Origin of the sequence: Subdoligranulum variabile (assembly GCF_025152575.1) — a bacterium.
GTDB lineage: Bacteria > Bacillota > Clostridia > Oscillospirales > Ruminococcaceae > Gemmiger > Gemmiger variabilis.
Genome location: NZ_CP102293.1, coordinates 1,247,065 through 1,303,383, shown reverse-complemented (window position 1 = coordinate 1,303,383; position 56,319 = coordinate 1,247,065). Strand labels below are relative to the sequence as shown.

The window sequence follows — 56,319 nt, the reverse complement described above, 5'->3', positions numbered from 1 at the left end:
TCCATTTGTTCAGATGCGTTTTCACCAATGTTTTGGTGGTTTTCTGGTAATAATGCACAAGAAATTTTCGACGCATTCGGCTTTGTTGCCAATTTGCAATGATTACACGGAAAAAAGACCCCTGAAATGCCGCGAAAAAAGTTTTTTCACGGCCCAAAAATTGAAAAGGATTTGCATTTTTAGGCGTGAGGAGGCGGCGGGGACGGGGAGAGGCTGTTTCTCCGGGGCTGCTCCGGCCCCGGAAAGCGGCTTCCGGCTCCTGAAGGGGAAAGGACGACATTTGGCTATTTTTTTCAAATTCCTGTACATAGTGTACAAAAACTGCGGGGCAAATGTGGGCGGCTCCGATACTTGTCAAGCGGCCGATTTTCATTTATACTAGTAATAGAAAAAAAGTTTCATCACGGGCGCCCTGCCTCGCCCCCATATTATAGAAGGAGATACCAAGGATGAATTCCTGCAATTTCTGGGAACTGCTGCGCTCCCGCTACAGCGAGCTCACGCGGTCGGGCCGCCGGGTGGCCGACTACCTGACCCGGCATGCCGAAGAAGCCCAGTACCTTTCCATCTCGTCGCTGGCGGCGGAATGCGGCGTGGCGGAAGCCACCATCTTCCGGTTCTGCCGCTCCCTGGGATTCGACGGCTACAATGAAATGAAGATCTCTCTGGCCCAGGCCAACGCCATCCCCACGGCGGCGGGGGCCGACAAGCTGGAACCCGGCGCCGACACGGCCACCCTCTGCACCCATGCCAGCGCCGTGGCCCTGGAGGCCATCAACGGTACCCGCTCGGTGCTGAACCCCGAGGCCATCGACGCGGCCGCCACCCTGCTGCAGCGGGCACGCCAGGTCTTCTGCTTCGGCCAGGGCGGCAGTCAGATCCTGGCCAACGATATCTGGGCCCGGTTCGCCACGGTGTCCACCAAGTTCCGCACCGCCGGTGACAGCCATATGCAGACCATTGCGGCCAGCCTCATGGTGCCGGAGGACGTGGTACTCTTTATCTCCTACTCCGGTTCCACCCGGGATATGATGGAGACGCTGCGCATCGTCAAGGGCAACGGCGCCAAAGTCATCCTGCTGACCCACTACGCCGACGCCCCGGGCACGGCCCTGGCCGACGTGGTGCTGCTCTGCGGCGCCAAGGAAAGTCCCCTGGACGGCGGCAGCATTGCGGCCAAGATCGCGGTGCTCTTTGTGGCGGAGGTGCTGGTGCTGCGCTTCACCCTGGACAACCAGGAGCTTGCGGCCATCGCCCGGGAGCGCACCAGCAAGGCGCTGGCGCCCAAACTGCTCTGAACAAACAAAGAACCGGGAGGCCCCCAGACGGGGGCCTCCCGGTTTTTGGTGTAAACAGCCATCAAACGGGCTGCGGGGCGGGCAGCTGCCGCAGACGGCGCAGTTCTACCCGCATAGTCAGGGCGGAGGTCACAAAGGCGATGAAGTCTGCGATGGGGGCGGCGAAGAGCAGGCCGTCCAGACCCCAGAAGAGGGGCAGGATCACCAGCAGCGGCACCAGGAAGAAGACCTGGCGGGTGAGGGCCAGCAGCAGGCCGCGGATGGGTTTGCCCACCGAGGCAAAGTAGTTGGAGGAGAGCAGCTGCACACCGTTGACGGTGACCATGAACAGATAGGTGCGCATGAATTTGACGGCGAATTCAAAGTAGAGATGGTCGCCGGTGCCGAACAGCGAAACGATCTCCTTGGGGAAGAGCTGGAACGCCGCAAAGCCCACGACGGAGATGACAAGGCTGAGTTTGACGGCCAGCAGATAGATGCCGCGCACCCGGTCGTACTTGCCGGCGCCGTAGTTGAAGCTGATGATGGGCTGGGTCCCCTGGGAGATGCCCACGATGATGCCCAGCAGGATGGCGTTGATCTTGATGACGATGCCGCTGGTGGCCAGGGGGATCTCGCTGCCGTAGACCGACTGGGCGCCGTAGAAGGTCAGCGAGTTGTTGAGGACGATCTGCACAAAGGTGATGGCCACCTGGTTCAGGCTGTTGCTCAGGCCCAGGGAGGCGATGCGCTGCCACAGGGCGGGGCGGAAGTGGAAATCCTCCCCGGTGAGGTGGATGTTGTGGAACCGGGGCAGGTAGGACACCGCCAGCAGGCAGGAGGCTGCCTGGCCGATGACGGTGGCCCAGGCGGCGCCGGCCACGCCCCAGTGGCACAGGAAGATGAAGGTGGGGTCCAGGATGGTGTTGATGACGGCGCCCAGCAGCATGCAGACCATGGAGAAGCGGGGGCTGCCGTCGGCGCGGATGAGGTTGCTGGTGGCGTTGGTGGCGATGAGCAGCGGCATGCCCAGGGCGGTGATGCGGGTGTAGGTCAGGGCGTAGGGCATGACGCTGTCGGTGCCGCCGAACAGCCGCAGCAGCTGGGGCAGGAACAGCTCCACCAGCACCATATAGACAACGCCCAGCACCACCATCATGGTCACGGCGGCGCCCACCACCCGGCGGGCGGCCTCCTGACGGCCGGCGCCCAGGTTGAGGTTGAAGTTGGCGGCGGCGCCGATGCCGATGAGCAGGGCGATGGCCAGGCAGATGGTGGTCAGCGGATAGGCCACGTTGGTGGCCGCGTTGCCCAGGTAGCCCACGCCCTGGCCGATGAAGATCTGGTCCACGATGTTGTACAGGGAACTGACCAGCATGGCCAGGATGCTGGGCACGGCAAAGCTGCGCAGAAGCTGGGGCAGGGGCTTGACGCCCAGCGGGTTTTCAGTTGTCGCCATAGGGTATATCCTCCTCCTCCTGATTGGCTGCCACGGCGCGCAGCGCGGCGGCACGCAGGGCTTCCTGCAGTTCGGCCCGGGTGTCGGGGGGCAGGTCTGCCAGCAGAACATCCTGCCACTCCCGCCGCAGCCGGGTGATGATGGGGTAGACTTCCAGCGCTTTCCCGGTGGGATAGACGCAGAAGGTCCGCCGGTCTTTGGGGTTGGGGCGCCGCTCCAGGAACCCCTGCTTTTCCAGCGCCAGCAGGGCGCGGGTCACGTTGCTGGGGTGGATGTAGAACATCCGCAAAAAGCGGTCCTGGGTCAGGCCCGGCTGCTCGCACACCCGCACAATGTACATGTACTGGCTGGCGTTCAGCCCGTAGGGGGCCATCACCCGGTCCATGTGCATGACGGTGTGCCGCGACGCTACCGACACCCATTTGATGAAATCGTCCATAGGCTGTCTTCCTTTCCTGCTTTCCAGTATACACCCAAATCATTGCGCGCGCAAGTAGTATTTTGCGCGCGCAATGATTTTCCCGGAAAATTCTTTACCACCTTCCCTAAAAGGGTGGTATAATGAAGACGGCAGCCCGCAGGGGTTGTACTTTTTGCAGTAAGGGAAGCGTTTTTCCCATGTGGTTTGTCTTTGCTGTGGGGTCGTCGGTGTTCGCGGCCCTTACCTCCATCCTGGCCAAGATCGGCATCGACGGGGTCAACTCCAACCTGGCCACGGCGGTGCGCACCACCGTGGTGCTGGCCATGGCCTGGGGCATGGTCTTCCTCACCCATGCCCAGGGCGGCATCATCCAGATCGGCCGCCGCAGCGGGCTGTTCCTGATCCTGTCGGGGCTGGCCACCGGCGTCTCCTGGCTGTGCTACTACAAGGCGCTGCAGCTGGGCCCGGCCAGCAAGGTGGTGCCCATCGACAAGCTCAGTGTCGTCATCACCCTGGTGCTGGCGGCGCTGCTCCTCCACGAGGGGGTCACCCCCAAGTCGGCGCTGGGCTGCGTGCTCATCGGCACCGGCACCCTGCTGATGGTTATGTGATCGCAGAAAAAGCCGCCCTCTGTCCCAACGGGCAGAGGGCGGCTTTACTTTGCGGCTTTATACGGGGATGCTGGCCTGGTCGCGGCGGTGCCGGACGTCGGCGCGGATCAGACGGTAGACGGTGGCGGTGACGGGCACGGCCAGCAGCATCCCGGCGATGCCGCCGATGCCGCCGCCCAGGGTGACGGCGGTGAGCACCCAGATGCCGGGCAGGCCGATGGAGGTGCCCACCACCCGGGGATAGATCAGGTTGCCCTCCAGCTGCTGGAGCACGGCGATGAAGACGAGGAAGCCGATGGCCTGCAGCGGATTGACGGTAAGGATCATGAAGGCGCCGATGCCCGCGCCCAGGTAGGCGCCCACCACGGGCAGCAGGGCGGTGGCGCCCACCAGGGTGCCGATCATGGGGGCGTAGGGCAGCCGGAAGAGCAGCATCCCCAGGGTGCAGAGCACGCCGATGATGATGGCCTCGGTGAACTGGCCCACAAAGAATTTGGTAAAGGTGTCGTGGGCGGTGGCCAGCACATACCACAGCCGGTCACAGACGCTGGCGGGCAGGTAGGTGTCGGCCAGGGCGTGGAACTGGCGGCCCAGCCGTTCCTTGCCGGCCAGGAGGTAGAGGGCGAAGATCACCGCGATGACCACCTGCATGACGATGCCGCCCAGGCTGCTGAGCAGGCCGAAGGCCGAGGAGAAGACGTTGCTCACACCGGAGGTCAGGTAGGTGGTGGCCTTCTGCAGCAGGTCGGGCCAGTTGAGGTTGAGGGAGCGCAGCCAGCTTTCCAGCTGGGGCATGTCGATGTTCAGGGAATCCAGCCAGGCCAGGAACTCGTTGACGGCGGGGGGCACGTTGACCAGCATGACCCGGAAGGCGTCCACCAGCTGGGGGATGATGAGGAGGATGAGCAGCGCTACCACCACCACAATGATGACCAGCGCCCCGGTGATGCTGAGAGCCCGGCGGGCGGGGTAGAGCCGGGAACGGGGGTTCCGCAGCGGGGGCAGGGTCTCCAGGCGGGAGACCAGGATGTTGAGCACATAGGCCACGCCGCAGCCGATGAAGAGGGGCACCAGCAGCGAGAAGAACAGCCGGATGCCGCCGAAGAGGGTATCGCTGTATTTGAGGGCCAGCAGGACCACCGCCACGGCCGCCAGATACAGCCAGGGTTTTCTGTTTTGCATGGGTACAATCCTTTCTGTCAGACGTATAGCACTACTATACCGTATGGCGGCGCGGCGCGCAAGGGACAAAGAGGACAAACTGTACAAAAGCGGCCCCGCCGGGGAAGGCGGAGCCGCTGCAAAAACAGTTCGGATCATTTCATGGCAGGCTGCTCGGGGCCGGACCTTACCCGGGAAGGAACCGTCAGGAGACGGTGCGCACATCCTGCAGCGTCCAGGGGCCTGCCGCGCTGCCGCAATGAAAGCGCCGATCTTCTTGGCATCCATCGTCCGTTCCTCCTTCGGTTCGTTGTCTTTCGGCTTACACCCCGCTGCGTGGATTTGCAAGGAACGCCGTGTGGAAAGGGTCCACGCAGCGTGGAACAGCCCGCCGAACCGCGAGAACACAGGGGAAAACCCGGTCAATCGGCTGCCGGCTTCGCCAAACTGCCCAAAGAATACGAAAAAAATTGAGCACTCTGCCGAAAAACGCTGCCAGAATGCCCCAGGTGGTTGACTTTCCGGGGGTGAGTATGTTATTGTTTTCACAGACAAACAAGCGGCCCGAGGGGCCCTGTTGGATTGTTACCGGTAAAGCGGGCTAGACCAACTCCGTTAGGATCTTCTTCTGTTGTCAGGAATGGGATTTTAGGGGGCTGGTTATTTTTTTTGCCCGCCCCGACGGAGAAAGGGGGCGACGGAATGCGCATCAAAAAGGTCATCAACAACAACATCCTCTGTGTGATCGACGAAAAAGGCAACGAGATGATCGTCGCCGGCAAGGGGTTGGGATTTGGCCGCAAGGTGGCGCAGTTCGTGGACCCCGCCCAGGTGGAAAAGGTCTACCGCATGGAGGACAAGACCGGCCAGCGCCGTCTGCGGGAGCTGGTGGAGCAGATCCCCATCGAGCACCTGGACCTGACCGAAGCCATGATCGCCGAGATCAAGGCGGCCATCCATCAGCCCCTCAACGAAAGCCTGCTGATCACCCTGGCGGACCACATCAGCTTTGCCATCCAGCGCAAGGCCCAGGGCATCGAGTTCAAGAACCCTCTGGCGGGCAGCATCCTCTGCTATTATCCCACCGAGTACCAGCTGGGCCAGCGATGCCTGGCGATGGTCAAGGAGCGGTTCGGCGTGGAGCTCAGCCCCGACGAGGCGGCTTTCATCGCGCTGCACATTGTCAACGCCGAGCTCAACACCGACATGAGCGAGATGTATGACATCACCCGCCTCATCGAGGGGGTCATCCAGGTGGTGGAATACTACTACCGGGACCGGGGGGCCTTTGACCGGGAATCCCTGACCTTCCACCGGTTTGTGGTGCATCTTCGCTACTTCGCCCAGCGGCTCTTCCAGGGCAAACTCATGACCGACTCGGCCGACGAGAGCGAGGCGGCTTTCCGGGCGCTCATCGCCCGCAACTGCAAGGAGCATTACAAATGCGCCCAGTGCGTGGCCGACTATATCGAAAAGACCTGGCACCAGACCCTCTCCCAGGAGGAACTCATCTACCTGACCATCCACCTCAAGCGGGTGGCGGGGGATCTGCAGGAGATCGACTCCTGACCTACAACCGAATCCACGTGGATAGTGACTGCACCTGTGTTGTGTAGGCTAGACCTGTATGACTTCGCCGCCGCCGTGCGGGGAGGTTGTGCGGGTCTGTTTTTATATAAAGAAGTTTGGTATTTTTTGCAAGAAATAGGAGGAACCTGTATGAAAGACAAGATCTTCGGTGTCCTGCAGCGGGTGGGCCGCTCCTTCATGCTGCCCATCGCCCTGCTGCCGGTGGCCGGCCTGCTGCTGGGCATCGGCAGCTCGTTCACCAACGAGACGATGCTCCAGGCTTACGGCCTCACCGGCGTGATCCATCCCGGCTCGCCGGTCTACACCGTGCTGGACATCATGAACCAGTGCGGCAGTGCGGTCTTCAACAACCTGGCCCTGCTCTTCGCCATGGGCGTGGCCATCGGCATGGCCAAAAAGGAAAAGGAAGTGGCGGCCCTCTCCGGCGCCATCGCCTACCTGGTCATGAACACCGCCATCTCCGCCATGATCAACGCCGCCGGCGGCGTGGAAGCCATGGCCCCCAACACCACCACCTCCATGCTGGGCATCACCACCCTGCAGATGGGCGTCTTCGGCGGCATCATCGTGGGCCTGGGCGTGGCCGCGCTCCACAACCGCTTCTATAAGACCCAGCTGCCCCAGGTGCTCTCCTTCTTCGGCGGCACCCGCTTCGTGCCCATCGTCTGCACCGCCGTCTACCTGGTGGTGGGCATCCTCATGTTCTACATCTGGCCCGTGGTCCAGACCGGCATCTCCATGCTGGGCAACCTGGTCCTGGTCTCCGGCTATGCCGGCACCTGGCTCTACGGCCTCATCGAACGCGCCCTGATCCCCTTCGGCCTGCACCACGTCTTCTACATCCCCTTCTGGCAGACCAGCGTGGGCGGCACCGCCGTCATCGACGGCGTCACCGTCCAGGGCGCCCAGAACATCTTCTTCGCCGAACTGGCCTCCAAGGCGACCACCGAGTTCTCGGTCTCCGCCACCCGCTTCATGTCCGGTAAGTTCCCCCTCATGATCTTCGGCCTGCCCGGCGCTGCTTTCGCCATGTACCGCGCCGCCCGCCCCGAAAAGCGCAAGGTCGTCGCCGGCCTGCTGCTCTCCGCCGCGCTGACCTCCATGCTCACCGGTATCACCGAGCCCCTGGAATTCACCTTCCTCTTCGTGGCGCCCGCCATGTATGCCGTCCACTGTGTCTATGCCGGTCTGGCCTACATGCTCATGCACATCTTCAACGTGGGCGTGGGCATGACCTTCTCCGGCGGCCTCATCGACCTGACCCTCTTCGGCATCCTCCAGGGCAACGACAAGACCCACTGGATCTGGGTGGTCATCGTGGGTGTCTTCTACTTCGTGCTCTACTACTTCACCTTCTACTTCATGATCACCAAGATGAACCTCAAGACCCCCGGCCGTGAGGACGACAACGAGGAAACCAAGCTCTACACCCGCGCCGACTTCAAGGAGAAGACCGGTGTAGGCCCCGACGCTGCCGGTGCTGCCAGCCATGACCAGGTCTCTGCCCTGATCCTCCAGGGCCTGGGCGGCAAGGCCAACCTCTCCGACGTGGACTGCTGCGCCACCCGTCTGCGGGTCACCGTGCTGGATTCCGACAAGGTCAACGACGCCCTGCTCCGCCAGAGCGGTGCCTCCGGCGTCATCCACAAGGGCAACGGCATCCAGGTCATCTACGGACCCCAGGTAGCCGTCATCAAGTCCAACCTGGAAGACTATATGGAAAGCCCGGCGGCGGACGCGCCCCTGGCGGTGGAAGCCCCGGCGGCCGAGCCCGCCAAGAAAGAGGAGGCTCCCAAGGAGGCTGTCCCGGCGGAGACCTTCGGCGCGCATCTGGCCGGCACCGTGGTGGCTATGGCCGACGTGCAGGATGAGGCTTTTGCCTCCGGCGTCCTGGGCGACGGCGTGGCCGTGGAGCCCACCGAGGGCAAGCTCTACGCCCCGGCGGATGCCACCGTGGACAACCTGTTTGATACCCACCATGCCATCGGCCTGGTCACCGAGGGCGGCGCCGAGCTGCTGCTGCACATCGGCATCGACACCGTCAAGCTGAACGGCGAGCACTTCACCGCCCATGTGCAGAACGGCCAGAAGGTCAAGAAGGGCGATCTGCTCATCAGCTTCGACATCGACGCTATCAAGGCGGCGGGCTACATGGTCACCACCCCCCTGATCGTCTGCAACACCGACCGCTATGCGGCCGTCAAGACGCTGGCCCAGGGCGAAGTGAAGCCCGGCCAGGATCTGCTGCGGGTGGAGTAAGCCCTCCCCGCAGCCATACAAAAAGGGAGCGCCCCGCGGGGCGCTCCCTTTTTGCGCGGTTTTTTACAGGAACAGTTCGTTCTCCTTGCGCCCGGCACAGAGCGGTGCCAGGTGCTGCTCCAGGGCGGCCAGCGCGTCGGCGTCGGGGCGGCGGGCCTCCACCGGGCAGAGGCGGACACACCGCATGCAGCCGATGCAGCGGGCCGGGTCGGTCTGCCGCGGGTCGGCGGCATCGATGGCTCCCGTGGGGCAGGCGGCGGCACAGCGGCCGCAGTCGATGCACCGCTTGGAGGTGCGGGGCACCATGGCCCGGGCCATCCCCGGCTTGTAGGGCCGGTTGCCGGGCAGGGCGGGGGCGGTATCCTCCCCGGCGTCCAGCTTGGCCTGGATTTGCGTCCGGAAACCCCGCAGCACGGCCTTGTCGGCCTCGTTGGGGCGCCCGGCGGCGTACTGCCGGGCAATGGAGTGCTCCGCCAGCGCCGCCACGCCGGCCACCACCCGGAATCCGGCGGCGCTCGCCAGGTCAGCCAGCTCCACCAGGGTGTCCTCGTAGGCGCGGTTGCCGTAGACGCAGACCAGCACCGCCCGGGCGCCGTTTCCGCGGACCTTGTTAAGCCGCTCCGCGGCGGGCACCGGCACCCGCCCGCCGTAGGAGGGTACGGCGATGAGGGCCACATCCCCGGCGGTGAGAGTGACGGCGGAAAAATCAAAATTCCGGTCGGTCAGGTCAATGACCGGGCCGTCGGCGAGGGCGTCCGCCACGGCCCGGGTGCCGCCGGTGGGGCTGAAAAGCAGTTGGTATACCATCGTTTCTTACCTTCTTTATCTGTTTGCGGTGCTTCTATCATACAAAAGAACGGGGCGTTTGTACAGCCCCGGGGAAAAATCGCATATTTTGTGAACAATCGTTGCATGAAATGTAAACATTAGCACTCTATGCTTGACAGTGCTAATTCACGGTGCTATACTAAAGGCGTTCCAAGGGAACAAGGGGCGATGCGAAAGCAGAGCTCCTCAAACCACGGAAAGGCCGAATCAAAAGTCCGACGCCGGGAAAACAACCGGCAGCCGATGAGAATTGGAGGAATGACTTATGATGATGGTGCCTTATATGTTCCATGATGCTTTGCTGGATGATTGGTTCCAGAATGATTGGGATCGCGATTTTGACCGTATGATGGCGGCGGCTGATCCTCGCCGCGCTTTTGGCAAACGGAGTGCCAATGTGATGAAGACCGATGTGCGGGAGACCGAAAACGGCTATGACGTTTTCGTGGATCTGCCGGGCTTCAAGAAGGAAGACGTGAAGCTGGATCTGCAGAACGGCTACCTGACCATCACGGCGAACCGCAGCGCCGACCATGACGAGAAGGATGAGGAAGGCCATTACATCCGTCAGGAGCGGTACACCGGTTCCTGCGCCCGGAGCTTCTATGTGGGCGACGAGATGAAGCCCGAGGATGTGAAGGCCAGCTTTGAGGATGGCATCCTGAAGCTGAATCTGCCCAAGGCGGAAGCGAAGAAACTGCCCGAGAAGCAGCCCACGCAGATCGAGATTCTGTAATATTCACCTCCAGGAAGGGGGCCGTCCCGAAAGGGATGGCCCCTTTCTTTGTATGGAAAATTTTTCATTGACATTTTTCCGTCAATATGATACGATAACCACGATTTTGAAAGACGAATCGTGCAGGAGTTTTTCAAAGCAATTTACCAGGACCGCCCATCAGGGGCTAAGGCCATACGGACAGCCGGGTCCACTGCCGATCGGCAACTTGGGTTGCCTTATTGATTGAGTTAAAAGCTCAAATTTTATAAGTTGGTTCCTTTGATAACCAGAAATTGCGTGCCCTCACGCAGACTTGTGAAACGGTCAATAAGAGTAGTAAAAGTAGAATTGCTATATAGACTCTGGACACGATACGCCCGAAACATGCCTTCGCCTTGCCCCCGCTCTGCCCGGGGACGGGGCGCTTTGCGGCGAAAACGGTCGAACCACAACGCAAGTCTGTATCCCGGTATGGGGTGCGGGCCTGCGTTTTTTTCTTTTGTCGGGAACCACGGGACGGAGGAAAACAATGAACGGGAATCCCAACCGCACCCGTCTGGACCAGCGCCGCGCGCCGATCCACGAGGCGCTGGAAAATTTCCGCCGCATGCGGGTGGTGCCTTTCGATGTGCCGGGCCACAAGCGCGGCCGGGGCAACCCCGAACTGACGGCCTTTCTGGGCCAGCAGTGCGTGGGGGTGGACGTGAACAGCATGAAACCCCTGGACAATCTCTGCCATCCGGTGTCGGTCATCCGGGAGGCCGAGGAGTTGGCCGCCGATGCCTTCGGCGCAGCCCACGCCTTCCTGATGGTGGGGGGCACCACCAGCTCGGTGCAGAGCATGGTGCTCACCGCCTGCAAGCGGGGGGATGAGATCATCCTGCCCCGCAACGTCCACCGCAGCGTGCTGAACGCCCTGGTGCTCTGCGGTGCCGTGCCGGTCTACGTCAACCCCGAGGTGGACCAGCGTCTGGGCATCTCCTTGGGCATGCGCCGGGAACAGGTGGCCAAGGCCATCGCCGAGCATCCCAACGCCGTGGCGGTGCTGGTGAACAACCCCACCTACTACGGCATCTGCAGCGATCTGCGGGCCATCGTGCGGATGGCCCACGACGCCGGCATGCTCTGCCTGGCCGATGAAGCCCACGGCACCCACTTCTATTTCGGCGGCGGGCTGCCTGTCTCCGCCATGGCGGCGGGGGCCGATATGGCCGCCGTGTCCATGCACAAGAGCGGCGGCAGCCTGACCCAGTCCAGCCTGCTGCTCTGCGGCCCCAATGTCCACGCGGGCTACGTGCGGCAGATCATCAACCTGACCCAGACCACCTCGGGCAGCTACCTGCTCATGTCCAGCCTGGATATTTCCCGGAGAAACCTGGCCCTGCGGGGCCGCCAGGTCTTCCACCAGGTGGCCGACATGGCCGAGTATGCCCGGGAGGAGATCAACGCCATCGGCGGGTACTACGCCTTCGGCAAGGAGCTGTGCAACGGGGATTCCATCTTTGACTTCGACACCACCAAGCTGAGCATCCACACCCGGGACATCGGTCTGGCGGGCATCGAGGTCTACGACATCCTGCGGGACGAGTACGACATCCAGATCGAGTTCGGCGACATCGGCAACATCCTGGCCTACCTGTCCATGGGGGACCGGCCCCAGGAACTGGAGCGGCTGGTCAGCGCTCTGGCGGAGATCAAGCGCCGCTACCACACCGACGGCACCGGATTGCTGAACCAGGAATACATCGACCCCGAGGTGGTGGCCAGTCCCCAGCAGGCCTTCTACGCCGACAAGGTCAGCCTGCCCCTGCGGGAGACCGAGGGCCGGGTGTGCAGTGAGTTCGTCATGTGCTATCCCCCGGGCATTCCCATCCTGGCGCCCGGCGAGCGGATCACCGGCGAGATCCTCGACTACATCGAATACGCCAAAGCCAAGGGCTGCAGCATGACGGGACCGGAAGACCCCGACATCCTGCGCCTCAACGTGCTGGCATAAAAGGAGGGCTCTTTCATGGAAATGTGGTTTTCGGAATTTCACACCCCCGACGTGAAGCACAGCATCCGGGTGGACCGGCAGCTCTACTCCAAGCAGAGCGACTACCAGCGCATCGATATTTTTGAAACGCCGGAGTTCGGCCGGGTGCTGACCCTGGACGGCAACGTCATGCTCACCGAGCGGGACGAGTTCATCTACGACGAGATGATCACCCATGTGCCCATGTCGGTGCACCGCCAGGCCAAGGACATCCTGGTCATCGGCGCCGGGGACGGCGGCGTGGTGCGGGAGCTGACCCGGTACGACCGGGTGGAGCGCATCGACCTGGTGGAGATGGACCCCATGGTGGTGGAGGCCTGCCGGGCCTACCTGCCGGGCAACGCCTGCCGCATGGACGACCGCCGGGTGCATATCTACTTTGAAAACGCCCTCAAGTTCATCCGCCGCTGCGAGGATGAGTACGACCTCATCATCGTGGACTCCTCCGACCCCTTCGGCCCGTCGGAGGGCCTCTTCACCCGGGAGTTCTACGGCAACTGCTTCAACGCCCTGAAGGACGACGGCATCATGGTCAACCAGCAGGGCAGTCCCTTCTATGCCGAGGACGCCAACGCCATGCAGCGCAGCCACAAGCGGATCGCCAGCACCTTCCCCATCAGCAAGGTGTACCAGGCCCACATCCCCACCTTTGCGGCGGGCTACTGGCTGTTCGGCTTTGCCAGCAAAAAGTATCATCCCATCGATGATCTGGACGCCGCGGCCTGGAACGCGCTGAACATGCGCACAAGATATTACACCACCCGGCTCCACGTCGGGGCATTCTATCTGCCGGCATTTCTGGAGGAGATGCTGCGGGAAGTGGAGGACCGTTGATGCTGCCACGCAATGTTGAAAACTTTATCGGGTGCGACAGCGCCTACCGCACGGCGCAGATCGTGCTGTTCGGCGCGCCCTATGATTCCACCACCAGCTACCGGCCCGGCGCCCGGTTCGGCCCGGCGGCCATCCGCCACGAAAGCTACGGCATCGAGACCTACAGCCCCTACCAGAACACCGACCTCACCGACTGCGAGATCTTCGACAGCGGCGACCTGGAGCTCTGCTTCGGCAGCAGCGAGAGCGCCCTGGTGGATATTGAGTCCCGGGCGGCGGAGATCCTGCGGGACGGCAAGCTGCCGCTGCTGCTGGGCGGCGAGCATCTGGTGACGCTGGGCTCGGTGCGGGCGGTGGCGGCGCGGTATCCCGAGCTGCACATCGTCCATTTTGATGCCCACGCCGATCTGCGGGACGACTACCTGGGCGCCCAGCTCAGCCACGCCTGCGTGCTGCGCCGCTGCCACGACATTCTGGGCGACGGCCGCATCCACCAGTTCTGCATCCGCAGCGGCGACCGGGAGGAATTTGAGTTTGCCGCCCGCCATACCGATCTGCACAAGTTCGATTTCACCGGCCTGGCGGAACTGACCCAGTGGCTCTGCGAAACCAAGGTCCCGGTCTACCTGACCATCGACCTGGACTGCCTGGACCCGTCGGCCTTCCCCGGCACCGGCACGCCGGAAGCGGGGGGCGTCAGCTTTTTGCAGCTGCTGGACGCCATCCGCACCGTGACCCGGGCCAACATCGTGGGCGCCGACCTCAACGAGCTGGCCCCCACGTTGGACACCACCGGCGTCTCCACCGCCACCGCCTGCAAGACCCTGCGGGAACTGCTGCTGGCGCTGGTGCATAACCGGCCCCACGTGTAAAGGGCGTAGGGCGGGGTCTTGACCCCGCCGTTCTCCCGCAACTACCCTGTCCCGGAATATTTGTTTGGAGTTTCTTTGCCTACTTTCTTTGCAAAGAAAGTAGGTGCAAAGAAAGTAGGTCATAACAGTAATAAAGGAGTCATCACCATGAGCAAAGTTCTTGTCATCGGCTGCGGCGGCGTCGCCAGTGTAGCCATCCAGAAGTGCTGCCAGGTCAGCGACGTCTTCACCGAGCTGTGCATCGCCAGCCGCACCAAGTCCAAGTGCGACGCCCTGGCCGAAAAACTGGCCCCCATCACCAAAACCAAAATCACCACCGCCCAGGTGGATGCCGACAAGGTGGACGAGCTGATCGCCCTCATCAAGAGCTATCAGCCCGACCTGGTCATGAACATCGCCCTGCCCTACCAGGACCTGACCATCATGGACGCCTGCCTGGCCTGCGGCGTCAACTATATGGACACTGCCAACTACGAGCCGGAAAACACCGACGACCCGGAATGGCGCGCTATCTACGAGAAGCGCTGCAAGGAAGCAGGCTTCTCCGCCTACTTCGACTACTCCTGGCAGTGGGCCTACAAGAAAAAGTTCGAGGATGCCGGCCTCACCGCCCTGCTGGGCTGCGGCTTCGACCCGGGCGTGACCCAGGCCTACTGCGCCTACGCCGCCAAGCATGAGTTTGACACCATCGACACCATCGACATCCTGGACTGCAACGGCGGCGACCACGGCTATGCCTTCGCTACCAACTTCAACCCCGAGATCAACCTCCGGGAAGTCAGCGCCCCCGGCAGCTATATGGAGAACGGCCGCTGGGTGGAAGTGCCCGCCATGAGCATCAAGCGGGAATACAACTTCGACCAGGTGGGCGAAAAGGATATGTACCTGCTCCACCACGAGGAGATCGAGTCTCTGGGCAAGAACTTCCCCGAGGTCAAGCGCATCCGGTTCTTCATGACCTTCGGCCAGAGCTACCTGGACCATATGCGCTGCCTGGAGGACGTGGGCATGCTCTCCACCACCCCCATCAACTACAACGGCCAGGAGATCGTCCCCATCCAGTTCCTCAAGGCTCTGCTGCCCGACCCGGCCAGCCTGGGCCCCCGCACCAAGGGCAAGACCAACATCGGCTGCATCTTCACCGGCACCAAGGACGGCAAGCCCAAGACCTACTACATCTATAACGTCTGCGACCACCAGGAATGCTACAAGGAAGTGGGCAGCCAGGCCATCAGCTACACCACCGGTGTGCCGGCCATGTGCGGTGCCCTGATGATGCTCACCGGCCAGTGGACCAAGCCCGGCGTCTACACCGTGGAGGAATTCAACCCCGACCCGTTCCTGGACGCCCTGGACAAGTACGGCCTGCCCCGCAGCGAAAACCGCGCTCCGGCGCTGGTGGACTGATGCCCGCCGCCGATTCCCGCGCCCATTTTGCAGCCCTGGGCGGGGTGGTGCCCGCAAATTTTGCCGAACTTCCCACCCCCTGCTACCTGCTGGACGAGGGGGCACTGGCCCGCAACGGCCAGATCCTGGGCGACCTTGCCGCCCGCACCGGCTGCAAAGTGCTGCTGGCGCAGAAGGCCTTCAGCAACTATGACCTCTACCCGGTGCTGGCGCCCTGTCTCGCGGGCACCGAGGCCAGCGGCCTGTTTGAAGCGCGCCTCGGCGCCGAGGAGATGCCCGGCAAGGAGGTCCACGTCTTCTGCGCGGCCTACCGGGAGGACGAGATGGCGGAACTGCTGCGGTGGGCCGACCATATCGTCTTCAACTCCCCGGCCCAGCTGGCAAAATTCGGCCCCATGGCAAAAGCCGCGGGCAAAAGCGTGGGGCTGCGGGTGAACCCGGAATGCTCCACCCAGGAGGGCCACGCCATCTATGACCCCTGCGCCCCCGGCAGCCGTCTGGGCACCACCCGGGCCCAGTGGGACGCCGCGGTGGCGGAGCATCCCGCCCTGCCGGACCTGCTGGACGGGCTGCACTTCCACACCCTCTGTGAGCAGGATGCCGACGCCCTGGCGGTGACGCTGGACGCCGTGGCGGCCAAATTCCGGGACCTTTTGCCCCGCATGCAGTGGCTCAACATGGGCGGCGGGCACCACATCACCCGGCCGGGGTACGATGTGGCCACGCTGGAAAAATGCATCGCCCGGGCCCAGGCCGACTGGGGGGTAACGGTGTATCTCGAACCGGGGGAGGCCTGCGCCCTCAACGCCGGGTATTTCCTCACCCGGGTGCTGGATGTGGTGCACAACGGCGACACCACGGTGGCGATCCTGGATGCCAGTGCCGCCTGCCATATGCCGGACGTCATCGAGATGCCCTACCGCCCGCCGCTGCTCGGGTCCGCCGATGCGGGGGAGAAGCCCTGCACTGTGCGGCTGGCGGGCCCCACCTGCCTGGCGGGGGACGTCATCGGAGATTACAGCTTCGATGCCGAACCCCAGCCCGGCGACCTGCTGGTCTTCGGGGATATGGCCATCTACACCACCTGCAAGAACAACACCTTCAACGGCATGCCGCTGCCCGCCATCTGGACCCGCGGCGCCGACGGCACCTGCCGGGAGCTGGTGCAGTTCGGCTACCGGGATTTCAAAGTCCGTCTGGGCCGGTGAATACCGGCAACCCTTCCGGGGCATCCTAGCCAAAACGGGAGGGAGAGATACCGATGATTCAAGAGGATACCATCAAGCTGCTGCGGGAGTGCGACGCCGGGGTAGCCATGGGCATTTCGGCCATCGACCAGGTGATGGATGTGGCCAAAAGCCAGTCCCTGCGGGACGCGCTGGCCCGCTGCCGCGCCGAACACGACCAGCTGCAGAAGGAGATCGTCACGGCGCTCCACGACTTCCACGACGAGGGCAAGGAACCCAACCCCATCGCCCAGGGAATGTCCTGGATCAAGACCGGCGCCATGCTGACGATGAACGAGAGCGACGCCACCATCGCGGACCTCATCACCGACGGCTGCAACATGGGGGTCAAGTCGCTGAACCGCTACCTCAACCAGTACGAGGCTGCCAGCGAGGATGCCAAGGACATCACCAAGCGGCTCATCGCTCTGGAGGAAAAGCTGGCCGAGGACATCCGCCGGTTTCTCTGAAGCCGGAAGAAAGACCGGCCGCTGATTCCCACGGCGGGGATGAATCCCCGCCCTACAACCGCAGCCCTTTTGCCGGTTATCCGTAGGGCGGGGTCTTGACCCCGCCGCCTGCACAACAAAAGAACCCCGACGCCTGCCAAGGCGCCGGGGTTTTGCTGTATCGTGGAAAAGTCAGGCGGCCGGATACAGGATGTCCGCCACCTTCTGGTAGGCCTCGCCCCAGCGAGCGTTGGGCTTCAGGTGGTAGAGCTCCTTCTCCATCAGGTAGAAGTGCCCGTTCTGCACGGCGGAGAGGGTGTCCCACGCCGGGTTGGAGGTCAGCGCCGCATCCAGCGTCTTCTGGGCGGCATCCTGGTCGCTGCCCTGGAACACCACAAAGATGTAGTCGGGGTCATCGGCGATGATCCGCTCCAGGCTCAGATCTTCCAGGAGGCTTTCGTCACTGTCGGCGATGTTCACGGCGCCCAGGTCGGCCAGGATCTCGCCCAGCACGGTGCCCTTGCTGTTCTTCACCTTGCAGCTGGTGCTGGCCGAGCGCAGCAGCAGCACCGTGGGGGCGCTGCCGTCCACCTGCTCCTTGGCCTTCTCCACCTGGGCCTGCACGTCCAGGCCGTAGGTCTGGTAGTTCTCGGGGTGGCCGGTGATCTGGGTGCAGACGTCCAGCATCCCCAGATAGTCGTTGAAGCTGTTCACGCCGAAGTAGAGCACCGGCACGCCCAGCTCCTCCAGGCTGGGCAGCAGCTCCACGTTGGAGGTGGTGTTGCTGCTGGCAATGACCAGGTCCGGCTGGGCGGCGATGAGCTCCTCCATGTTGGGCTCCATCAGGCTGCCCAGGTTGGCCACCTCGTCGCTGAGGGAGAGGTCAAAGTCGGTCCAGGCATCGGAGGCGGCGGCCACCAGGGAGTCCTGGCCGCCCGCCAGGCACCAGACGTCGGCGTAGCTGCCCAGCAGCACGGCCACCCGCTGGGGCTCCACCGGCACCGTGACTTCCCGGTCCAGGGCGTCGGTAAAGGTCAGCGTGGTGGCGGCAGCCTCGGCGGTGGCGGGGGCGGATTCCGCCGTGGCGGCCGGAGCGGTGCTCTGGACCGAGGCGGAGGCTCCGCAGCCCGTCAGCAGCAGGGCGGCGCACAGAGCAGGAAAAATACGATTCATCATGGTTTTGTTCCCTTTCGGTTGGTTTGCCTGCCCAGTATACCCTGCCCGGCGGACCCTGTCAAGCAAACAGAAGCCCCGCAGGGCAAAAGGGACAAACCTTTTACACTGCGGGGCAAATTGTATAAGGAGTTACAGGTATTTTGCCAGGATGGTCTTGAGCTCCTCGCCGTGGGTGGTGTGCCAGCTCTGCCAGTCCTGTCCGGCGGCGGCAGCGGCCTGGCCCAGCTCCACCAGCAGGGCGGGCAGCTGATCCTCGTAGACAAAGCCCATGACCTCGCCGAACTGCTCGGCGCCCAGGGCGTCATTGCCGTTCAGGAACATCCGGAAGGCGGGGGCGGGTTTGCCGCCCGGCACCGGCTTCACGCAGCCCTGGAAGCCGATGGCCCCGGCCTGGTGGCCCGAGCAGCTGGAGGGGCAGCCGGAGATGCAGACCTTGGGCAGGGCACCGTCGGGGATGCCGGCCTCCCGCACGGCCTTCACACAGGCCTGCAGGGCCGCCTGGCTGTCCCGGACGCCCTGCTGGCAGATGGCTGCGCCGATGCAGGCCACGCTGGTCTCGAACAGCGTCTTGGCGCCGTCCTCGGTGGCGGCCAGGATGCGGCGGGCCTCGTCGGCGGTGAGGTTGATGATATAGATGGTCTCATGGGGGGCCACACGGCACTCGGCGGCGGGCATCTCCCGCAGCAGGGCGGCCAGCTCGGTGGGCTTGCCGGTGGGCAGGATGCCGCCGATGGGGTGATAGGCCACGGCGTAGAGGCCCGGCTGCTTCTGGGCGATGACCCGGACATCCTCCAGGGTGCCCTCGCCGGTCTTGGTCACGGCCTTGGGGGTCAGGTTCAGGTCCAGACCGCCCTCGGCTTTGCGGGCGGCCAGGGCCTCCCGGTAGACCCGGCAGAGTTCCTCGGCACCCAGCGTCTCCTGGAGATAGCGGGTGCGGGCCTTGGCACGGTTCTCGTAGTTGCCGTGGGCGCAGAAGACGTCGATCATCGCCCGGATGGCGTAGAGCACATCGGAGGCGGGCAGATGCTCCTCCACCAGCACGCCCATGCGGTGGTTGTTGCCCAGACCACCGGCGATATAGAGGCGGAAGGTGCCGTCGGCCTGGGCGATGAAGCCCATATCCCGGAAAGTGGCATGGACGCAGTCATCCACGCCGTTGCAGAAGGCCACCTTCAGCTTGCGGGGCATGTGGATGTCCCGGCAGATGGAGAGCAGATAGTTGCTGGCAGCCTCGGCCCAGGGCATGACGTCGAAGGCCTCACCGGTCTGTACGCCGGTCAGCGGGCTGGCCATGACGTTGCGGGGGTTGTCGCCGCCGCCGCCCCGGGTGATGATGTCGCAGTAGGCGGCCTGCTCCATGAGGACGGGCAGCAGGTCGGGGGTCAGGTTGTGCAGCTGGATGGTCTCACAGGTGGTGAGCTTCAGCGGGGCAATGTCGTATTTGCCGGCGATGCGGGCCAGGAACTGCAGCCGGGGTTCGGTCAGGCGGCCGCCGGGCAGGCGCAGGCGCAGCATATGTTTGGTGCCGTCCCGCTGGGCGTAGCTGCCGAAGCCGCCGGAGGCGCCCTTGTAATCCTTGCGGGAAAGGTCCCCGGCCGCGAAGGCGCGGGTCTTTTTATAGAATTCTTCGATCTCGGTGCGGTAGAGATTGAGCCATTGTTCGTTCATACAGGCTGCTCCTTTATCAGATCATTGGATAAACACTCACGAATGGTAGTATACCACGAAAGGTACGCATAAAACAACGGAGGAACCGACAAAGTTCCTCCGTACTCTCAGGATTTTTTGGGGAAAGTGACCTTGATCGTTGTGCCGGTGCCCACCTGGCTCTGCAGATCGATGCGGGCGTCGTGGAGCAGGGCGATGTGCTTGACGATGGCCAGGCCCAGACCGGTGCCGCCGGTGGCCTTGGACCGGCTCTTGTCCACCCGGTAGAACCGCTCGAACACCCGGGACTGGCTGTCCTGGGGGATGCCGATGCCGTTGTCCTCCACCTCCAGGTAGGGGCAGCCGTCCGCGCCCACGCCGCAGCGCAGGTCCACATGGCCGCCCGGGCGGTTGTAGCGGATGGCGTTGTCGCAGAGGTTGGTGGTCAGCTCCACCAGCTGGTCGCGGCAGCCCTGCACGGTGGCCGGATGGGCGTCGTACTGCAGCGTCACATAGGCCTTGCGGGCGTTCACCGTCATGGTCTGGGCAATCTCCTTCACCAGGGCCGCCAGATCCACCGGAGCCATGTCGGGCGGGGCGCTCTGGCCCCGGGCCGCCTGGGTGCTGTCCAGCTCGCTGAGCTGGAGGATGTCGCTGACCAGGGCGATCATCCGCCTGGCTTCCTTGTGGATGCGCGCCGCAAAGGCCGGCACATCCTCGCTTTTGGCCATGCCGGTCTCGATGAGTTCGGCGTAGCCGGAAATGCTGGTCAGGGGCGTTTTCAGTTCGTGGCTCACGTTGGCGGTGAATTCCCGGCGCATGGTCTCGTTGTTTTCCCGCAGCTTGCGGTCGGTCTGGACCGTGCGGGCCAGGGGGATCAGCTCCTCATAGGGGACATCCGCCTCGATGGTGTCCAGGTTTTCCGCCAGCCGGTTGATGGGCTGGACCAGCAGCCGGGTCAGCCAGGCGGAGAGCAGCCCCGCCCCCAGCAAAATCAGAATCAGCGCCCCGATGAGCAGGGGCAGCGTGTCGGCGCTGAGGCCCCAGATGTTGTCCACCTCTTCGCCCACCCGCAGCACCTGCACCCCGGCGGGGGTGTCCAGCCGCAGGGCGTAGTAGTGGGTCTCCCGGTCCATCGTCTTGCTCTGGCGGGTGCTGCGGCCCGACCCTTCGGCCAGCGCCTGCTGGAATTCCGGCCGGTCGGCGTGGCTGGGCAGGGGCTCGCTGGTCTCGTTGTCATAGAGGACTGTGCCGTCCTGGGCGATCAGCGTGCAGCGCACGCCGCTGTCCGCCGCCAGACCGGCCAGGTCGGCGGCCTCCCCCGAACCGGACCGGGCATAGGCGTCGGCCAGGGTGGTGCAGAGGGCCTGGAGATACCGGTCCACCCGCTCGGTGTAGCTGCGCTGGAACAGCAGCGTGGCCGCGGTCAGGGTGGCCAGCACACAGAGCACCCCCACCAGGATCAGCCCCCGGCGGTAGCGCCGGGTCATGCTCCGGGGCCGGATCTGCCGGCGCTCCTCGTCACTCATCGGCGCCCTCCGTGCTCAGCTTGTAGCCCACCTTGCGTACCGTGCGGATGGACTCTCCCGCTGCCCCCAGCTTCTGGCGCAGGGTGCGCACATGCATGTCGATGGTGCGGGATTCCAGCAGATCGTCGGTGTCCCACACCTCTTTCATGATGCGTTCCCGGGCCAGCACCTGCTCGGGATGCTCCAGGAAGAGATGCAGCAGGGCGTATTCTTTAAAGGTAAGCTCCACCGGGGCGCCGTCCACCCGGACGGTGCGGGCCACGTCGTCCATCACGATGGCCCCGAAGGTCAGCGTCTTGGGCGCGGGGGCCGGTGCGGCGGCCTGGGCCCGGCGCAGCACCGCCTTCACCCGGGAAATAAACTCCATGATGCCGAAAGGCTTGCACAGATAGTCGTCCGCCCCGTGGTCCAGGCCCTTGACCACGTCGATCTCGCTGGTCTTGGCCGTCACCATGATGACGGGGATGGTGCGGGTGGCGGGATCGGCGCGCAGCTTGTTCAGGATCTGGTAGCCGTCCTCGTCGGGCAGCATGACGTCCAGGATCACCAGGTCGGGGGCGGATTCCCGCAGCGCGGCCCAGAAGCTGGCGCCGTCCTCACAGCCGGTGGCCTCGTAGCCGTTGGTCTGCAGGGCATACTGTTCCAGCTCGCGGATGCTGGCGTCATCTTCGACGATATAGATCATGAAAATTCCAAACTCCTTTTAGGCCTGTCCGGCAGGAGCGGAAACCGCGGCAGGCTCAGATTCGGCGGAACCCTCCGGGGGGAAGGTGTAGCGGCCGCGGTACTTCTCGTACCGCTGCTCAAATTTGACGCTGCCGCCGTTTTTGATGTTGTTGAGGTACTCGTGGGTGTCGAACTTGTCGTCCGCCACCTCGATCATGGCCACCGCGATGTTGGAGCAGTGGTCGGCAATGCGCTCGTAGTCGGTGAGCAGGTCATCCAGCACGAAGCCGTACTCGATGGTGCAGGTGCCCGCCTGCAGACGGGCGATGTGCCGGGTCTTGACCTCCCGCACCAGGCCGTCCACGACCTCCTCCAGCGGCTCGATCTTGCCGGCGGCATAGCAGTCGTGTTTCTGGAAGGCGTCCACCGTACGGTTGACGATGTCCTGCAGCGCCGCTTCCAGCACGCTCAGATCGTCCAGGGCCTCGTCGCTGAAGCGGATATTCTTGTCCCGGATCTCCTCGGCGGCCTCCAGCAGGTTCACCGAGTGGTCGGAGATCCGCTCGAAATCGCCGATGGTGTGCAGCAGGGTGTTGGTGGTACGGGTGTCCTCCTTGCTCAGCGAGCGGCTGGACAGCTGCACCAGATAGGTGCCCAGGGCGTCCTCGTAGTGGTCCACGGCGTCCTCCTTGCGGCGGACTTCGTCGGCAATGGCGTCATCCCACTTGCGGGTGGTGGACATGGCCTGCAGCAGGGAAGTGCGGCAGATCTCGGCCATATCGCCGCCCACCAGCATGGCGCGGTTGACCGCCACCGAGGGGGTGGTGAGCAGACGCTGGTCCAGCAGGGCATGCTCTTCCACCTTGTCCGCCGGGGAATCGGGCACCGTCATGATGGCCAGGCGCTCCAGCAGCCGGTTGAAGGGCAGCAGCAGGGCGGTGGTCACCACGTTGAAGACGGTGTGCACGATGGCAATGCCGAAGGTGTTGGCGTTTTCGTTAAAGAAGCTGAAGCCGATGAGGGCGTTCAGGCCGTAGAAACCGCACAGGAACACCACGGTGCCGATGAGGTTGAAGTAGAGATGCACAAAGGCGGTGCGTTTGGCGTTCTTGTTGGCACCGGTGGAGGAGATCAGCGCCGTGACGGTGGTGCCGATGTTCTGGCCCATGATGATGGGCACGGCGGCAGAGTAGGTCACCGCGCCGGTGCTGCTCAGGGCCTGGAGGATACCCACCGAGGCGGAGGAGGACTGGAGGATGGCGGTGAGCACCGCGCCGGCCACCACGCCCAGGATGGGGTTGGAGAAGCTGAGGAAGAGGTCCATGAACCACTGCTCATCGGCCAGAGGAGCCATGGAGGTGGACATGGTGTTCATGCCGGCCATGAGGATGGCAAAGCCCAGCATGATCTGGCCGATGCCGCGCTTGCGGTCCTTGCCCAGCATGAACATCCAGATGCCGATGAAGCCCAGGATGGGGCTCCAGGCATTGGGGTTGAGCATGTTGATGAAGAAGCTGTCCCCTTCCAGGCCGGACAGGGAGAGCAGCCAGCCGGTGACGGTGGTGCCGATGTTGGCACCCATGATGACGCCGATGGCCTGGTGCAGCTCCATCAGGCCGGAGTTGACGAAGCCCACGGCCATGACGGTGGTGGCACCGCTGGACTGAATGACGGCGGTGACCGCCATGCCCAGCAGAAGACCCCGGATGGGGCTGGAGGTCATCGAGGACAGGATCCCCTGCAGCTTGCTGCCGGCGGTCTGTTCCAGAGCTTTCCCCATCAGGTCCATGCCATACAGGAACATGGCAATGCCGCCCATGAGGGTGAACACGTTGAAAATGCTCATCTCGTAGTACACATCCATTCTCTTATTCAGGTTTTGTAAAAACCGCGCGGCACAATTCCGCGCCCTATACCGTTCTCTATTATAATGTATTGTTTCGCCGCCGCACCAGCAGGGAACGGTAAAGGTTTTGTAAAATCTGTGTAAAATGAGCCGCCAAACGTCATTTTTGGGGCCGGGACGGGCTCTTTTTTGCGAAAGTTTTACCTATTTTACAATTTCTTTGCATTTGGATTGTGCACTTTGCGCATTCTTTACGCCGATTGTACGCCACTATGGTCGATTCAAAAAATGTTTCGCGGTACAATGAACGTGCTCCCGGACGAAAGGGGGCAGCAAAACTACCAAAAGAACACATAGAGATTTGGTTAAAAGGGAGAAGAAATAGTTATGAAACGTACTTCTGTCGTTGCTTCTGTTCTCGCCGCCAGCATGGCCCTGAGCCTGGCTGCCTGCGGCAGCACCGCCTCCTCCAGCGAGGCCGCCTCCTCGGAGAGCACCGCCGCCTCCACCAGCGAAGCCGCTTCCGCGTCCACCGAGGCCGAGGCTGCCGGTGACTTCGACGCCGACCAGGACATCACGGTCATCTCCCGTGAAGATGGTTCCGGCACCCGCGGCGCCTTCATCGAGCTGACCGGTGTGGAAGAAAAGAACGACGCCGGCGAGAAGGTCGACATGACCACCGAGGCCGCCGCCATCCAGAGCTCTACCAACGGCGTCATGACCGCCGTGGCCAACGATGAGACCGCCATCGGCTACATCAGCCTGGGCTCTCTGAACGACACCGTCAAGGCCGTCACCGTGGGCGGCGTGGAAGCCACTTCCGAAAACGTCTCCAACGGTACTTACACCCTGGCCCGTCCCTTCAACATCGTCACCAACGGCGAGCCCACCGATGCGGTGGCTGTGGACTTCATCGCCTACTGCATGAGCCCTGACGGCCAGGCCCTGGCCACCGAGGAAGGCTACATCGGCGGCGAAGGCACCGAGTACACCTCCACCCAGCCCAGCGGCAGCATCACGGTGGGCGGTTCCTCCTCTGTCTCTCCTCTGATGGAGAAGCTCATCGAGGCCTACAAGACCGTCAACCCCAATGCCACCATTGAGCTGCTGACCACCGACTCCACCACCGGTGTGACCGGCGCCCTGGACGGCACCTACACCATCGGTATGGCCAGCCGTGAACTGAAGGACACCGAGACTTCCGAGGGTGCCCAGGCCACCGTTCTGGCCATGGACGGCATCGCGGTGGTGGTCAACCCCGCCAACACCACTGCCGACCTGACCGTGGATCAGATCAAGAGCATCTACACCGGCGAGACCACTGTCTGGTCTGACCTCCAGTAAGTCCCGCCATCCCCCTCAACGGCTGTTGCAGCTCCGGCGGTGACAGCCGCTTTTTATGGTAGAACCCCACAGGTTTTTCGCTGAACCCCAAGGAGCGTGTATAGGAAAATGAAAACGAAAACCGCCAAGACCCGGGAATGGGTCATGCAGGGCGTCTTTACCGCCTGTGCCTGCATCTCGATTCTGGCCGTCGCGCTGATCTGTATCTTCCTGTTCGCCAACGGCCTGCCCACCATCTTTGAGATCGGACCCCTGAAGTTCCTGCTGGGCACCACCTGGAAGCCCGGCAACGACATCTACGGCATCCTGCCCATGATCCTGGGCTCCATCTACGTCACGGCGGGCGCCATCATCGTGGGCGTGCCCATCGGACTGCTCACCGCCGTCTACATGTCCAAGTTTGCCTCCCCCGCCGTTAACAAGGTCATGCTGCCCGCTGTGCAGCTGCTGGCCGGCATCCCGTCGGTGGTCTACGGCTTCTTCGGCATGGTGGTCATGGTCCCCGCCGTCCAGGCGATGGTCAAGAGCGACTTCTTCAAGGATGTGCTGGGCGTCAAGAGCGGCAAGGGCATGAGCCTCTTCACCGCCGCCCTGCTGCTGGGCATCATGATCCTGCCCACCATCATCACGGTGAGCAAGACCAGCCTGGACGCCGTGCCCGCCAGCTACTATGAAGGCAGCCTGGCCCTGGGCGCCACCCATGAGCGCAGCGTCTTCTTCGCCGTGCTGCCCGCCGCCAAGAGCGGTGTGCTCTCGGCGGTGATCCTGGGCATCGGCCGCGCCATCGGCGAGACCATGGCCGTGGTCATGGTGGCCGGCAACCAGACCTGGATGCCCAAGGGGCTGTTCCAGGGCCTGCGCACCATGACTTCCAACATCGTCATCGAGATGGGCTATGCCGCCGACCTTCACCGGGAGGCCCTCATCGCCACCGGCGTGGTGCTCTTCGTTTTCATCCTGCTCATCAACCTCTGCTTCAGCATCGTGAAAGGGGGCAGCAAGAATGCCTGAGATCACCGTGGGCGGCAACGAAAAGGCCGCCAGTCTGGGCAAAGTCAACGCCCGCATGGTCTTCCCCCAGGGCAACCGCAACCGCACGGCGGCCCGGGTCCAGGCCGGTGTCCTGCGGTGGCTGGTGCGCCTGGCCGCCCTGCTCACCGCCGCCGTGCTGCTCTTCCTCATCGGCTACATCCTCGTCATGGGCATTCCCAATCTCAAACCCTCCCTGTTTGAGTGGGAATACAACTCCGACAACGTCTCCCTCATGCCTGCCCTCATCAACACCGTCCTCATGACCGCCTTCTCCCTGGTCATCGCCACGCCCCTGGGCATCTTCGCCGCCATCTGGCTGGTGGAGTACGCCAAGCGCGGCAACAAGCTGGTGCGGGTGGTCCGCGTCACCACCGAGACCCTGCAGGGCATCCCCTCCATCGTCTACGGCCTGTTCGGCATGCTGTTCTTCGTCACCCAGCTCCACTGGGGCTACAGCCTCATCGCCGGCGCCTTCACCCTGGCCATCATGGTGCTGCCCGTCATCATGCGCACCACCGAGGAAGCCCTCATCGCCGTGCCGGATTCCTACCGCGAAGGCTCCTTCGGCCTGGGCGCCGGCAAGCTGCGCACGGTCTTCACCATCGTGCTGCCCAGCGCCATGCCCGGCATCCTGTCCGGCATCATCCTGGCCACGGGACGCATCGTGGGCGAGACCGCTGCCCTGATCTACACCGCCAGCTCGGTGGCCAAGATCCCCGAAAGCGTCTTCAGCTCCACCCGCACCCTGGCCGTGCACATGTACCTGCTCTCCAGCGAGGGCCTGCATGTGGACGCCACCTACGGCACCGCCGTGGTGCTGCTGGTGCTGGTGCTGGCCATCAACTGCCTGTCCAGCTTCATCGCGCGCAAACTGGCCAAACATTAACACGAGGGGGACCTACCGTGAATAAATTCGAAGTCAAAAACATGGATCTGTACTACGGCAGCTTCCATGCCCTGAAAAATATCAACATCTCCATTCCCGAAAAGGAGATCACTGCCTTCATCGGCCCCTCGGGCTGCGGCAAATCCACCTTCCTGAAGAGCCTGAACCGGATGAACGATCTGGTGGAGGGCTGCCGCATCTCCGGCGACATCCTGCTGGACGGCGTGGACATCTATAAGGACAAGATGGACGTCAACGTGCTGCGCAAGCGGGTGGGTATGGTGTTCCAGAAACCCAATCCCTTTCCCATGTCCATCTACGACAACATCGCCTACGGTCCCCGCACCCACGGCATCCACAACAAGGCCCAGCTGGACGAGATTGTGGAGCGGAGCCTGCGGGACGCCGCCATCTGGGACGAGGTCAAGGACCGGCTGAACAAGAGCGCCCTGGGCATGTCGGGCGGTCAGCAGCAGCGTCTGTGCATTGCCCGAGCCCTGGCCGTGGAACCCGAAGTGCTGCTCATGGATGAGCCCACCTCGGCCCTGGACCCCATCTCCACCTCCAAAGTGGAGGAGCTGGCGATGGAACTGAAAGAAAACTACACCATCATCATGGTCACCCACAACATGCAGCAGGCGGCGCGTATCTCCGACAAGACGGCCTTCTTCCTGCTGGGCGAACTGGTGGAGATGGGGCCCACCGAGAGTGTCTTTGCCACCCCTGTGGACAAGCGCACCGAAGATTACATCTCCGGCCGTTTCGGTTGATGGAAGGAGAAGATTATGGCTTTTACTATGCCCTACAGCAGCCGCAAGGTTTACGACGCCGAGCTCATGCAGCTTGACACCATGCTGGCCCGGATGGGCCACGCGGCGGGCGGCGCCATCGAGAGCGCCATGACCGCCCTGCGCAACGGCGACATCGAACTGGCCCGCAGCGTCATCGCCCGGGACAGCGAGATCGACGCCGCCGAACACGAGATCGAGCACCGCTGCCTGACGCTGTTCCTGCGCCAGCAGCCGGTGGCGGGGGACCTGCGCAAGGTCTCCACCGCCCTGAAGATGGTCACCGACATCGAGCGCATCGCCGACCAGGCCAGCGACATTGCCGAGATCACCCTCCACCTGCATCCCGAGGGGGCCCGCAGCGTGGGCGTGCTGGAAGATCTGGACCGGATGGGCGAGGTGGCCCTGCATATGGTCAAGGATGCCATCGCCTCCTACGTGCAGGTGGATCTGTCCATGGCGGCCCAGGTCATCGCCAAGGATGACGACTGCGACGCTATGTTCCGCAAGATCAGCGGCGAGATCGCCCAGTACATTGCGGCCCATCCCTCCGATGCCGAGACCGCGCTGGATCTGTTCATGATCAGCAAATACCTGGAACGCCTGGGCGACCACGCCGTCAACGTGGCCGAGTGGGTGGAATTCCTCAAGACCGGCGTGCACAAATCGCGCAAGATCGTGTAACACGCGCCGATTTCCAAACCATTCCCTTATTTTCCTATACCAACCAGAGCGGGGCCCGCAGTCATGCGGACCCCGCTTTGGTTTTTGCGTAAGACCCGGTTGATTCCTGCCCGCCGCTGCGGTACAATAGGGACAAACCAACCGCAAAGGAGCACTGCATCATGGCGCATACCGAAACCATGCTGGAAAGCAAAGAAATCTTCAACGGCCGGGTCATCCGGGTCACGCTGGACACCGTCCGGCTGGAAAACGGCAACACCAGCACCCGGGAGGTGGTCCACCATCACGGCGGGGCCTGCATCCTGCCGGTGGATGCCGAGGGCAACGTCTACATGGTCCGCCAGTTCCGCTATGCCATGGGGGAAGAGATCTGGGAACTGCCCGCCGGCAAGCTGGAGGCGGGGGAGGACCCCTTCGAGGCCGCCAAGCGGGAACTGGGGGAGGAGTGCGGTCTGACCGCCGACCACTTCACCGACCTGGGCGTGGTGTACGCCACGGTGGGCTACGACAGCGAGAAGATCTACCTCTGGGCCGCCGACGGGCTGCACCCCGTGAACCAGCATCTTGACCCCGACGAGTTCCTGGACGTGGTGAAGATGCCCTTTGAGAAAGCCCTGGCCATGGTGCTGGACGGCACCATCCGGGACTCCAAGACCCAGGTGGGCCTGATGAAATACGCCCTGCTGCGCAAAGAACATGCTGAATAATCCCGAGATCCTGGACCACGGCACCAAAGTCTTCACGGCGCCGGGGGCGACCTTCGGCTCGGACGCCCTGCTGCTGGCCCGGTTCGCCCTGCCCAAACCCCGGCAGCGGGCGGTGGACCTGTGCAGCGGGTGCGGCATCGTGGCGCTGGTCTGGCACGACGAGGGCCACCGCGGACCCTGCACGGCGGTGGAACTGGACCCCGATGCCAGCGCCCTCTGCGCCGCGGCGGTGGGGGAAAACGGTGCTGACCATATCCGCCCTCTCTGCGCCGACCTGCGGGATTTCTGCCGGGCGGGCCCCGAGCAGGGGTGGTACGATTTCGCCGCCTGCAACCCGCCCTATTTTGCCGCCGGACCCCGCAGCCCCGACCCGGTGCGGGCCGCCGCCCGCCACACCGACAGCTGCACCCTGGAGGACGCCGTGCAGGCCGCCGCCCGGGCCCTGCGGGAGGGGGGACGGTTCACCCTCTGCCACCGGCCCGACCAGCTGGCCGAGGTGCTCTGCACCCTGCGGGCCGCCCGGCTGGAACCCAAACGGCTGGCCTTTGCCCGCCAGCGCCCGGGGAGCACCCCCTGGCTCTTTGTGGTGGAGGCCCAGAAAGGCCGACGCCCCGGACTGCGGCTGGAACCCGACCTGCTGGTGGAGACCGGCGCCGCCCGCTACGGAGTATAAAATAAAGGAGAAAGAACATGCCTCTTTTCAACATGCACTATGACCGCCCGGGTCCCGGCGTGGACCCCGATACCCCCCGCAAGAAGGGCGCTGCCCGCTTTGTGGAACTGCTGGGCCGGGATATGACCAGCTTCTGGCTGGCCGGCCTGCTTACCCTGCTCAGCTCGGTGCCCTTTGTGTTCGGCATCTGGTTTTCCATCGTCAGCCACGCGGTGCTGCCCGCCCTGCTGGCCGGTGTGGTGGGGGGCGCCATCGCCGCGCCCCAGCTCTGCGGGCTGCAGGACACCATCCTGCGCAGCCTGCGGGATGAGCCGGGCTACTGGTGGACCACCTACCGCCGTGCCTGGAAACGCAACGCCAAGGCAGCCCTGCTGCCCGGTGCCCTGGGCGGTCTGATCCTGGCCATGCAGATCTTCACCCTCTACCACATGAGCGGCCAGGGCGCCGGCATGCTGGTGGCTCTGCTGGTGGGCGTGGTCTTCCTCACGGGGCTGGCCCAGTACATCTTTGCCCAGGTGGCGCTGCTGGAACTGCCCTTCGGCGGCATGCTCAAAAACGCTGTGCTGCTCTTCCTGGGGTATCTGCCCCGCACGGCGCTGGGCATCGTCTGGCAGCTGGCCTACTGGCTGATCGTGGCCCTCTTCTGGCCCTTCAGCTCGGTGCTGCTGGTCATCACCGGCTGCTGGCTGCCCACCCTGCTGGGCCTTATGGCCATCTACCCCGTGCTGGACAAGAGTTTCCAGGTGGAAGAAACCGTCAAGAAAATGCGCGACGAACAGTACAAAGATCAGTGATTCCGGCCGGGACCCCGCCTGCTGCGGGGCCCCGGCTTTTTGGTGGCCGTCCTTGCGCATACCGTCTAAAAAGGGTATAATAGCAAAATAGGCGAACTATTGCATCAAGGGAGGAAACGGCGTGAAGATCCTGCTCATCCACTGCCATTACCGCCTGCCCGGCGGCGAAGATGCCGTCTTTGCGGCGGAGCGTGCCCTGCTGGAACGCCACGGTCACACCGTGGTGGTGTATGAGCGCAGCAACGAGGAGGCCGCCCATGGCCTGGCCAAACTGCTGCTGCCGCTCCACGCCGTCTGGAACCGCCGCGCCGCCCGGGAGGTCCGGGCGCTCATGGCCCGGGAAAAACCCGACGCCGTTCACATCCACAACACGCTGCTGCTGCTCAGCCCCGCCGTGGTGCGGGCCGCCAAACAGAGCGGCGTGCCGGTGGTGCAGACGCTGCACAACTTCCGGCTGTTCTGCCCCAACGGCATTCTGCTGCGGGAGGGCAAGGTCTGCGAGGACTGCCCCCACCACGGCCTTTCCTGCGCGGTGCGCCACCGCTGCTACCGGGGAAGCCTGCCGCAGACCATGGTGGTGGCCGCCGCCTACGCCCTCCACCGGCGGCTGGGTACCTGGCGGAGGGTCACCATGGTGGCCCTCACCGACTTTGACCGCCGCAAACTGCTGGAATTCAACCACCAGCGCCCGATGTTCGACGCCGACCGGCTGGTGGTCAAGCCCAATCCCGTCTGCGTGGCGGAGGGGCCGGTGCGCCCCTGGACCCAACGGAAAACCCAGCTGCTCTTTGCCGGACGGCTGGAGGAACTGAAAGGGCTGCGCACCGTGCTGGAAGCCTGGGACCTGCTGGGAGCGGACGCGCCCGCCCTGCTGGTGGCAGGGGAGGGCCCTCTGGGGGACTGGGCGCGGGAGCACGCCGGGGCACAGGTGACCTTCCTCGGGCAGCTGCCTCCGGCGGAACTCCACCGCTGCATGGCGGAGAGCAAGGGCGTGCTGGCGGCCAGCCTCTGCTACGAGAGTTTCGCCCTGGTCCCGGCGGAGGCCCACTGCCTGGGCACGCCGGTGGTAGCCAGCGACCTGGGCAACGTGGGGGCGTCGGTGCGCCCCGGCATCGACGGGCTGCGCTTTGCTCCCGGCGACGCCAGAGCCCTGGCGGGGGCGGTGCGGGCGCTGCTGGCCGGCACCTTTGACTGCGGTGCCATCGCCGCCGCGGCCCGCCGCACCTACAATGAAGAAGAAAACTACCGCGCCCTGCTGCGCTTATATACAAAGGAAGAACGATGAATCAACTCTACCGCGCCCTGCACATGCCGCCCGGACGGCTGCTGCGCAAACTCACGGGCGAAAAGGAAATCTACACCATCGCCGTGCGGCCGGTGCCCACGGCGGAGGGCGCCGACCCGCTGCCCGCCCTGGGGGCCGCCCCCTACACCCCGCTGCCCGGGCGGGAGGGCTTCTGGTATGCCGACCCGCTGCTCTACCGCCGGGGCGGGGCGCGGTATCTCTTTGCCGAGGCCATGGACCTGGCCGCTGGCAAGGGGCGCATCGAGGTCTGCCATCTGCTGGACGACGGCACCACCGAGGGCTGGCAGGTGGCGCTGGAGGAGGACTTCCATCTGTCCTTCCCCACGGTCTTTGACTGGAACGGCGATACCTGGATGATCCCCGAATCGGGCAATGACCACAGCCTGCGGCTCTACCGCTGCAAGGCTTTCCCCGCGGAGTGGGAGCTGGTGCAGCGGTTCGCGGTGGACGCCGAACTCTGCGACGCCATCCTGGTGGACCGCACCCCCGATGCCCTGACCCTGCTGTGCAGCGAGACCAAGCCCGACAACCAGTTCTTTGTGCGGTGGCGCCGCTTCACGCTGCGCAAGACCGTCCAGCCCCCCGAACCGCTGCCCGGCACCGAACCGCCGGAGCCCACCGGGGAGCCCTTTGAGCTGCTGCCCGACGAGGCCTTCAATCTGCAGCACCGGGAATTCGACCTCATCAGCCGCAACGCCGGGCCCCTCTTTGTGCTGGGGGAGCAGGTCATCCATCCCACCCAGGTCAGCACCACGGTGGATTACGGTGTCTATCTGCAGTTTTCCGCCCGGCGGGGCAGTTCCGAGGTGCCGCTCTGCGCGGCGCTGCCCGCCGCCGTGCGCATCCAGGGACTGGATCCCAAGGATATGATCGGCATTCACACCTATTGCCGCGACGATCAGCTGGAAGTCATCGACGCGCGGTATCTTGCAAAGGTGAAGACAAATTCATGAAAACCATCGCTATCCCGCAGTTTTACTGCGGGCCTTCGGGCCGCAAGGGCCTGTACAACCGGCAGGAGGTGGGCCTGGCCCGCGCCTTTGCGGCGCTGGGCGCCCGGGGCATCGTGCTCTACCCCGACCCCGGTGCCGCCGCCCCCACGGTGGAGGAACCGGAACCCAACGTGAAAGTCTACTATCTGCCGGTGCGCGCCCTGGGCTCCCAGGCGTTCTACCAAAGCTGGCAGGTGCTGCTGGACGAGCATGTGGACGCCGTCCACGTGATGGGGGACAACTCCCCCGGGGTGCCCTCCCTCTACCGGTTCTGCCGGCGGCACGGCATCCTCTTTTACAGCCAGCTGGGGGCGCTGAAAAGCACCTCCCCCCACAAGGCGGTGCGCCTTGTCATGGACCTTTTGCTGCGCCGCAACCTGGCCATCTACAAAAAAACGCCCACCTACGCCAAAACCCCCGCGGTGGCCGCCGAGCTGGAAAGCCTGGGCGTGCCCTGCGCGGGGCTTATGCCGGTGGGGCTGGACACCGCCATCATCCCCGATGTGCCCGCCGAGCGGGCCAAGCTGCGGGGGGCGGTGGGACTGGACCCCGACGCGAAGATCCTCGTTTTTGTGGGGCGGCTGGATCCCTACAAGCGGCCGCTGGACCTGGTGCCGCTGCTGAAGGCCGCTCCCGGCTGGCTGGCGGTGATCATCGGCCAGGGCAGCCAGGGGGACGCCCTGCGCGCCGCCCTGGAGGAAGCGGGGCTGGCCGGACGCTGCCGGCTCATTCCCAAACTGCCCAATACGGCGGTGCATGTCTACTACCATGCCTGCAACGCCTTTGTGAACCTCAATGAGCAGGAGATCTTCGGCATGAGCCTGCTGGAGGCCATGTACGCAGGCTGTCCGCCGGTGGCCCGCCACGCCCCGGGACCCGACCTCATCATCGAGGACGGGGTCAGCGGCATCCTCTGCGATTCGGTGGAGGAGATGGCCGCGGCACTCGCCCGGGTGGACGACGCCATGGGCGCCGCCGCCCAGAAGCGGATCAACGAACATTTTCTGTGGCAGAACAGCGCCGAGCTGGCGCTGACGCTGCTGCCCAACAAGCGGGAGGCTGCCCATGGACAACGATAACGCCCTGCTGGAAGCGGCGCGCAACCTGTATAAAGGCTGGCGCTTCGGGTGGAAATACCGGGGCGTCCGGGTGCTGGAAGCCGAGGCGGGCAACGACCTGGCCCGGGCGGCCATCCTGCGGGGCGGCCCCTTCCTCTTTGCCCGGTGCGGCGCCACCGAGATGCGCACCGTGGCCGACCGCCTTGCCCACGGCGGCCATTTCACCGACCGGACCCGGCAGGACATCCGCAACCTGTCCGGGGTTTTCCCCACCGACGACGCCACCCTGGACCGGTTCTGCGAGCTCTATGTATCCTGCGCCCAAAGCGCCGACCTGCTGGCCCTCTGGGACGTGGGGGCGGAGCGGGAGGTCATCCGGGGCTGCCAGGGCACGGTGTTTTGCAAACTCCGGGCGCTGGAGCCCTACTACCATCCACAGCCCTGGAGCAGCGCCCTGGCGGGCAAAAAGGTGCTGGTGGTCCATCCCTTCCGGGATACCATCCTGCGCCAGTACGAAAAGCGGGCCCGGCTCTTCCCCGGCACCGGGGTGCTGCCGGAACTGGGCAGCCTCACGGTCATCCGGGCGGTGCAGGGACTGGCGGGGCAGGACACCGGCTACGCCAGCTGGTTCGACGCCCTGGCGGCCATGGAAGCCCAGATGGACGCCGCCGACTACGAGGTGGCCATCGTGGGGGCGGGGGCCTACGGCCTGCCCCTGGCGGCCCACGCCCGGGACACCGGCCACACGGCCATCCAGATGAGCGGCGCCACCCAGCTGCTCTTCGGCATCAAAGGCAAGCGCTGGGACACCCACCCGGTGATCTCCCGGCTGTACAACGACGCCTGGGTGCGCCCGGCGGAAAACGAGGGCATCGCCCACCGGGAGACGGTGGAGGGCGGCAGCTACTGGTAAAGGAAAGAGGAGACGGCATGCGCATTCTGATGATCAGCAACCACCTGGGCGTGCAGAGCGGCGTGCAGCGGTATGTGCAGAATCTGCTGCTCCACCTGGACACCACCCGGTATCAGGTGGACCTCTTTGTGGGGCAGTGTCCCCCCGACCAGGCCAGCACCGCCCCGGCCCTGGAGGCCAGAGGGGTGCGCATCCTGGCGGTGCCCGACCATAAGAGGGACCGCATCCGGGCCCTGTGGCGGCATCTGCGCACCCACAAGGACTACGACATCATCCACTACCACACCGCCAGCAAGATCGGCGCGCCGGTCTGCGGCATGATGCGGCTGCTCTGCCCCCGGGCGAAGATCATCGTGCACAGCCACATCGTCTACCCGCCCATGACGCTGACCTGGCGGGCGGCCCACGGCGTCTACCAGCTCTTTGCCGACTACTTCCTGGGCTGCGGGGTGGCGGCGGGGCGGTTCGTCTTCGGCGACCACATCGACCGCAGGCCCAACTTTGCCGTAGCCTGCAACGCCGTGGACCAGGGGCGGTTTTACCCCGACGCTGCGGCCCGGGCCGCCACCCGCGCCCGGTACGGCATCGCCGATACCGACCGGCTGGCGGGCTTTGTGGGGCGGCTCAACCACCAGAAGAATCCGCTGTTCCTTATGGAGGTGTTCGCGGCGATGGCCGCCGACCCCGCCTGGAAACTGCTGCTGGTGGGCACCGGCGAGATGGAGGCGGAAATGCGGGCCGCTGCCGCCCGGCACGGCCTGACCGACCGGGTGATTTTTGCGGGGGTCCAGAGCGATGTGCCCGCCTACATGAACGCCTTTGACCTGTTTTTGCTGCCCAGCAACTTTGAGGGCAGCCCCGTCACGCTGGTGGAGGCCCAGGGCTGCGGCGTGCCCTGCCTGGCGTCCACCAACGTGCCCGACGACGGCGCGGTGACGGACCTGGTGCATTTTCTGCCGCTGGACGCACCCCTGACGGAATGGGCGGCCACGGCGGACCGCATCGCGGGCCGGGGCCCCCACGCCGACCACTGGGCGGAACTGGCAGCGGCCGGGTACGAGCTGCACACCGCCGCTGCCCGGATGGAACAACTCTACGACCAACTGGGAGGCAAGGGATGATCTACGCGGAACTGGCCGGCGGGCTGGGCAACCAGATGTTCATTTATGCCTTTGCCCGGGCGCTGGGGCTGCGCTGCGGCGAGGCGGTCACCCTGCTGGACCGGCAGGACTGGCGGGACGGCGCCCCCGCCCACACGGCCTGCGCCCTGGAGGGGCTGAACCTGGTCCCGGAGGTGAAGATCCTGGCGGAGCCGGGGTTTGCCAAGCGGCATCTGCCCCGGCAGAACACCGCCAAGGCGCTGATGATCAAATACGAGCAGCGCCAGGGGCTGATGGCCCGGGACTGGCACGACTGGGAGCGCCGCTGCGCCCCGGTGCTGAATCTGCTGGGGCTGCACTTTGCCACCGACGGCTACACTCCGGTGCGGCGCGGCCCGGCCAGAGATTTCCTGGCCTGGGGCTATTTCCAGAGTGAAGCCTACTTTGCGGATTTTGCCCCCACCATCCGGGCAGAACTGCGGGCGAAGCAGGCCCCGGCGGGGGTGTGGGCGGAAAAGATCCGCGCTGCGGCCTGCCCGGTGGCGCTGCATCTGCGCCGGGGGGACTACTGCCGTCCCGAAAACGAGATCCTGCAGGTCTGCAGCCCGGCCTACTATGCCCGGGCGGCGGCCGCCGCGGCCGCCGCATATCCGGAGGCGACCCTTTTTGTCTTTTCCGACGACATTGACTGGGCGAAGGAACACTTGGACACCGCGGGCCTGCCCGCCGTCTGGATGCCCCGGGGGGATGCGGTGGGGGACCTGAATCTCATGGCCCTGTGCCGGGGATTCATCCTGAGCAATTCCACCTACAGCTGGTGGGCGCAGTATCTGGCGGGGGAGGGACGCACCGTCTGGGCGCCCGACCGCTGGTTTGCCCACACCAAACAGACGGCGCTGTACCAGCCCGGCTGGCATCTTATCGAAACCCGATAAACCGCGAAAGGAGGGGGCCGCCGTGCCGCTGTTTTCCATCATCATTCCGGTGTACAACGTGCAGAATTATCTGGCGGCGTGCATCAAGAGCGTGGCCGAGCAGGAAGGCCCCCGGGACTGGGAGTGCCTGCTGGTGGACGACGGTTCCACCGACATGACCCCCCAGCTCTGCGATGCCTTTGCGGCGGAGATCCCCGGCGTGCAGGTCCTGCACCGGAAAAACGGCGGGCCGTCGGCGGCGCGCAATGCGGGCATCCGTGCGGCGACGGGGGAGTGGCTGCTCTTCCTGGACGGGGACGACGCCATGGCGCCGGGACTGCTGGCGGCGCTGCGCCGGGAACTGACGGCCCATCCGGGGTACGACTGGTTCATCGGCCGGCACCTGGAATGGCAGGCCGACGGCTCCCTGACCGAGCACACCGGCCAGCGGCTGCTGCCCGGCCCTTTTGACAGCACCGACTACGGCGAGCGGCTGCACGCGCTGTACACCGCCGCCCACTGGGCGGTGTGGAAATACTGCCTGCGGCGCAGCTTTCTGCTGGGGACCGGGGTGCGGTTCCGCCGGGACGTGAGCTGGGCTGAGGACTGCCTGTTCATCCTGACGCTGCTCAACGAATGTGAATGCCTGTACTTCCTGGACCTGGTCTTCACCCACTATCGGGTGGGGCGGCAGGGCAGTCTGCTCACCGATCCCCACAATCTGCCCCGGCGGTTCTCCTCGCTGGCGGCGGCGCAGCGGCATCTGGCGGCATTGCAGGCCACCGGCCGGGTCACGCCGGAAGTCTACCGCTGCATGGAGGACGCCTTTGCCGACGTCTTCTGGCCGCAGGCACGCACCGCCGCCGTGCGTGACGCCAAAGTGCGCCGCCGCTGCCTGCCCTGCCTCAAGTCGCTGCGGCCGCTCTACGCCCGCGGCATCCAGGTGCGCACCCGCCGGGACTGGCGGCTGTTCCAGACGCTGATGCGCCTCTGCGGTCCCCGGCTGGCCCTGTGGGCGGCCGCCTGCCTCAAGAAAGGATAAGACCTTGCGAACCAAACGTACCCTGATCAATATGGCCTACGCCCTGGCGTCCAGCTTCCTGCTTCTGTTGCTGGGGCTGGTCACCCGCCGTCTGCTGGTCTACAATTTCGGCCCCGAGATCACCAACGCCTCCCAGGTGGTGGAAAAACTCTTCAACTTTTTCTCCATCGCCGAGTTCGGCGTGGGCAGTGTCATCAGCTACCGTCTGTACGAGCAGATCGCCGCCCGGGATGATGAAAAGATCAGCAAATACATGTCGATGTACAAATGGGCCTACCGCGTGGTGGGGCTGGCCATCGCCCTGCTGGCCCTTATCGGCGCCGCGGCCCTGCCCTGGATCATGCCCGACGTGCCGCTGCAGACCGGCTACACCGTCTATGGCCTGAACACCATCTCCACGCTGTGCAGCTACTTCCTCATCACCCGGCGGCTCATGTACACCTGCACCCAGCAGGGCTATCTGTGCACCCGCATCGATATGGTCTGCACGGTGCTCAACTATCTGGCCCGCATCGCGGTGTCGCTGTGGTGGCCCAACTATGTGCTGTATTTCAGCGTCACCATCGTCTTCAACGTCTGCGCCAACCTGGTCATCGCCTGGCGGTACCGCCGGGATTTCCCCCGGGTCCGGGACGTCCCGGTCACCCTGGCCGATTTCAAGGAACTGGGCATCTTCCACGATCTGCGGTACTACCTGGTGCACCGGCTGTCCAATACCATCTACGGCTCGTCGGACACCATCGTCACCTCCAGCATGGGCGGCGCCACCCGCACCACCGAGCTGGGCAACTACACCGGCATCGCCGACAGCGCCACCAACATCGGCAACAAGATCATGGACAGCTTTGCCGCGGCCATCGGCAACATCGTCTACGACAAGACGGCCACCGCCAACGACCACGACAAACAGGTCTTCTGGAGCATGGACCTGTTCAGCTATTTCTTCGGCAGCTTTGTGGCCACCGCCTACTTCTGCCTGTTCCAGCCCTTCATGCTGCTGTGGATGGGGGAACAGTGGCTGCTGCCCACCAGCTTCCTGGTGGCGTTCTGCCTCAACGAATATGTGGGCTGGAACCACCGCATGCTCGGGTCCTACCGCGCGGTGCTGGGCCATTTTGAGGAGGACCAGTGGTTCATGGTGGCTTCCGCTACCGTCAACCTGGCGCTGAGCTTTATCCTGTTCCCCCTCATGGGAATCAGCGGCGCCCTGGCGGCCACCGTGGTGGCCCACTGCATCATGTGGGGCGGGCGCATCCGGGTGGTCTTCCGCTGTTATATGAAGGGCAGCGAGGCCCACTACCTGCGCATGCAGGCACTGCACCTGGTGACCCTGGCGGTCTGTATGCTGGGCACGGCGGCGGTCTGCAGCCTGCTGCCCGGCGGCATCGCCGGGCTGGTGCTGCGGGCCGTGGTGGTCTGCCTGCTGCCCAACGCCCTGAACCTGGCGGTCTACGCCTGGGGGACGGATGCCGCCTATCTGCGCAGCTACGCGCTGCGCATCCTGCAGACAAGGAGGAAACAATCATGAGTGAATCCCGTATCCGTGTGGCGGTGCTTTATCTCTGCACCGGCGCCTACCAGGTCTTCTGGCACGACTTCTATCCCAATTTCCGGCAGCATTTCCTGCCGGACTGCGACCGCACCTTCTTCGTCTTCACCGACGCGGCCTCCATCGACTATGAGGACCAGCCCGATGTGCGCCGCTTCCAGCAGGAGGCGCTGCCCTGGCCCTACAGCACGATGCAGCGCTTTGATGCGTTTCTGAGCCAGGCCGAGGCACTGGCGGACTACGATTATCTGTTCTTTGCCAACGCCAATCTGCACTGCCTGCGGGACGTTACCGCCGGGGAGCTGCTGCCCGACGCCGCCAAAGGCCAGGAGCTGACGGTGGTCTGCCATCTGCCCTATTACGGGCGCAACCCCATCTTCCATCCCTATGAGCGCCGCCGCAAATGCCGTGCCGGCATCCCCTACAACTGCGGGACCTACTATGTGGCGGGGGGCATCAACGGCGGTGCCAGCGGGGCGTTCCTGGAGATGTGCCGGGAACTGAAAGCCCGCACCGACGAGGATCTGCAGCGGGGGATCATCGCCCGCTGCCATGACGAGAGCCAGCTCAACCGGCTGGTGGCGGAGTGCCCGGAACGGTTCCGCATCCTGCCCCCCGAGTACTGCACGCCGGAGGAGACCCCCACCGGCAAGGAGGCCATCCGGGTGCTGCAGAAATCGCACTATATCGATATGAGCGCGGTCCGGCAGCAGGGCCGGCGGCAGAACTATCTGCAGCGCAAGTGGGAGGCCTTCTGCCTCAACTGGCTGCCCTATCTGTGGTGGGCGCGGGACACGCTGCTGCGCCGCCGGGTGGACCCGCCCCGGACCCGCTGAAGAGGAGGCATGGGCAAGATGACGGAAAAGCCGATGGTCCGACGGACGGCGGCGGTGACGGCCGCCCTGCTGACCGCGGCCGCGCTGCTGCGCAGCCTTTTCGTGGGACTGGAGATCGACGAGGAATATGCCCTGTCCCTGGGGTTCCGGCTGGTCAGCGGCGACCGGCTCTTTGAGACCATGTGGGAACCCCACCAGCTCAGCGCCCTGACGGCTGCACCGCTGGTGGCGCTCTTCCTGGCGGTCACCGGTACCACCACCGGCCTGCTGCTCTTTGTCCGGGTGGTGATGCTGGCCCTCAAGGCTGCCCTGAGCTTCTGGTTCTATCGCAGCCTGCGCGGGGCGCTGGGCCGACCGGCGGCCTGGATCGGGGCGCTCCTGCTGCTGGCTTTCACCCCCAAATGGTTTCTCGGCCCCGATTACGTCAGCCAGCAGTTCCACTACACGCTGGCGGCTTTTTTGTGCTGGTACGGCTACTATGCCCCCGGTCCCCGGCAGTACCGCACCCCGGCCCGGGTGGCGGCAGGGGCGGTGTGCGCCTGCCTGAGTTTCCTGGCCTATCCCCAGAGTGTGGCCGCGGCGCCGGTGTTTCTGTTGGGGATGGTGCTGCTGGGCCGCCGCGGCGGGGAACCCCGGCTGGGCCCGGTGCCCCGGGGCGCGCTGGTCTTTGCGGGCAGCTGCGCCGTCTGCGGCGTCGCGTTCCTGCTGTGGGTGCTGCAGGGCATGGACTTTGACCCGGGCGCCTTCCTCCAGCGGGTGCAGCTGGTGCTGGAGGATCCCCAGTACGACTTCACCCCCGCCCAGCGGGCACAGGTGCTGCTGAGCCAGACGGTGACCATGCTCCGGTTCATGGCCTGGCCCGGTCTGGCGGCCGTGGTGGTCACGGCGCTTTCCTGCCTGGGGGGACGCCCCGCCCCGGCCCGGCTGGCCGAGCGGCTGCTCTGGGTGTTTGTGGCCTGCCTGGCGCTGCGCTGTACCCAGTACGGTCTGCAGGATGAGAACCTGGATTTCCGCCATATGTATCTGGCGGCCACCGTGGCCGGCGGCGTGACCTTCTGGCTGGACCGCCGCTGCGGGGAGGGCCGCCCGGCGCGCACCCTGCTGTTCTGGCTGGGCTGGCTGCCCGGGGTGGCGGCCTACCTGATGATCCTGCGCTCCACCCTGACCTCGCTGCCCACCACCTTCATGTATCTGTTCTGGCCGGCGCTGTGCAGTGTGGCGGCGCTGGCGCTGCGGCGCCCCGCCGTGCGGCTGCTGCCCCTGGCGGTGCTGGGTACCCTGCTGCTCTACCTGGTGGCCTGCCGGCTGTGGCTGGTGCAGACGGTGGGCTGGAAACCCGCCGACATCACCGACACCCCTCTGGTCCAGATCGAGAACGGCCCCGCCAAAGGCATCTGGGCCGACCAGAAGGCCGCCGATATGCAGGAATGTCTCTATGAAGCGCTGCAGCCCTACGGGGGCAAACAGCTGCTGCAGGCCATCGGTGAACAGCACGGCCTGGGCTTCCTGATGGCTGACGGCACCCTGAAAGTGGCCCAGGCCTCGGTGATCTCGGGCACCGACAGCGACCCCCGCTTCGAGGAATATTACACCCTTATGCCCGACAAACTCCCCGACGTCATCCTCTATGACGACGCCGAGGTGCGGGATATGGACGCCTTCCATGCCTGGCTGGAGGAACATTTTGCCATCACCGACCGGTACACCGTCCTCCACGGCACGGCCAGCCTGCAGGTGCTCGTGGTGGACGGCTGGGCGGAATAAGGTCCCGGCCCGTTGCGGACGGCACCATTTTGTGCTATGCTGAAACCGAATTGCTGCAAAGGAGTTTGACCCATGGAAAAACTGCTCGTATTCATCCCGGCTTACAACTGCGAAAAGCAGGTGCCCCGGGTGCTGTCCCAGCTGCTGGACCCCCGCATCGCTCCCTGGGTGGGGGAATGCATCGTGGTGAACAACCGCTCCACCGACGGCACCGAAAACGCCGTCCAGGACTGGTGCCGCCGCCACCCCGAGGCACCGGTGCACCTTCTGCGCAACGACGAGAACTACGGGCTGGGCGGCAGCCACAAGGTGGCCTTCGGCTACGCGGCGGCCCACGGGTACGACCATCTGGTGGTGCTCCACGGCGACGACCAGGGCGCCATCGCCGATCTGCTGCCCATTCTGCAGGACGGCACCTATCTGAAATACGACTGCTGCCTGGGTTCCCGGTTCATGAAGGGCAGCCGCATCCAGGGCTACAGCACCCTGCGGGTGGTGGGCAACCACGGCTTCAATGCCCTTTTCACCCTGGTGGCGCGGCACCGCATCACCGATCTGGGCAGCGGGCTGAACCTCTACGCCGTGGCGCCGCTGAAAAATGAATACTACAAAAAATTCCCCGACACCCTCTATTTCAACGACTGCATGATCCTGGCTCTCTGCCAGCTTCGGCAGAAGGTGCTGTTCTTCCCCATCAGCTGGCGGGAGGAGGATCAGGTCAGCAACAACAAGCTCACCAGCTTCGGCATCAGCCTGCTCAAACTCTGCGGGCGGTATCTGCGCAGCCCCAAAGCCTTTGTGGCCCGGGAATGGCGGGACAAGATTATCGACGACTACACCTACACCGAAATTCCGGTGCGGCGGTAAGGAGGTTTTTCTATGAAAGTTCTGGTAACGGGCGCTGCCGGGTTCATCGGCGGTCAGCTGTGGCATGCGCTGTGGAAGCGCGGCGATGAGGTCGTGGGCATCGATAATTTCTCCTACGGCAACCTGGACAACCTGAAATTTGAGGATCACGATTTCGGGCCGGAAGTACGCCGGATGGACATCCGCGACCGGGAGGCCATCCCGGCGCTGTTCGAGGCGGAAAAGTTCGACGTGGTCTACAACATTGCGGGCATCGCGCCGCTGCCGGACTGCCAGAGCGATCCCGTGCAGGCGGTGGAGGTGAACACCCTGGGCCTGGTGCATCTGCTGGAGTGCGCCCGCCGCACCGGCGTGAAGCAGGTGGTGCAGGCGTCCACCAACGCCATGTATGAGAACGAGACGGAATTCCCCACGGTGGAGACTTCCTTCCACACCCCCACGCTGATCTACCCCAACACCAAGTACTGCGGCGAGCGGTTCTGCCAGAGCTTCGCCGACACCTACGGCATGACGGTGACCTGCCTGCGGTTTGCCAACGTCTACGGTCCTCACATCGACTGCCTGCGCAAGCAGCCGCCCTTTGTGGGGTATATGATCCGGGAACTGTACTACGGCCGCACGCCGGAATTCCACTCGGACGGCAACCAGCGCCGGGATTACATCTATGTGGATGACCTCATCGCCCTGGCCCTGCGGGTCGTCGAACGGCCCCAGCCCGGCTTTGATGCGGTGAACGTGTCCAGCAACCAGAGCTACTCGGTACGGGAACTCTACGCCACCGCCTGCCGGCTGATGGGCAAGGACATCGAGGCCAAATACTGCCCCACCAGCCATTACTGGGCCAAGTATCCCGAACTGTACGGCGGGGCCTACGGCATCAAGCCGGAGATTCTGGACCATGAGGTGAACAAGTTCAGCCTCTGCGACAATGCCCACGCCAGGGAAGCCTACGGCTGGGTGCCCCAGGTGGACATCGAGACCGGGCTTGCCCGTGTGATCGAGGAAGAATGCAAAATGCTGGCTGCCCGGGACAACGCCTGAGCAGCAAAAAGGAGCCGCCTTATGTCCAAACTGCATCTGATCCTGCCCATGGCGGGCCGTGGCAGCCGTTTTTTTGAAAACGGCTTCGTCTGCCCCAAACCGCTGATCGAAATCCATGGCAAACCCTTCTTTTATTGGGCAGCGCGCAGCGTGGAAAAGTTCGTGGACTGCGCCGACCTGACCTTTGTGGTGCTGGAGGAGCACATCCGGGACTTTGCCATCGACGAAAAGATCCGTCGCTGCTGGCCCGACGCCCGGATCATCGCCCTGCCCGAAGTTACGGCCGGGGCGGCCATCACGGCGCTGAAGGGGGCCGAGGGCCTGCCCGACGGGGAACCGCTGCTCTTCAACGACTGCGATCATCTGTTTGTCTGCCGGTCCTTCAACCGGTTCTGCGCCGACGGCCGCTTTGCCGACGGCCCGGCGGGGGCGCTGCTGACCTTCCCGAGCGATTCCCCGGCCTACAGCTATCTGCAGTACGGCGCTGACGGCAACGTCTGCCATACGGTGGAAAAACAGGTGGTCAGCCACGACGCCATCTGCGGCGCCTACTATTTCAAGGACAAAAAGACCTACGCCGACGCCTGTGCCGAGTACCTGCATGCCTGCCAGTACAAGGAATTCTTTGTGTCGGGCATCTACAACGTGCTGGCGGCCCACGGTGCGGCGGTGCAGGGCTTTGCCACCGATCTGCATCTGCCCTTCGGCACGCCGGAGGAATACCGTGCCGCCGAAGCTCCTGCCCACGACGCGGATTTTGAGGCGCTGGAATGATGATGGGATATCTGCTTCTCGCCATCCTGCTGGTGCTGGCCGGGCATGCCTTCCGGCTGCTGCGCTGGGAACAGTTTGTGCGTATCTATGAGCGCCCCCAGCGCGGCACCATGCTGCGGGGCATGGCCGGCGGCTATGCCATCAATACCCTGCTGCCGCTGCACCTGGGGGACCTCTTCCGGGCCATCTTCGTGGGCCGGCGGATGAAATCCGGCGTAGGCTTTGCCCTGGCCACCGTCATCATGGACCGCTTCCTGGACGTCTGGTTCGTGGCGCTGGGCTTTGCGGCCTTTGCCCTGGCCGGGCAGGGGGGCACGGCGGCTCTGCAGGCGGCCCGGATCTATCTCGTCTTTGCGGTGGTGCTGGCCGTCGCCCTGGTGGTGGTGGTCATGCTCCGGGATGCCATCAAGCGGGGCTGCCTGGCGGTCTGCGGCATCTTCAACGATACCCTCAAACTGGACGGCATGGTCTTCTGCTGGAGCCTCATCAACACCTTCAAGGACCTGCGCCGGATCAACCTGGTGCGGCTGGCGGCGAACACCGTCATCATGTGGGTGGCCTATCTGGGGTCCTACATGGCACTGGCCGCCGCCCTGACCGAGGCCGGGCATCCCATGCAGCTGGTGGATGTGTTCGGCGCGCTGTTCGGGCAGTCGGCGGGGGACCTGCGGGTGGTATTGCCGGGGGGCGTGCTGGCCGGGGCGCCGGTGGCGGCCTGTGCGGCGATGCTCAGCTGGTATCTGCTGCCGCTGCTGGTCATGTGGCTGGCCACCCTGCTGCCCGAGCGGGTGCGCGGGGCGATGAACCAGGCCACCGCGGCGGCGCCGGCGGGGGAAAGCTACCTCAACCTGCTGCCCCAGGCGGACCCCCAGGACCGGGCGGCCTTTCTGAGCCAGTATTTCGGGCTGCAGAACAAAGCCTGGGTGGACCGGTTCCTCCAGATGAACCAGGACATCACCATCCTGCAGGATTACTCGGCGGGTTCCAACGCCACCACCATGCTCTGCATGGACAAGACCCGGACCTTCTACCGCAAATATGCCTTCGGGGCCGACGGCAAAAAGCTGGCCGAGCAGCTGCACTGGCTGCGGGCGCAGCAGGACCGGCTGCCGCTGTGCGAGATCCTGCGCACCGGGGAGGACGCCGACTGCTGCTGGTATGATATGACCTACGATCCCCAGGCGGTGGGAATGTTCCGGTATCTGCACTCCAACCCGGTGGAGAAGAGCGCCGCCGTGCTCCACGGGGTGCTGGACACCCTGGAGGAGAAGCTCTACCGCCCCACGGCCACGGCCGCCGATCCCGGCACCATTGAGAAGTACATTGCCACGAAGGTGGACGGCAACCTGCAGAAGCTGCGGGAGGCCCGCGGCCTGCACGAGCTGCTGGAATATCCCACCGTGTGGATCAACGGCAGAGAATACCGGAACCTGAACCAGCTGGCCTGGCTGTTTGACCACGACCGGCTGCGTAAACTCTTTGCCGCCGACCCGGTGGCGACCATCCACGGGGACCTGACCATCGAGAACATCATCTGCCGCACCGACGACAAGGGTTGGTACCTCATCGACCCCAACACCGGCAATCTGCACGAAAGTCCCTTCCTGGACTACGGCAAATTGCTGCAGAGCCTGCACGGCGGCTACGAGTTCATGATGATGACCCCCCGGGTCAGCGTCCGGGAAAATCACATTGATTTTGCCCTGACCCGCTCGGCGGCCTACGACGCCCTGTTCGCCGACCTGATGGCGGACCTGGGGCGGCGCTATCCCGACCAGCTGGACAGCATCCTCATGCACGAGGTCATCCACTGGCTGCGGCTGATGCCCTATAAGCTCTCCCGCGACCGCAAACGGGCGGCCATGTTCTACGCGGGGCTGGTCGTGGTGGCCAACGATGCCGCCGACCATGCGGAGCGCTGAAATCCCTGCGTAAAGGAATGTTGCAACGGATATGCTGAACAAACTATCGGACAGGCAGAAATGGTTCCGGTTTTCCCGCTGGGACGGGCTGGCAGCCTGCGGTGCGGTACTGTACTGGGGACTTTATTGCCGCTTCGGCGTGGATCTGTACTTTTTTCAGGAGCCCCGCTGGGAATATCGGCGGATTTTTCTGCTGCTGCTGATCCTGCTGGTGGTGGCAATGCGCCGCCTGATCTGCCGTGCGGTCCTGCAAAAGGATGCCTTTTCCCGTAAATTCCTGCGCTATACGGCGGTGAATCTGCTGGTCCTGCTGGCGCTTATGCTGCTGCTCTGGCCGGGGACCTGGTCCTGGGATGACATCCATGTGCTCAACCAGGCACGCTCCTATAGCCTGTATGCCTGGCAGCACTATCTCTCTTCGGAGGCAATGATCCTTTCGGCCTATTTTCTGCCTTCGGCGGGCGGGATCGTGGTGGTCCAGCTGGTCATTGCGGCCTTTGTGTCGGGGTATTGCCTGACTCTTGTGGATACCGGGCTTCTGGACCGCGGCCGGCGATATCATGGCGTGGCGGTCCTGCTGGCCGATCTGGCGTTTTTCCTGCCGCCGATCCTTTTTTACGATTATTCCAAATTCCGCAACACACTGTGCAGTTATCTGGAGCTTCTGCTGCTGGCGCTCACCTGGCGGATGGCCCGGACGCCCGGTGCGCGCACGGTGGGCAATCTGTGTCTTTTCCTGACGGCGGCAATCCTGACGGCTGCCTGGCGGTCGGAAAATCTTTACTATATCGTCCTTGTGCTGGGATTGCTGCTTTTCATTGCCGGACGCCGCCGCTGGAAACGCTGCCTGGCGGCGACGCTGGCGGTCTGCGCCGCCGTGGTGGCCATCGGACGGTACAATACCGGCCTCATCGGCAACGACAATTATGCCGTCATGGCGATCATCAACCCGGTGGTGGAAGTCATCCGGGAGGCCGAACGTCACCCCGACGGTCTGCGGGAGGAACAGCACGATGCCATCGGCAAAGTGCTGGACTGGGATCGTTTGATGGCAGAGCCCCTGGCCAGCGGTTCTGCACTGTACTGGGACGGGGCGGTACTCTCCTATACGCAGGAAGAATACCGGGCCTTCCAGAAGACCTGCCTGCAGCTGGTCCTGCGCTATCCGGCCGCTTTTCTGCAGGAGCGTGCCGGAATGTTCTGGAATACGCTGGGCTTCAATGATTTCCAGTATGATCCCTATACCCGGACGATCCGCATCTTTATGCCGGACACCGCGGAAGCGAAGAGCTGGAAAGAAAACGGGGAGGCCCTGAACGTTTCGCTGCGGGAGGCAACGATCCGCCTGCTGGCGGGCCGGGATGAAGATGGAAACAAAAATCTGAGCAACCATATTTTCTGGAATTTGCTGCCGCCCCTCGTGTTTGCCCTGGCGGCCCTGGTATATGGGGTGCGAAAACGCCGGTGGCTGTTTGCCTATCTGGTGTTCTGCAATCTGTGTAAGGTGCCGCTGATTTTTGCCACCGCCCCGGACACCTATTTTATGTATTACATGTCGGTATACCTGTTTGGTTATGTGGTCGCCTTTGGCGCCCTGGCCGCCTGGTTCAACCGGCGCTGCCCCGCCAAAACGGCCTGCCAAGGAAAGGAGCTTTTGACATGCTGATCTGCGTCGACCTGGACGGTACCCTGCTGGACACGATCCCCGCCAATGCGGCGTCCTACCGCGCCGCCCTGGAGGAACAGGGGTTCACCGTCACTGACGAATACTACGCCGAGCGCTGCAACGGCGGCTATTACAAGGAATTTCTCCGCCCGCTCATGGGCGGGGATCCCGACCCCGCCGACGTGGAGCGGGTGCATGACCGCAAAAAGGAACTGTACGGACAGTTCCTCCACACGGTGCGGCCCAACCGGGCCCTCTTCGAGCTGCTGCAGAACATGCGGGCGGCGGGGCACCGGCTGGCCTGCGTCACCACCGGCAGCCGCCGCAACGCCACCGAGGTGCTCAGCCATTTCGGCTGTGTGTGCTGGTTCGACCTGATCCTCACCAGTGAGGATGTGGAGAAGAGCAAGCCCGATCCCGAGGGCTATCTCCGGGCCATGGCGCAGTTCGGCGTCACCCCGGCGGAGACGATGATCTTCGAGGATTCCGGCCCGGGCCTGGCGGCGGCAAAAGCCAGCGGCGCCGCGGTGTTCAAGGTGGAACAATTTTGACCCTTGACGGGAACGGCCCAAACGCGCTACAATACCAACGACACAAGGCGAAGATGCCCACCCGGACATCTTCGTTTTTTTTTCAGGGAGGAAAGAACGATGGAAAACGCAAAGCGCCCGCTGATCGGGCTTGTGCCGCTCATGGACTACCAGCGGGCCAGCTACTGGATGCTGCCCGGCTACATGGAGGGCATCCAGCAGGCGGGCGGCGTGCCGGTGATGCTGCCGCTGACCCAGGATCCGGCGGCGCTGGAACAGCTGGTCCGTACCTGTGACGGGTTCCTGCTCACCGGCGGGCAGGACGTCGAACCGTCGGTCTACGGCGCGGCGCAGACGGCCCTCTGCGGCGAGACCAGCCCCCAGCGGGACGCCATGGAGACGGCGCTGCTGGCGCTGGCCCGCGCCCAGGACAAACCGGTGCTGGGCATCTGCCGGGGCATCCAGTTCCTCAACGCGGCGCTGGGGGGCACTCTCTGGCAGGACCTGCCGGTGGAGTACCCGTCGGAGGTCAACCACCACCAGACCGGCGCCTACGAGGCACCCATCCACACGGTGCGGCTGCTGCCCGGCACCCCGCTGGCCGAGCTGCTGGGCAAGGACACCCTGCCGGTGAACAGCTACCATCACCAGGCCATCCACACCCTGGCGCCGGGACTCACCGCCATGGCCACCGCGCCGGACGGCATCGTGGAGGCGGTGTACGAGCCGGGCAAGCGGTTTGTCTGGGCGGTGCAGTGGCACCCTGAGTTCTCCTGGAAGGTCAGCGAGGACAGCCGTAACATCTTTGCCGCCTTTGTGGGGGCCTGTTGACCGTTTTTTTACGCAAATATGACCGGGATGCGATAGATTTCGCGCCGGGGCCGCGGTATACTGGGGGTAACGACCACTGTCGCTTTGCAAAAAAAATGAGAACATTTTGCTGATAAAATGAAAAAAGAAAAGGGCGTTTAAGAGGTTTTTAAAGCCTCCTTAAACGCCCTTTTCCTGTCTCATTGTCTCTTGGGTTTCCGTGTTCTTCGAGAATCAAGCAATTCCCGGTCCGCTTCTGCTTGTTCGGGATGTACTCCAGCACATCCTCAACTTGGCAGTCCAGCGCCTCACAGATTCGATCCAGGTGTTCCAGACTGATCCTATCCGCGAATTCGTTATAGTAAGCGCAGATCGTAGACGGCCGAATACCTGTTTCACGCGCAAGGCGTGCTTGCGACCAACGCTTTTCCCCAAGCAAACGAGACAGATGATTTTTGATCATCTGATCGCCCCGCCGACCATTTTAATAGAGCCAGCTGGGGCGTGTCCCGTTTTTGATAGAGTATAACGAATTGCGTTAGTAGTTGCGGATCAGAAGCTCTTTGTAGGTTGGGTCTTTGCCGGGCGCGCCAGGGAGAGAATTGATTCTTGTGACGGGCTCAACCGCGCAGTCGCAGTACAGTTCGCGCACCTCCGGGCAATCGTTATACGAGAGGATGAACCGCCCCTTGATACTGTGCAGCACACGCGCCAAACGCTCATGATCCTCACGCGCAAATGGGTGCTGGTAGTACCACTCTGTGCCCATGTACGGTGGGTCACAATAGAAGAGTGCGCCGGGGCGGTCATAGGTATGGATGAGCTGCTCAAAGTCCAGGTGCTCAATGATAACTTTACGCAGGCGCTCTTGGACCTCTGCAAAAGATGCAGAAATGTTGCCTGCAATTTTTGGAGCCGTGGCGAATGTTCGCCGGTCTGAGCCGAAACTCATCTTGACCAGGTAAAGGCAGCGCGCCGCGCGCTGGATATCTGTCAGACCGTGCTGCTCGGTCTGCTCTCTCCAGTCGAGGAAAACCTCCCGTGAATGCGGCAGTCCTTGCAGCTCGGCAGCCAGCGCATCCGGGTGATACTTAATACAGCGATATACATTGATCAGGCTGCCGTCGGCGTCGTTGAAAACCTCCATGCAATCGCCGGGCTCTTTGCCAAAAAGGACCCAACCGGCGCCGCCAAAAACCTCTATGTAGCGGGTAATGTCTTGAGGAAACTGCTCCAGGATCGTCTTGCGCAGCACGCGCTTTCCGCCAATCCAACCCATAAAACTTTGCATATAATCATCCTTTCTGGGGCGAAAAGATGATCTGGATTGAAAATTACTTGCCGGTCACTGCGCCGGAAACATCCTGCAGACGCTTGATGAAATCTGAAATGTAGTTGGAGCCTCGACTGGCCAGTACGCCAGTCAAAACCATGCCGAGCCACTGGATTTCAAAGGTGATGCCCAGGGCACTGTACACATCTGCCTTGGCCGCAACGCAGAACAGGCAGCCGAAAACCAGCGCCGCCACCTGCGTGATGGCGGTCTTGTAGCTGCCCCCCAGCACAGCCTTGCCGATGCTCTTGCCGATTTCCACCACACCCTCGACGGTGATGGCCAGAACGATTGCCAATACGATCATACTCATAATGTATTTCCTCCTAAGTTTATCCTACAAAGCGGCTGTGGTACATCTTACGGCTGTCCCAGCCCTCACTTTGCGCCAACGCCAAAAAGCGCATGGCATCCCCGTTGCTTACAGTCATGGTTGCCGCGAAATGGCTGGCGTCGACTTGCAGCATGCTATACCGATCTTCATCCAGCAGAAGAGATCCGGCCAGAATCGCCACTTTGGAAGCCTCCCCAACAGTCAACGGACCCAGCGTAACAAGCTGGATCGTTTCCATGCTTGCAGCCGGTTCTGTGGGGGCCGGTACGGGAATCGCTGCCGTGCCGTATGTGCCCACGGCGTTTTCGGCGCCGCTGTACCGCGTCGGATCAAGCCCCACGCCGGTGGACGTGGCGCGCACCTCCAAGTGACAGTGCTTGTACGGCGGGTCGTTCAGCGCCGCGTTCCCGCTGTTGCCCATCACTGCCAGCGCGTCGCCGCTCTGCACTTTCTGTCCCGCCTGCACCAGCAACCGCGCGCAATGGCAGAAATACAGGAAATTCACCTCGTCGGGGGTCTGAGCAGCATCCAGCTGCACGCAGATGTACCACCCCCATTCCCAGGTTTTATCGCTGTGATCTGTTACGATGCGGGCACGGGTCACGGTGCCCCGGATTGCCTTTTGCGCGCCGTCCGCAGCGGTGTAGTACGGCATGCAGATGGTGGGATCATCCAGCCCTACCAGGTCGATGCCGCCGTGCCAGGTCTTGCCGCCGCCGCGCGTCCAGCCATAGCGCCCGTAGGCGTAGGGGATCTGCACGCGGCCCTTGAAGATACCAGTCTGGATCATGTGGCTTTTACCTCCTCAAAATACTGCCCTACAAGTTCGTGGGGCAGATACTGCAGTACCACCGTGCCGCCGTCCTCCTCTCCTGTGCGCTTGCACAGATACACCGTTCCGCCGTCGCTGTAGTACAGCCCGTAGGTGTACTCCATCCCGCGTACCGCCGGGATGGGGTTGTCCACCGTACCTTGCTGCGGGTCAGCCGCCACGGCCGCCCACAGCGCCGGGGTCTTGTCCGGCGTCCAGTCGGCCTGTGTGGTGTGCGCCTGCACGACCTTGTACAGCTGCCCGTTGTACTGGTAGCGCTGGCCTACCTGCACGGCCACACCGGCCGCCCACGCCGGGAAAAGCTGCACGCCCTGCACGGCAGTCTCATCGTCCAGGCTTTCCACCGCCTGCTCGATCAGCGGACGCAGCTTGCGCGCCAGCTCCGTAAGCGTCATCACTCCACCCCCAAAAGGATTTTCGCAGCTGCCAGCTCATCTTCCAGCGCGGCCAGCCGCGCCTCGGTGTCGCCGCTCGGCTCTTCCGGCGGCTGCATGGCCGCCAGCTCGTCCTCCGTATACTCGTGGTAGTACTGGCAATCCTCCCACACATCCACAAGCTGGCGCAGGCCCTCCGGCCGGCGCTCCGTCACGGTGCCCTCCAGCACCCGCTCTTCGGTGCCGATTTTTTTGCGGCCCGGGTATACGTAGCCCGCCTCCAGGTCCGGGTTCTCGATCTCGAGGCCTGTCTTTTCGTCGTATGTTTTCATTATTTTCACCTTGTAAATGTCGCTTTTCCGTAAAAAAAACCATTTTGCCTGTTGGATAGCCTTATGTTGACCCTATAGGCGCCGGTCACATCCACCGTCTTGCCGTCGACAAAGCTATCTGTTCCGCCGAGTTGCCGGCCAGCCTTGTCGTATCGCGTGATTGTGCTCACCGCGCCATTGCCAGTGTTTGAGTTGCACAACATCGACCCATATCCGCAAAATGTATAGATGTCGGTGCCGTTGTTATTGTCCTCGTAGTTGCCATATGTCGCCAGCGCCAAGTTGACGACCAGCTCTGCTGGCAATTGGACACCTCCCGGAAATCTCGGTGCCGTGCCCATCACACGCACCCCCTTTGGGGTTTGTGCAATGTGCCAACGACCTCGTCAGCTATCGGGGGGGGGCTAAAAATACGGTAATTTGTCATTTTACACACTCCTTACTTGACGTTTTCACGGAAAGCTCTATCATTTTATTTCGAGAATAAACTTCCCGACTTTTGAGTAAAAGTCGATTACCGTGTCTCCACTGTCATAGGTCACATCTTGAGACTCTTGATAGATGCCATTGGACGGTGATGTGTAGAGCACGCCAGAGAACGGTTTTTTTGCTGTCACCTCCGCGCCCTTGCTCCAAGACGATCCATCCCGCGAGGCACGGATCTCCAGATACTCGCCAGCGACAGAGCTGTCGATATTCGGGTCGCCATAGGCCCCATCCTTAGTCAGATAATAAAACCCGCAAGTGATGGCGTTTCCTTCGCCTGGATAATAGTAGTTGCCACACAGCATTTCTTTTGCGCCCGTGCCGCCGCCGGCCGTCCTAAGTGCTGTCCCCATATCAGCTCACCTCCGTGCGGATCAGCCACTGCAGCGTCACGTCTGCCGTCGGCTTCTCCTGGATGATCGTGCGGATTTTTCCCCCGTCCAGGCTGGAGGTAACGCCCTGGCTGTTGATGATCGCCATGGCCTCATCCAGCACCGCGTCCGTTTCCGGCACGCCTACCGGATTTCGCGAACACGGGCTCAAAAATTCGCTGCTCTCCATGACGGTCGGCGCGCCCGGCGTCAGCGCGGTCAGCGTGACCTCCTGAGCGTACGGGTACCCGGCGCTCTGTTCCTCGCCGGACGAGGTCACCCAGCCGTCCAGCGTGAGCGTGGCCTCGTACTTGGCTGCCGCCGCGTCAATGCTTTTAAAGATGTCTTTGCTTTTTCCCTGGGGGTCATAGGTCGACTTGAGCATGGTCGCCGTCCCGGCGTTGAGCTGATCCAGCTCCTGCTCGATCTGCGCCAAAAACGCCTCGAACGCTGCCTGCATCACGCTGGTGTCGATGGCGTCGATGGTGTCCCGCATCAGGCCGCAGTAGGCAGCGTCCAGCCGCAGGTCCACCACGTTATCTGCCGTGATGCTGGTCGCGCCGGTGGGGCGGGTGACGCAGTACAGATAGATCTCGTCGTAATCACTATCCCGGCGAATCGCGGGCATTTCAGGATTTTCCGCAGCCAGGCCCGCGCGCACATAGATCCCCGTCTGATTGGCGTTTTTGTCGTAGCCCAGGACGATCACATCTTTGCGCGGGTAGACGCCGTCGGCGTCCTCAAACTGCAGGATGATGTCATTCTCCGAATAGGGGAAACACGCCCAAAACTCGCTGACATGCAGGCTGCCCAGGCCCTTGGCCAGTGTCACTGTATTGTCACCGTTGGTGGTCAGGGCAAAACTCTCCGCCGTCAGCAGGCCGCGGCTGCGCGCCGCATAGGCTGCGCCCAGATCGACCGAGGTATATTGTTTGTTGTCCAGCGGCCAGGCTTTCAGTTCTATCAAGTGGTATCGCCTCCAAGCTCTATATTGTCAAACACAGGGATGACCTTGCGGCCGGTCGCCTCATAGGTCAGCTTGATGCTGGTGATCTGGGCGCTGGCGACCAGCCCCAGTTCCGGCACCCGCACCGGCAGGCGGTCCCCAAGGTCATAGTCCTCGCCGTAGTGCAGGACCAGATCGGCGGCCGTAGCTTTGAGCGTCTGCTCTATGTAGTGGTTGAGCAGCGCCGCCGTGGCGTAGTTGGTCAGGGCCGTCTGGTATTCAGATTCGCTGTAGACTGCCTCGGTGGTGGAGCCGTCTGCGGCTTGCACCGTGTGCCGGTGGGTCACGCTGGACCCATCCACCCACAGTTCATGCCGGTCCGTGCCTTGGGCGGCCGTATCTCCCACCTCGATCCACAACTGCTGCCAGCTATCGCTTTCGGTGGGAGCCTCTCCGCCGCAGATCGCCACGTTGGCGTAGTCGCTGGCGTCCTGTGCCAGTGAAACGGCGGACAAGTTGCGCAGACGGGTACCAAAGTATCCTCGATACCATTCGCCGCCCTGGACACTGCGATCCTTGCCCTGCAGCAGTTCCAGCCGCTCCGCTCCAGTCAGAGGGTCAAATCTGACCCGCACGCCAAAGCCCCCGGTCCGGGCCAGTTGGGTGATAACGCTGCAGCAGTCCGTCCACTCCACGGTCTCGCTGCAGGGGGCCGTAAAGGTCGCGCTGTCCGGGATCGTTACCGGCAAGCCGCGAAGGTTGGCGCGGCAGATCTCCAGCACCCCCGCCGCCGCATCTGTCACGGTGCGGGTACCTTTGGCGACCCGCTGTGCAAAGCGGCAAAGCGAAAACCTTCCGCGCACTGTGATCGTGCCCTTGTCCACGTCGCTAGTCAGTGCCGTGATGACCGCCGCGATCCCCGGCGTATCGGGGTTGTAGAGGGTCGCCCACTGCTGCAGCAGCCGCCGGTTTGCATCGCTCAGGGCGCAGACCATCTTGATCTCGCCCACGTCCGCCCATTCGGGCATCCACTGCAGGCTGCTGATGTTGCCCACCAGGTCCACACGCTGCGTTCCATGGTACACATACACTTTCACGGCTGCGTCAGACATTGCTCGCCACCCCCTTGGGAGCCTTGATGGTCACGGTCAGATTCTCGCGCCCCTCTTCCGCTGTCAGCCGCAGCACGTTGTCGCCGGGAGCCAGCGTCATCCACCAGTCGGTGTCGTAGTCCATCCAGCGGAAGCCGTCCTGTTCGCTGCCGTCTGCGCCATAGTAGGTACAGCCGAGCTTGTCCTCCTCGGTGGA

General features: G+C 63.6%; 56 protein-coding genes (1 of these 56 only partly in view). 36 read left to right on the top strand and 20 right to left on the bottom strand.

The window, feature by feature from the left end:
- The first annotated feature begins 449 nt into the window (after positions 1–449).
- Positions 450–1,298 (top strand): MurR/RpiR family transcriptional regulator, encoded by an 849-nt coding sequence (locus tag NQ490_RS06360; protein WP_007048642.1) that lies wholly within the window; start codon positions 450–452, stop codon positions 1,296–1,298.
- 61 nt (positions 1,299–1,359) lie between these two features.
- Here the strand turns inward: NQ490_RS06360 and NQ490_RS06355 are convergent, their stop codons facing one another.
- Positions 1,360–2,736, bottom strand: coding sequence for an MATE family efflux transporter (locus NQ490_RS06355; RefSeq protein ID WP_007048643.1), 1,377 nt, complete (start codon positions 2,734–2,736; stop codon positions 1,360–1,362).
- Positions 2,723–3,175 carry a MarR family winged helix-turn-helix transcriptional regulator gene (locus NQ490_RS06350; RefSeq protein WP_007048644.1) on the bottom strand — a complete coding sequence of 151 codons (453 nt, stop codon included), beginning with the start codon at positions 3,173–3,175 and terminating at the stop codon, positions 2,723–2,725. The genes NQ490_RS06355 and NQ490_RS06350 overlap by 14 nt, the downstream gene beginning before the upstream one ends.
- A gap of 179 nt (positions 3,176–3,354) precedes the next feature.
- On the opposite strand from NQ490_RS06350, the gene NQ490_RS06345 reads away from it, so the two are divergent.
- Positions 3,355–3,768, top strand: coding sequence for an EamA family transporter (locus NQ490_RS06345; protein ID WP_007048645.1), 414 nt, complete (start codon positions 3,355–3,357; stop codon positions 3,766–3,768).
- A gap of 57 nt (positions 3,769–3,825) precedes the next feature.
- Here NQ490_RS06345 and NQ490_RS06340 read toward each other — a convergent pair whose 3' ends face one another.
- Positions 3,826–4,950, bottom strand: coding sequence for an AI-2E family transporter (locus NQ490_RS06340; protein ID WP_007048646.1), 1,125 nt, complete (start codon positions 4,948–4,950; stop codon positions 3,826–3,828).
- 681 nt (positions 4,951–5,631) lie between these two features.
- Between NQ490_RS06340 and licT the strand changes: the two genes are divergently transcribed.
- The gene (gene licT, locus NQ490_RS06335) at positions 5,632–6,498 is read left to right on the top strand and encodes a BglG family transcription antiterminator LicT (protein WP_007048649.1); all 867 of its coding nucleotides are present in this window, start codon (positions 5,632–5,634) and stop codon (positions 6,496–6,498) included.
- A 150-nt stretch (positions 6,499–6,648) separates the two neighbouring features.
- The gene (locus NQ490_RS06330; RefSeq protein WP_007048650.1) at positions 6,649–8,778 is read left to right on the top strand and encodes a PTS transporter subunit IIABC; all 2,130 of its coding nucleotides are present in this window, start codon (positions 6,649–6,651) and stop codon (positions 8,776–8,778) included.
- Between the two features lie 63 nt (positions 8,779–8,841).
- Here NQ490_RS06330 and NQ490_RS06325 read toward each other — a convergent pair whose 3' ends face one another.
- Entirely contained in the window at positions 8,842–9,585 is a 744-nt protein-coding gene (locus NQ490_RS06325; RefSeq protein WP_007048651.1) for a 4Fe-4S binding protein, read from the bottom strand.
- A gap of 289 nt (positions 9,586–9,874) precedes the next feature.
- Here NQ490_RS06325 and NQ490_RS06320 point away from each other — a divergent pair, with 289 nt between their 5' ends.
- From NQ490_RS06320 to NQ490_RS06290, 7 genes are all read left to right on the top strand, one after another.
- The gene (locus NQ490_RS06320) at positions 9,875–10,342 is read left to right on the top strand and encodes an Hsp20/alpha crystallin family protein (RefSeq protein WP_040918903.1); all 468 of its coding nucleotides are present in this window, start codon (positions 9,875–9,877) and stop codon (positions 10,340–10,342) included.
- Positions 10,343–10,853: 511 nt separating this feature from the next.
- Complete coding sequence (locus tag NQ490_RS06315) at positions 10,854–12,320, top strand: aminotransferase class I/II-fold pyridoxal phosphate-dependent enzyme (RefSeq protein WP_007048657.1); 1,467 nt, start codon at positions 10,854–10,856, stop codon at positions 12,318–12,320.
- A 15-nt stretch (positions 12,321–12,335) separates the two neighbouring features.
- Positions 12,336–13,193: a polyamine aminopropyltransferase gene (speE, locus tag NQ490_RS06310; protein ID WP_007048658.1), complete on the top strand. Its 858-nt coding sequence runs from the start codon at positions 12,336–12,338 to the stop codon at positions 13,191–13,193.
- Positions 13,193–14,065 carry an agmatinase gene (speB, locus tag NQ490_RS06305; RefSeq protein WP_007048659.1) on the top strand — a complete coding sequence of 291 codons (873 nt, stop codon included), beginning with the start codon at positions 13,193–13,195 and terminating at the stop codon, positions 14,063–14,065. Before speE ends, speB begins: the two co-directional genes overlap by 1 nt.
- Before the next feature lie 147 nt (positions 14,066–14,212).
- Positions 14,213–15,472, top strand: coding sequence for a saccharopine dehydrogenase family protein (locus NQ490_RS06300; protein WP_007048660.1), 1,260 nt, complete (start codon positions 14,213–14,215; stop codon positions 15,470–15,472).
- The gene (locus NQ490_RS06295; RefSeq protein ID WP_007048661.1) at positions 15,472–16,680 is read left to right on the top strand and encodes a carboxynorspermidine decarboxylase; all 1,209 of its coding nucleotides are present in this window, start codon (positions 15,472–15,474) and stop codon (positions 16,678–16,680) included. Before NQ490_RS06300 ends, NQ490_RS06295 begins: the two co-directional genes overlap by 1 nt.
- Positions 16,681–16,733: 53 nt before the next feature.
- A complete protein-coding gene (locus tag NQ490_RS06290; RefSeq protein WP_007048662.1) occupies positions 16,734–17,168 on the top strand; it encodes a hypothetical protein in 435 nt (144 codons plus the stop codon).
- A gap of 171 nt (positions 17,169–17,339) precedes the next feature.
- Here the strand turns inward: NQ490_RS06290 and NQ490_RS06285 are convergent, their stop codons facing one another.
- The 5 genes from NQ490_RS06285 to NQ490_RS06265 form a co-directional block, all read right to left on the bottom strand.
- Positions 17,340–18,323, bottom strand: a complete 984-nt coding sequence (locus tag NQ490_RS06285) for an ABC transporter substrate-binding protein (protein WP_007048663.1) — start codon at positions 18,321–18,323, stop codon at positions 17,340–17,342.
- Positions 18,324–18,452: 129 nt separating this feature from the next.
- On the bottom strand, positions 18,453–19,991 hold the full coding sequence (locus NQ490_RS06280) for a nitrite/sulfite reductase (protein ID WP_007048664.1): 1,539 nt from the start codon (positions 19,989–19,991) through the stop codon (positions 18,453–18,455).
- Positions 19,992–20,098: 107 nt separating this feature from the next.
- Positions 20,099–21,499: a sensor histidine kinase gene (locus NQ490_RS06275; RefSeq protein WP_007048665.1), complete on the bottom strand. Its 1,401-nt coding sequence runs from the start codon at positions 21,497–21,499 to the stop codon at positions 20,099–20,101.
- On the bottom strand, positions 21,492–22,184 hold the full coding sequence (locus tag NQ490_RS06270) for a response regulator transcription factor (protein ID WP_007048666.1): 693 nt from the start codon (positions 22,182–22,184) through the stop codon (positions 21,492–21,494). Before NQ490_RS06270 ends, NQ490_RS06275 begins: the two co-directional genes overlap by 8 nt.
- A gap of 18 nt (positions 22,185–22,202) precedes the next feature.
- Positions 22,203–24,029, bottom strand: coding sequence for a Na/Pi cotransporter family protein (locus tag NQ490_RS06265; RefSeq protein ID WP_007048667.1), 1,827 nt, complete (start codon positions 24,027–24,029; stop codon positions 22,203–22,205).
- A 369-nt stretch (positions 24,030–24,398) separates the two neighbouring features.
- On the opposite strand from NQ490_RS06265, the gene NQ490_RS06260 reads away from it, so the two are divergent.
- From NQ490_RS06260 to NQ490_RS06140, 25 genes are all read left to right on the top strand, one after another.
- On the top strand, positions 24,399–25,355 hold the full coding sequence (locus tag NQ490_RS06260) for a substrate-binding domain-containing protein (protein ID WP_007048670.1): 957 nt from the start codon (positions 24,399–24,401) through the stop codon (positions 25,353–25,355).
- A 108-nt stretch (positions 25,356–25,463) separates the two neighbouring features.
- Positions 25,464–26,366: a phosphate ABC transporter permease subunit PstC gene (pstC, locus tag NQ490_RS06255; protein WP_007048671.1), complete on the top strand. Its 903-nt coding sequence runs from the start codon at positions 25,464–25,466 to the stop codon at positions 26,364–26,366.
- Positions 26,367–26,421: 55 nt separating this feature from the next.
- The gene (gene pstA / locus NQ490_RS06250) at positions 26,422–27,273 is read left to right on the top strand and encodes a phosphate ABC transporter permease PstA (RefSeq protein ID WP_147644601.1); all 852 of its coding nucleotides are present in this window, start codon (positions 26,422–26,424) and stop codon (positions 27,271–27,273) included.
- A 17-nt stretch (positions 27,274–27,290) separates the two neighbouring features.
- Positions 27,291–28,043: a phosphate ABC transporter ATP-binding protein PstB gene (gene pstB / locus NQ490_RS06245; protein WP_278078316.1), complete on the top strand. Its 753-nt coding sequence runs from the start codon at positions 27,291–27,293 to the stop codon at positions 28,041–28,043.
- Between the two features lie 15 nt (positions 28,044–28,058).
- A complete protein-coding gene (gene phoU, locus NQ490_RS06240) occupies positions 28,059–28,745 on the top strand; it encodes a phosphate signaling complex protein PhoU (RefSeq protein WP_007048674.1) in 687 nt (228 codons plus the stop codon).
- A gap of 161 nt (positions 28,746–28,906) precedes the next feature.
- A complete protein-coding gene (locus tag NQ490_RS06235; protein WP_007048676.1) occupies positions 28,907–29,452 on the top strand; it encodes an NUDIX domain-containing protein in 546 nt (181 codons plus the stop codon).
- Positions 29,442–30,125 (top strand): tRNA1(Val) (adenine(37)-N6)-methyltransferase, encoded by a 684-nt coding sequence (locus NQ490_RS06230; protein ID WP_259951681.1) that lies wholly within the window; start codon positions 29,442–29,444, stop codon positions 30,123–30,125. The genes NQ490_RS06235 and NQ490_RS06230 overlap by 11 nt, the downstream gene beginning before the upstream one ends.
- Positions 30,126–30,142: 17 nt before the next feature.
- Positions 30,143–30,919: a hypothetical protein gene (locus NQ490_RS06225; RefSeq protein WP_007048302.1), complete on the top strand. Its 777-nt coding sequence runs from the start codon at positions 30,143–30,145 to the stop codon at positions 30,917–30,919.
- Positions 30,920–31,040: 121 nt separating this feature from the next.
- The gene (locus NQ490_RS06220; RefSeq protein ID WP_007048303.1) at positions 31,041–32,204 is read left to right on the top strand and encodes a glycosyltransferase; all 1,164 of its coding nucleotides are present in this window, start codon (positions 31,041–31,043) and stop codon (positions 32,202–32,204) included.
- A complete protein-coding gene (locus tag NQ490_RS06215) occupies positions 32,201–33,178 on the top strand; it encodes a glucosamine inositolphosphorylceramide transferase family protein (protein ID WP_007048304.1) in 978 nt (325 codons plus the stop codon). Before NQ490_RS06220 ends, NQ490_RS06215 begins: the two co-directional genes overlap by 4 nt.
- On the top strand, positions 33,175–34,296 hold the full coding sequence (locus NQ490_RS06210; RefSeq protein ID WP_007048305.1) for a glycosyltransferase family 4 protein: 1,122 nt from the start codon (positions 33,175–33,177) through the stop codon (positions 34,294–34,296). Before NQ490_RS06215 ends, NQ490_RS06210 begins: the two co-directional genes overlap by 4 nt.
- The gene (locus NQ490_RS06205; protein WP_007048306.1) at positions 34,283–35,188 is read left to right on the top strand and encodes a hypothetical protein; all 906 of its coding nucleotides are present in this window, start codon (positions 34,283–34,285) and stop codon (positions 35,186–35,188) included. Before NQ490_RS06210 ends, NQ490_RS06205 begins: the two co-directional genes overlap by 14 nt.
- Positions 35,189–35,205: 17 nt before the next feature.
- Positions 35,206–36,309, top strand: a complete 1,104-nt coding sequence (locus tag NQ490_RS06200) for a glycosyltransferase (RefSeq protein WP_007048307.1) — start codon at positions 35,206–35,208, stop codon at positions 36,307–36,309.
- Complete coding sequence (locus NQ490_RS06195; protein WP_007048308.1) at positions 36,306–37,223, top strand: alpha-1,2-fucosyltransferase; 918 nt, start codon at positions 36,306–36,308, stop codon at positions 37,221–37,223. The genes NQ490_RS06200 and NQ490_RS06195 overlap by 4 nt, the downstream gene beginning before the upstream one ends.
- A gap of 22 nt (positions 37,224–37,245) precedes the next feature.
- Positions 37,246–38,244 carry a glycosyltransferase family 2 protein gene (locus NQ490_RS06190; protein WP_259951676.1) on the top strand — a complete coding sequence of 333 codons (999 nt, stop codon included), beginning with the start codon at positions 37,246–37,248 and terminating at the stop codon, positions 38,242–38,244.
- A 4-nt stretch (positions 38,245–38,248) separates the two neighbouring features.
- Positions 38,249–39,772, top strand: a complete 1,524-nt coding sequence (locus NQ490_RS06185; protein ID WP_040918657.1) for an oligosaccharide flippase family protein — start codon at positions 38,249–38,251, stop codon at positions 39,770–39,772.
- Positions 39,769–40,629, top strand: a complete 861-nt coding sequence (locus tag NQ490_RS06180) for a glycosyltransferase family protein (protein WP_007048312.1) — start codon at positions 39,769–39,771, stop codon at positions 40,627–40,629. The genes NQ490_RS06185 and NQ490_RS06180 overlap by 4 nt, the downstream gene beginning before the upstream one ends.
- Positions 40,630–40,647: 18 nt before the next feature.
- Positions 40,648–42,393 carry a hypothetical protein gene (locus tag NQ490_RS06175; RefSeq protein WP_040918659.1) on the top strand — a complete coding sequence of 582 codons (1,746 nt, stop codon included), beginning with the start codon at positions 40,648–40,650 and terminating at the stop codon, positions 42,391–42,393.
- A 72-nt stretch (positions 42,394–42,465) separates the two neighbouring features.
- A complete protein-coding gene (locus NQ490_RS06170) occupies positions 42,466–43,260 on the top strand; it encodes a glycosyltransferase family 2 protein (RefSeq protein ID WP_007048314.1) in 795 nt (264 codons plus the stop codon).
- A 12-nt stretch (positions 43,261–43,272) separates the two neighbouring features.
- Positions 43,273–44,301 carry an NAD-dependent epimerase/dehydratase family protein gene (locus tag NQ490_RS06165; RefSeq protein ID WP_007048315.1) on the top strand — a complete coding sequence of 343 codons (1,029 nt, stop codon included), beginning with the start codon at positions 43,273–43,275 and terminating at the stop codon, positions 44,299–44,301.
- Between the two features lie 21 nt (positions 44,302–44,322).
- Complete coding sequence (locus NQ490_RS06160) at positions 44,323–45,075, top strand: glycosyltransferase family protein (protein WP_007048316.1); 753 nt, start codon at positions 44,323–44,325, stop codon at positions 45,073–45,075.
- Entirely contained in the window at positions 45,072–46,997 is a 1,926-nt protein-coding gene (locus NQ490_RS06155; RefSeq protein ID WP_007048317.1) for a lysylphosphatidylglycerol synthase domain-containing protein, read from the top strand. The genes NQ490_RS06160 and NQ490_RS06155 overlap by 4 nt, the downstream gene beginning before the upstream one ends.
- 31 nt (positions 46,998–47,028) lie before the next feature.
- Positions 47,029–48,663, top strand: a complete 1,635-nt coding sequence (locus NQ490_RS06150; protein ID WP_007048318.1) for a DUF6020 family protein — start codon at positions 47,029–47,031, stop codon at positions 48,661–48,663.
- Positions 48,657–49,214, top strand: a complete 558-nt coding sequence (locus NQ490_RS06145) for an HAD family hydrolase (protein ID WP_007048319.1) — start codon at positions 48,657–48,659, stop codon at positions 49,212–49,214. Before NQ490_RS06150 ends, NQ490_RS06145 begins: the two co-directional genes overlap by 7 nt.
- 99 nt (positions 49,215–49,313) lie before the next feature.
- Positions 49,314–50,024 carry a gamma-glutamyl-gamma-aminobutyrate hydrolase family protein gene (locus tag NQ490_RS06140; protein ID WP_007048320.1) on the top strand — a complete coding sequence of 237 codons (711 nt, stop codon included), beginning with the start codon at positions 49,314–49,316 and terminating at the stop codon, positions 50,022–50,024.
- A 148-nt stretch (positions 50,025–50,172) separates the two neighbouring features.
- Here NQ490_RS06140 and NQ490_RS06135 read toward each other — a convergent pair whose 3' ends face one another.
- The 11 genes from NQ490_RS06135 to NQ490_RS06085 form a co-directional block, all read right to left on the bottom strand.
- Entirely contained in the window at positions 50,173–50,466 is a 294-nt protein-coding gene (locus NQ490_RS06135) for a helix-turn-helix domain-containing protein (protein WP_007048038.1), read from the bottom strand.
- Between the two features lie 75 nt (positions 50,467–50,541).
- Positions 50,542–51,294, bottom strand: a complete 753-nt coding sequence (locus NQ490_RS06130) for a DNA adenine methylase (protein WP_007048322.1) — start codon at positions 51,292–51,294, stop codon at positions 50,542–50,544.
- A gap of 43 nt (positions 51,295–51,337) precedes the next feature.
- Positions 51,338–51,649, bottom strand: a complete 312-nt coding sequence (locus NQ490_RS06125; RefSeq protein ID WP_007048323.1) for a hypothetical protein — start codon at positions 51,647–51,649, stop codon at positions 51,338–51,340.
- Positions 51,650–51,668: 19 nt separating this feature from the next.
- Positions 51,669–52,460 carry a M23 family metallopeptidase gene (locus NQ490_RS06120; protein ID WP_007048324.1) on the bottom strand — a complete coding sequence of 264 codons (792 nt, stop codon included), beginning with the start codon at positions 52,458–52,460 and terminating at the stop codon, positions 51,669–51,671.
- A complete protein-coding gene (locus NQ490_RS06115; RefSeq protein WP_007048325.1) occupies positions 52,457–52,897 on the bottom strand; it encodes a carbohydrate-binding protein in 441 nt (146 codons plus the stop codon). Before NQ490_RS06115 ends, NQ490_RS06120 begins: the two co-directional genes overlap by 4 nt.
- The gene (locus NQ490_RS06110; RefSeq protein WP_050764749.1) at positions 52,897–53,208 is read right to left on the bottom strand and encodes a hypothetical protein; all 312 of its coding nucleotides are present in this window, start codon (positions 53,206–53,208) and stop codon (positions 52,897–52,899) included. The genes NQ490_RS06115 and NQ490_RS06110 overlap by 1 nt, the downstream gene beginning before the upstream one ends.
- 5 nt (positions 53,209–53,213) lie before the next feature.
- The gene (locus tag NQ490_RS06105) at positions 53,214–53,549 is read right to left on the bottom strand and encodes a hypothetical protein (protein ID WP_007048327.1); all 336 of its coding nucleotides are present in this window, start codon (positions 53,547–53,549) and stop codon (positions 53,214–53,216) included.
- A 126-nt stretch (positions 53,550–53,675) separates the two neighbouring features.
- Positions 53,676–54,047: a hypothetical protein gene (locus tag NQ490_RS06100; protein WP_007048328.1), complete on the bottom strand. Its 372-nt coding sequence runs from the start codon at positions 54,045–54,047 to the stop codon at positions 53,676–53,678.
- Between the two features lies 1 nt (position 54,048).
- Positions 54,049–55,032: a hypothetical protein gene (locus NQ490_RS06095; RefSeq protein ID WP_007048329.1), complete on the bottom strand. Its 984-nt coding sequence runs from the start codon at positions 55,030–55,032 to the stop codon at positions 54,049–54,051.
- Positions 55,029–56,123 (bottom strand): Gp37-like protein, encoded by a 1,095-nt coding sequence (locus NQ490_RS06090; protein ID WP_007048330.1) that lies wholly within the window; start codon positions 56,121–56,123, stop codon positions 55,029–55,031. Before NQ490_RS06090 ends, NQ490_RS06095 begins: the two co-directional genes overlap by 4 nt.
- On the bottom strand, positions 56,116–56,319 hold the end of the coding sequence (locus tag NQ490_RS06085) for a phage distal tail protein (RefSeq protein ID WP_007048331.1). The gene runs 669 nt beyond the window's last position; the window shows 204 of its 873 coding nt (coding positions 670–873); the start codon falls outside the window, past its right edge; its stop codon occupies positions 56,116–56,118. The genes NQ490_RS06090 and NQ490_RS06085 overlap by 8 nt, the downstream gene beginning before the upstream one ends.

Excerpts from the sequence above, each read along its gene's own strand:
- speE (WP_007048658.1), top strand. The coding sequence starts at position 12,336 with ATGGAAATGTGGTTTTCGGAATTTCACACCCCCGACGTGAAGCACAGC.
- NQ490_RS06215 (WP_007048304.1), top strand. The coding sequence starts at position 32,201 with ATGAATCAACTCTACCGCGCCCTGCACATGCCGCCCGGACGGCTGCTG.
- pstA (WP_147644601.1), top strand. The coding sequence starts at position 26,422 with ATGGTCTTCCCCCAGGGCAACCGCAACCGCACGGCGGCCCGGGTCCAG.
- NQ490_RS06290 (WP_007048662.1), top strand. The coding sequence starts at position 16,734 with ATGATTCAAGAGGATACCATCAAGCTGCTGCGGGAGTGCGACGCCGGG.
- NQ490_RS06160 (WP_007048316.1), top strand. The coding sequence starts at position 44,323 with ATGTCCAAACTGCATCTGATCCTGCCCATGGCGGGCCGTGGCAGCCGT.
- NQ490_RS06345 (WP_007048645.1), top strand. The coding sequence starts at position 3,355 with ATGTGGTTTGTCTTTGCTGTGGGGTCGTCGGTGTTCGCGGCCCTTACC.
- NQ490_RS06360 (WP_007048642.1), top strand. The coding sequence starts at position 450 with ATGAATTCCTGCAATTTCTGGGAACTGCTGCGCTCCCGCTACAGCGAG.
- phoU (WP_007048674.1), top strand. The coding sequence starts at position 28,059 with ATGGCTTTTACTATGCCCTACAGCAGCCGCAAGGTTTACGACGCCGAG.
- NQ490_RS06325 (WP_007048651.1), bottom strand. The coding sequence starts at position 9,585 with ATGGTATACCAACTGCTTTTCAGCCCCACCGGCGGCACCCGGGCCGTG.
- NQ490_RS06280 (WP_007048664.1), bottom strand. The coding sequence starts at position 19,991 with ATGAACGAACAATGGCTCAATCTCTACCGCACCGAGATCGAAGAATTC.
- NQ490_RS06135 (WP_007048038.1), bottom strand. The coding sequence starts at position 50,466 with ATGATCAAAAATCATCTGTCTCGTTTGCTTGGGGAAAAGCGTTGGTCG.
- NQ490_RS06340 (WP_007048646.1), bottom strand. The coding sequence starts at position 4,950 with ATGCAAAACAGAAAACCCTGGCTGTATCTGGCGGCCGTGGCGGTGGTC.
- NQ490_RS06230 (WP_259951681.1), top strand. The coding sequence starts at position 29,442 with ATGCTGAATAATCCCGAGATCCTGGACCACGGCACCAAAGTCTTCACG.
- NQ490_RS06235 (WP_007048676.1), top strand. The coding sequence starts at position 28,907 with ATGGCGCATACCGAAACCATGCTGGAAAGCAAAGAAATCTTCAACGGC.
- NQ490_RS06265 (WP_007048667.1), bottom strand. The coding sequence starts at position 24,029 with ATGGATGTGTACTACGAGATGAGCATTTTCAACGTGTTCACCCTCATG.
- NQ490_RS06175 (WP_040918659.1), top strand. The coding sequence starts at position 40,648 with ATGACGGAAAAGCCGATGGTCCGACGGACGGCGGCGGTGACGGCCGCC.
- NQ490_RS06350 (WP_007048644.1), bottom strand. The coding sequence starts at position 3,175 with ATGGACGATTTCATCAAATGGGTGTCGGTAGCGTCGCGGCACACCGTC.
- NQ490_RS06120 (WP_007048324.1), bottom strand. The coding sequence starts at position 52,460 with ATGATCCAGACTGGTATCTTCAAGGGCCGCGTGCAGATCCCCTACGCC.
- NQ490_RS06150 (WP_007048318.1), top strand. The coding sequence starts at position 47,029 with ATGCTGAACAAACTATCGGACAGGCAGAAATGGTTCCGGTTTTCCCGC.
- NQ490_RS06140 (WP_007048320.1), top strand. The coding sequence starts at position 49,314 with ATGGAAAACGCAAAGCGCCCGCTGATCGGGCTTGTGCCGCTCATGGAC.
- NQ490_RS06285 (WP_007048663.1), bottom strand. The coding sequence starts at position 18,323 with ATGATGAATCGTATTTTTCCTGCTCTGTGCGCCGCCCTGCTGCTGACG.
- NQ490_RS06355 (WP_007048643.1), bottom strand. The coding sequence starts at position 2,736 with ATGGCGACAACTGAAAACCCGCTGGGCGTCAAGCCCCTGCCCCAGCTT.
- NQ490_RS06225 (WP_007048302.1), top strand. The coding sequence starts at position 30,143 with ATGCCTCTTTTCAACATGCACTATGACCGCCCGGGTCCCGGCGTGGAC.
- NQ490_RS06100 (WP_007048328.1), bottom strand. The coding sequence starts at position 54,047 with ATGGGGACAGCACTTAGGACGGCCGGCGGCGGCACGGGCGCAAAAGAA.
- NQ490_RS06145 (WP_007048319.1), top strand. The coding sequence starts at position 48,657 with ATGCTGATCTGCGTCGACCTGGACGGTACCCTGCTGGACACGATCCCC.
- NQ490_RS06180 (WP_007048312.1), top strand. The coding sequence starts at position 39,769 with ATGAGTGAATCCCGTATCCGTGTGGCGGTGCTTTATCTCTGCACCGGC.
- NQ490_RS06165 (WP_007048315.1), top strand. The coding sequence starts at position 43,273 with ATGAAAGTTCTGGTAACGGGCGCTGCCGGGTTCATCGGCGGTCAGCTG.
- NQ490_RS06130 (WP_007048322.1), bottom strand. The coding sequence starts at position 51,294 with ATGCAAAGTTTTATGGGTTGGATTGGCGGAAAGCGCGTGCTGCGCAAG.
- NQ490_RS06195 (WP_007048308.1), top strand. The coding sequence starts at position 36,306 with ATGATCTACGCGGAACTGGCCGGCGGGCTGGGCAACCAGATGTTCATT.
- NQ490_RS06170 (WP_007048314.1), top strand. The coding sequence starts at position 42,466 with ATGGAAAAACTGCTCGTATTCATCCCGGCTTACAACTGCGAAAAGCAG.
- NQ490_RS06115 (WP_007048325.1), bottom strand. The coding sequence starts at position 52,897 with ATGACGCTTACGGAGCTGGCGCGCAAGCTGCGTCCGCTGATCGAGCAG.
- NQ490_RS06270 (WP_007048666.1), bottom strand. The coding sequence starts at position 22,184 with ATGATCTATATCGTCGAAGATGACGCCAGCATCCGCGAGCTGGAACAG.
- NQ490_RS06090 (WP_007048330.1), bottom strand. The coding sequence starts at position 56,123 with ATGTCTGACGCAGCCGTGAAAGTGTATGTGTACCATGGAACGCAGCGT.
- NQ490_RS06315 (WP_007048657.1), top strand. The coding sequence starts at position 10,854 with ATGAACGGGAATCCCAACCGCACCCGTCTGGACCAGCGCCGCGCGCCG.
- NQ490_RS06300 (WP_007048660.1), top strand. The coding sequence starts at position 14,213 with ATGAGCAAAGTTCTTGTCATCGGCTGCGGCGGCGTCGCCAGTGTAGCC.
- NQ490_RS06205 (WP_007048306.1), top strand. The coding sequence starts at position 34,283 with ATGGACAACGATAACGCCCTGCTGGAAGCGGCGCGCAACCTGTATAAA.
- NQ490_RS06155 (WP_007048317.1), top strand. The coding sequence starts at position 45,072 with ATGATGATGGGATATCTGCTTCTCGCCATCCTGCTGGTGCTGGCCGGG.
- NQ490_RS06105 (WP_007048327.1), bottom strand. The coding sequence starts at position 53,549 with ATGGGCACGGCACCGAGATTTCCGGGAGGTGTCCAATTGCCAGCAGAG.
- licT (WP_007048649.1), top strand. The coding sequence starts at position 5,632 with ATGCGCATCAAAAAGGTCATCAACAACAACATCCTCTGTGTGATCGAC.
- NQ490_RS06200 (WP_007048307.1), top strand. The coding sequence starts at position 35,206 with ATGCGCATTCTGATGATCAGCAACCACCTGGGCGTGCAGAGCGGCGTG.
- NQ490_RS06210 (WP_007048305.1), top strand. The coding sequence starts at position 33,175 with ATGAAAACCATCGCTATCCCGCAGTTTTACTGCGGGCCTTCGGGCCGC.
- NQ490_RS06330 (WP_007048650.1), top strand. The coding sequence starts at position 6,649 with ATGAAAGACAAGATCTTCGGTGTCCTGCAGCGGGTGGGCCGCTCCTTC.
- speB (WP_007048659.1), top strand. The coding sequence starts at position 13,193 with ATGCTGCCACGCAATGTTGAAAACTTTATCGGGTGCGACAGCGCCTAC.
- pstC (WP_007048671.1), top strand. The coding sequence starts at position 25,464 with ATGAAAACGAAAACCGCCAAGACCCGGGAATGGGTCATGCAGGGCGTC.
- NQ490_RS06275 (WP_007048665.1), bottom strand. The coding sequence starts at position 21,499 with ATGAGTGACGAGGAGCGCCGGCAGATCCGGCCCCGGAGCATGACCCGG.
- NQ490_RS06320 (WP_040918903.1), top strand. The coding sequence starts at position 9,875 with ATGATGGTGCCTTATATGTTCCATGATGCTTTGCTGGATGATTGGTTC.
- NQ490_RS06260 (WP_007048670.1), top strand. The coding sequence starts at position 24,399 with ATGAAACGTACTTCTGTCGTTGCTTCTGTTCTCGCCGCCAGCATGGCC.
- NQ490_RS06295 (WP_007048661.1), top strand. The coding sequence starts at position 15,472 with ATGCCCGCCGCCGATTCCCGCGCCCATTTTGCAGCCCTGGGCGGGGTG.
- NQ490_RS06110 (WP_050764749.1), bottom strand. The coding sequence starts at position 53,208 with ATGAAAACATACGACGAAAAGACAGGCCTCGAGATCGAGAACCCGGAC.
- NQ490_RS06125 (WP_007048323.1), bottom strand. The coding sequence starts at position 51,649 with ATGAGTATGATCGTATTGGCAATCGTTCTGGCCATCACCGTCGAGGGT.